Annotated in this window: 45 protein-coding genes (1 of these 45 only partly in view); 26 read left to right on the top strand and 19 right to left on the bottom strand. The window is 58.0% G+C overall.

Translation table 11 applies throughout. The features are described from left to right. Window positions 1–36 precede the first annotated feature (36 nt). Window positions 37–2,091, top strand: a complete 2,055-nt coding sequence (gene paaZ, locus AC07XF_RS00645; RefSeq protein WP_495024976.1) for a phenylacetic acid degradation bifunctional protein PaaZ — start codon at window positions 37–39, stop codon at window positions 2,089–2,091. Window positions 2,092–2,221: 130 nt separating this feature from the next. Here paaZ and AC07XF_RS00640 read toward each other — a convergent pair whose 3' ends face one another. Continuing rightward, window positions 2,222–3,136: a LysR substrate-binding domain-containing protein gene (locus tag AC07XF_RS00640; RefSeq protein ID WP_495024975.1), complete on the bottom strand. Its 915-nt coding sequence runs from the start codon at window positions 3,134–3,136 to the stop codon at window positions 2,222–2,224. Window positions 3,137–3,333: 197 nt separating this feature from the next. Here AC07XF_RS00640 and AC07XF_RS00635 point away from each other — a divergent pair, with 197 nt between their 5' ends. The 4 genes from AC07XF_RS00635 to AC07XF_RS00620 all read left to right on the top strand — a co-directional run bounded on the left by AC07XF_RS00635 (window position 3,334) and on the right by AC07XF_RS00620 (window position 7,364). After that, complete coding sequence (locus AC07XF_RS00635) at window positions 3,334–4,083, top strand: SDR family NAD(P)-dependent oxidoreductase (protein WP_495024974.1); 750 nt, start codon at window positions 3,334–3,336, stop codon at window positions 4,081–4,083. A gap of 96 nt (window positions 4,084–4,179) precedes the next feature. Next, entirely contained in the window at window positions 4,180–5,478 is a 1,299-nt protein-coding gene (locus AC07XF_RS00630; RefSeq protein ID WP_495024973.1) for an MFS transporter, read from the top strand. An 18-nt stretch (window positions 5,479–5,496) separates the two neighbouring features. Continuing rightward, window positions 5,497–6,345, top strand: a complete 849-nt coding sequence (locus tag AC07XF_RS00625) for a transketolase (protein WP_495024972.1) — start codon at window positions 5,497–5,499, stop codon at window positions 6,343–6,345. Next, window positions 6,342–7,364 (top strand): transketolase family protein, encoded by a 1,023-nt coding sequence (locus AC07XF_RS00620; protein WP_495024971.1) that lies wholly within the window; start codon window positions 6,342–6,344, stop codon window positions 7,362–7,364. The genes AC07XF_RS00625 and AC07XF_RS00620 overlap by 4 nt, the downstream gene beginning before the upstream one ends. Before the next feature lie 167 nt (window positions 7,365–7,531). Here AC07XF_RS00620 and AC07XF_RS00615 read toward each other — a convergent pair whose 3' ends face one another. Continuing rightward, the gene (locus tag AC07XF_RS00615; protein ID WP_495024970.1) at window positions 7,532–8,086 is read right to left on the bottom strand and encodes a TetR/AcrR family transcriptional regulator; all 555 of its coding nucleotides are present in this window, start codon (window positions 8,084–8,086) and stop codon (window positions 7,532–7,534) included. A 178-nt stretch (window positions 8,087–8,264) separates the two neighbouring features. On the opposite strand from AC07XF_RS00615, the gene AC07XF_RS00610 reads away from it, so the two are divergent. From AC07XF_RS00610 to AC07XF_RS00595, 4 genes are read left to right on the top strand one after another with little or no spacing between them, the layout of a single operon-like run. After that, window positions 8,265–9,419 carry an efflux RND transporter periplasmic adaptor subunit gene (locus tag AC07XF_RS00610; RefSeq protein WP_495024969.1) on the top strand — a complete coding sequence of 385 codons (1,155 nt, stop codon included), beginning with the start codon at window positions 8,265–8,267 and terminating at the stop codon, window positions 9,417–9,419. A gap of 24 nt (window positions 9,420–9,443) precedes the next feature. Further along, complete coding sequence (locus AC07XF_RS00605) at window positions 9,444–12,578, top strand: multidrug efflux RND transporter permease subunit (protein ID WP_495024968.1); 3,135 nt, start codon at window positions 9,444–9,446, stop codon at window positions 12,576–12,578. Between the two features lie 5 nt (window positions 12,579–12,583). Beyond that, a complete protein-coding gene (locus tag AC07XF_RS00600) occupies window positions 12,584–14,023 on the top strand; it encodes an efflux transporter outer membrane subunit (protein ID WP_495024967.1) in 1,440 nt (479 codons plus the stop codon). Window positions 14,024–14,060: 37 nt separating this feature from the next. Then, window positions 14,061–14,759 (top strand): pentapeptide repeat-containing protein, encoded by a 699-nt coding sequence (locus AC07XF_RS00595; protein ID WP_495024966.1) that lies wholly within the window; start codon window positions 14,061–14,063, stop codon window positions 14,757–14,759. Between the two features lie 925 nt (window positions 14,760–15,684). Here the strand turns inward: AC07XF_RS00595 and AC07XF_RS00590 are convergent. The 7 genes from AC07XF_RS00590 to AC07XF_RS00560 all read right to left on the bottom strand — a co-directional run bounded on the left by AC07XF_RS00590 (window position 15,685) and on the right by AC07XF_RS00560 (window position 22,861). Further along, window positions 15,685–17,259, bottom strand: coding sequence for a hypothetical protein (locus tag AC07XF_RS00590; protein WP_495024965.1), 1,575 nt, complete (start codon window positions 17,257–17,259; stop codon window positions 15,685–15,687). Beyond that, entirely contained in the window at window positions 17,256–18,323 is a 1,068-nt protein-coding gene (locus AC07XF_RS00585) for an amidohydrolase family protein (RefSeq protein ID WP_495024964.1), read from the bottom strand. Before AC07XF_RS00585 ends, AC07XF_RS00590 begins: the two co-directional genes overlap by 4 nt. A gap of 97 nt (window positions 18,324–18,420) precedes the next feature. Further along, window positions 18,421–18,828, bottom strand: a complete 408-nt coding sequence (locus tag AC07XF_RS00580) for a nuclear transport factor 2 family protein (RefSeq protein WP_495024963.1) — start codon at window positions 18,826–18,828, stop codon at window positions 18,421–18,423. A gap of 33 nt (window positions 18,829–18,861) precedes the next feature. After that, window positions 18,862–19,695 (bottom strand): sugar phosphate isomerase/epimerase family protein, encoded by an 834-nt coding sequence (locus AC07XF_RS00575; RefSeq protein ID WP_495024962.1) that lies wholly within the window; start codon window positions 19,693–19,695, stop codon window positions 18,862–18,864. A 28-nt stretch (window positions 19,696–19,723) separates the two neighbouring features. Continuing rightward, a complete protein-coding gene (locus AC07XF_RS00570) occupies window positions 19,724–20,296 on the bottom strand; it encodes a VOC family protein (protein WP_495024961.1) in 573 nt (190 codons plus the stop codon). 308 nt (window positions 20,297–20,604) lie between these two features. Continuing rightward, entirely contained in the window at window positions 20,605–22,269 is a 1,665-nt protein-coding gene (locus AC07XF_RS00565; protein ID WP_495024960.1) for an AMP-binding protein, read from the bottom strand. Window positions 22,270–22,516: 247 nt separating this feature from the next. Next, entirely contained in the window at window positions 22,517–22,861 is a 345-nt protein-coding gene (locus AC07XF_RS00560; RefSeq protein WP_495024959.1) for a hypothetical protein, read from the bottom strand. A 378-nt stretch (window positions 22,862–23,239) separates the two neighbouring features. Between AC07XF_RS00560 and AC07XF_RS00555 the strand changes: the two genes are divergently transcribed. The 5 genes from AC07XF_RS00555 to AC07XF_RS00535 all read left to right on the top strand — a co-directional run bounded on the left by AC07XF_RS00555 (window position 23,240) and on the right by AC07XF_RS00535 (window position 28,283). Further along, the gene (locus AC07XF_RS00555) at window positions 23,240–24,418 is read left to right on the top strand and encodes a thiolase family protein (RefSeq protein ID WP_495024958.1); all 1,179 of its coding nucleotides are present in this window, start codon (window positions 23,240–23,242) and stop codon (window positions 24,416–24,418) included. Between the two features lie 15 nt (window positions 24,419–24,433). Next, window positions 24,434–25,198 carry an SDR family NAD(P)-dependent oxidoreductase gene (locus AC07XF_RS00550; protein WP_495024957.1) on the top strand — a complete coding sequence of 255 codons (765 nt, stop codon included), beginning with the start codon at window positions 24,434–24,436 and terminating at the stop codon, window positions 25,196–25,198. Between the two features lie 100 nt (window positions 25,199–25,298). After that, a complete protein-coding gene (locus AC07XF_RS00545) occupies window positions 25,299–26,456 on the top strand; it encodes an acyl-CoA dehydrogenase family protein (protein ID WP_495024956.1) in 1,158 nt (385 codons plus the stop codon). Window positions 26,457–26,474: 18 nt separating this feature from the next. Continuing rightward, a complete protein-coding gene (locus tag AC07XF_RS00540; protein ID WP_495024955.1) occupies window positions 26,475–27,470 on the top strand; it encodes an acyl-CoA dehydrogenase family protein in 996 nt (331 codons plus the stop codon). An 18-nt stretch (window positions 27,471–27,488) separates the two neighbouring features. Continuing rightward, the gene (locus tag AC07XF_RS00535; RefSeq protein ID WP_495024954.1) at window positions 27,489–28,283 is read left to right on the top strand and encodes a crotonase/enoyl-CoA hydratase family protein; all 795 of its coding nucleotides are present in this window, start codon (window positions 27,489–27,491) and stop codon (window positions 28,281–28,283) included. A 143-nt stretch (window positions 28,284–28,426) separates the two neighbouring features. Here AC07XF_RS00535 and AC07XF_RS00530 read toward each other — a convergent pair whose 3' ends face one another. Beyond that, entirely contained in the window at window positions 28,427–30,286 is a 1,860-nt protein-coding gene (locus AC07XF_RS00530) for a fatty acid--CoA ligase (protein ID WP_495024953.1), read from the bottom strand. 24 nt (window positions 30,287–30,310) lie between these two features. On the opposite strand from AC07XF_RS00530, the gene AC07XF_RS00525 reads away from it, so the two are divergent. The 3 genes from AC07XF_RS00525 (at window position 30,311) to AC07XF_RS00515 (ending at window position 33,587) form a co-directional block, all read left to right on the top strand. After that, entirely contained in the window at window positions 30,311–31,072 is a 762-nt protein-coding gene (locus AC07XF_RS00525; protein WP_493172134.1) for a crotonase/enoyl-CoA hydratase family protein, read from the top strand. A gap of 138 nt (window positions 31,073–31,210) precedes the next feature. Beyond that, entirely contained in the window at window positions 31,211–32,395 is a 1,185-nt protein-coding gene (locus AC07XF_RS00520; protein ID WP_495024952.1) for an acyl-CoA dehydrogenase family protein, read from the top strand. Window positions 32,396–32,453: 58 nt separating this feature from the next. Then, a complete protein-coding gene (locus AC07XF_RS00515; protein WP_495024951.1) occupies window positions 32,454–33,587 on the top strand; it encodes an acyl-CoA dehydrogenase family protein in 1,134 nt (377 codons plus the stop codon). Between the two features lie 150 nt (window positions 33,588–33,737). Here AC07XF_RS00515 and AC07XF_RS00510 read toward each other — a convergent pair whose 3' ends face one another. Together AC07XF_RS00510 and AC07XF_RS00505 are read right to left on the bottom strand one after the other, a co-directional pair. After that, window positions 33,738–34,505, bottom strand: a complete 768-nt coding sequence (locus AC07XF_RS00510; protein WP_495024950.1) for an enoyl-CoA hydratase/isomerase family protein — start codon at window positions 34,503–34,505, stop codon at window positions 33,738–33,740. Between the two features lie 37 nt (window positions 34,506–34,542). Continuing rightward, complete coding sequence (locus tag AC07XF_RS00505; RefSeq protein ID WP_495024949.1) at window positions 34,543–38,037, bottom strand: indolepyruvate ferredoxin oxidoreductase family protein; 3,495 nt, start codon at window positions 38,035–38,037, stop codon at window positions 34,543–34,545. Between the two features lie 342 nt (window positions 38,038–38,379). Here AC07XF_RS00505 and AC07XF_RS00500 point away from each other — a divergent pair, with 342 nt between their 5' ends. The 3 genes from AC07XF_RS00500 (at window position 38,380) to AC07XF_RS00490 (ending at window position 41,609) form a co-directional block, all read left to right on the top strand. Next, window positions 38,380–39,660: an amidohydrolase family protein gene (locus AC07XF_RS00500; protein ID WP_495024948.1), complete on the top strand. Its 1,281-nt coding sequence runs from the start codon at window positions 38,380–38,382 to the stop codon at window positions 39,658–39,660. A gap of 74 nt (window positions 39,661–39,734) precedes the next feature. Next, window positions 39,735–40,739, top strand: coding sequence for a zinc-dependent alcohol dehydrogenase family protein (locus AC07XF_RS00495; protein ID WP_495024947.1), 1,005 nt, complete (start codon window positions 39,735–39,737; stop codon window positions 40,737–40,739). 114 nt (window positions 40,740–40,853) lie between these two features. Continuing rightward, the gene (locus AC07XF_RS00490; RefSeq protein ID WP_495024946.1) at window positions 40,854–41,609 is read left to right on the top strand and encodes a nitroreductase; all 756 of its coding nucleotides are present in this window, start codon (window positions 40,854–40,856) and stop codon (window positions 41,607–41,609) included. A 39-nt stretch (window positions 41,610–41,648) separates the two neighbouring features. Here AC07XF_RS00490 and AC07XF_RS00485 read toward each other — a convergent pair whose 3' ends face one another. Continuing rightward, the gene (locus tag AC07XF_RS00485) at window positions 41,649–42,428 is read right to left on the bottom strand and encodes an enoyl-CoA hydratase-related protein (RefSeq protein ID WP_495025083.1); all 780 of its coding nucleotides are present in this window, start codon (window positions 42,426–42,428) and stop codon (window positions 41,649–41,651) included. Window positions 42,429–42,641: 213 nt separating this feature from the next. Between AC07XF_RS00485 and AC07XF_RS00480 the strand changes: the two genes are divergently transcribed. The 6 genes from AC07XF_RS00480 (at window position 42,642) to AC07XF_RS00455 (ending at window position 48,861) form a co-directional block, all read left to right on the top strand. Then, the gene (locus tag AC07XF_RS00480) at window positions 42,642–43,712 is read left to right on the top strand and encodes an amidohydrolase family protein (protein ID WP_495024945.1); all 1,071 of its coding nucleotides are present in this window, start codon (window positions 42,642–42,644) and stop codon (window positions 43,710–43,712) included. Between the two features lie 334 nt (window positions 43,713–44,046). After that, window positions 44,047–44,205, top strand: a complete 159-nt coding sequence (locus tag AC07XF_RS00475) for a hypothetical protein (RefSeq protein WP_495025082.1) — start codon at window positions 44,047–44,049, stop codon at window positions 44,203–44,205. A gap of 107 nt (window positions 44,206–44,312) precedes the next feature. Next, the gene (locus AC07XF_RS00470) at window positions 44,313–45,668 is read left to right on the top strand and encodes an alpha/beta fold hydrolase (RefSeq protein WP_495024944.1); all 1,356 of its coding nucleotides are present in this window, start codon (window positions 44,313–44,315) and stop codon (window positions 45,666–45,668) included. A gap of 129 nt (window positions 45,669–45,797) precedes the next feature. Next, the gene (locus tag AC07XF_RS00465) at window positions 45,798–46,655 is read left to right on the top strand and encodes an alpha/beta fold hydrolase (protein WP_495024943.1); all 858 of its coding nucleotides are present in this window, start codon (window positions 45,798–45,800) and stop codon (window positions 46,653–46,655) included. Between the two features lie 22 nt (window positions 46,656–46,677). After that, window positions 46,678–47,814, top strand: coding sequence for a CaiB/BaiF CoA transferase family protein (locus tag AC07XF_RS00460; RefSeq protein ID WP_495024942.1), 1,137 nt, complete (start codon window positions 46,678–46,680; stop codon window positions 47,812–47,814). 246 nt (window positions 47,815–48,060) lie between these two features. Beyond that, on the top strand, window positions 48,061–48,861 hold the full coding sequence (locus AC07XF_RS00455) for a hypothetical protein (RefSeq protein ID WP_495024941.1): 801 nt from the start codon (window positions 48,061–48,063) through the stop codon (window positions 48,859–48,861). Between the two features lie 633 nt (window positions 48,862–49,494). On the opposite strand, the gene AC07XF_RS00450 is transcribed toward AC07XF_RS00455, so the two are convergent. The 6 genes from AC07XF_RS00450 to AC07XF_RS00425 form a co-directional block, all read right to left on the bottom strand. Beyond that, window positions 49,495–50,508: a helix-turn-helix domain-containing protein gene (locus AC07XF_RS00450; RefSeq protein WP_495024940.1), complete on the bottom strand. Its 1,014-nt coding sequence runs from the start codon at window positions 50,506–50,508 to the stop codon at window positions 49,495–49,497. A gap of 159 nt (window positions 50,509–50,667) precedes the next feature. Beyond that, on the bottom strand, window positions 50,668–51,498 hold the full coding sequence (locus AC07XF_RS00445) for an IclR family transcriptional regulator (RefSeq protein WP_495024939.1): 831 nt from the start codon (window positions 51,496–51,498) through the stop codon (window positions 50,668–50,670). 43 nt (window positions 51,499–51,541) lie between these two features. Beyond that, on the bottom strand, window positions 51,542–52,675 hold the full coding sequence (locus tag AC07XF_RS00440; protein ID WP_495025081.1) for an acyl-CoA dehydrogenase family protein: 1,134 nt from the start codon (window positions 52,673–52,675) through the stop codon (window positions 51,542–51,544). Window positions 52,676–53,023: 348 nt separating this feature from the next. Continuing rightward, a complete protein-coding gene (locus AC07XF_RS00435; protein WP_495024938.1) occupies window positions 53,024–55,447 on the bottom strand; it encodes an efflux RND transporter permease subunit in 2,424 nt (807 codons plus the stop codon). Between the two features lie 31 nt (window positions 55,448–55,478). Next, window positions 55,479–56,645, bottom strand: a complete 1,167-nt coding sequence (locus AC07XF_RS00430) for a WD40/YVTN/BNR-like repeat-containing protein (RefSeq protein WP_495024937.1) — start codon at window positions 56,643–56,645, stop codon at window positions 55,479–55,481. A gap of 152 nt (window positions 56,646–56,797) precedes the next feature. Beyond that, on the bottom strand, window positions 56,798–57,671 hold the 3' portion of the coding sequence (locus AC07XF_RS00425) for a DUF1329 domain-containing protein (protein ID WP_495024936.1). Its footprint extends 500 nt past the window's final position; only the last 874 of its 1,374 coding nucleotides appear in the window; its start codon lies beyond the right edge, outside the window; its stop codon occupies window positions 56,798–56,800.

The raw sequence follows: 57,671 nt of genomic DNA, 5'->3' as shown, positions 1-57,671 counted from the left end.
TCGCGCCAAAACCTTTCACAACCAGGAGCAATCGTGATGCCTCACGCCCCTACCCTGCAAAGTTTCATCGCCGGTCGCTGGATCGGTAAACACGGTGCCCAAGAGCTGCGCAGCGCCATCGACGGTCATGAGATTGCGCGTACCCATGAAGAACGCCCGGACTTCGCCGAAGCCATCGAGCACGGTCGCCGCCAAGGCGTCAGCGGGTTGATGGCACTGGACTTCCAGCAACGGGCGCAGCGTCTCAAGGCCCTGGCCTTGTACCTGAGCGAACGCAAAGAACAGCTCTACGCGATCTCCCACCACAGCGGCGCCACCCGCGCCGACAGCTGGATCGACATCGAAGGCGGTAACAGCACGCTGTTCACCTACGCCAGCCTCGGTTCCCGAGAATTGCCATCGGGCAACATCGTCCACGAAGGCCCGGCGATGCCGCTGAGCAAACTCGGCACCTTCGCCGGCACCCACATTCTGGTGCCACGCGGCGGCCTGGCGGTGCACATCAATGCTTTCAACTTCCCGATCTGGGGCATGCTGGAAAAATTCGCGCCGAGCTTTCTCGCCGGCATGCCGTGCATCGTCAAACCGGCCAGCGCCACCAGCTACCTGACCGAAGCCGTGGTGCGGCTGATGGATGAATCCGGTTTGCTCCCGGCGGGCAGCCTGCAATTGATCATCGGCAGCACCGGAGACTTGCTGGATCGCCTGCAAGGCCAGGACGTGGTGACCTTCACCGGTTCCGCCGACACCGCCGCCAAACTTCGCGTCAACCCGAACCTGATCCGCAACTCGGTGCCGTTCAACGCCGAAGCCGACTCGCTGAACTGCGCAATCCTCGCCCCGGACGTGACCCCGGACGACGAAGAGTTCGAGCTGTTCATCAAGGAAGTCGCTCGCGAGATGACCACCAAGGCCGGGCAGAAATGCACCGCCATCCGCCGCGCGATTGTCCCGGCCAAACACATTGATGCGGTCGCCACTCGCTTGCGGGATCGACTGAAAAAAGTCGTGGTCGGCGACCCGTCGGTGGAAGGTGTCCGCATGGGTCCGCTGGCCTCCCACGATCAGCAAAAAGACGTCGCCGAGCGTCTTGAAAGCCTGTTGCAGAGCAGCGATATGTTGTTCGGCGCCCGCGACGGTTTCGAACCGCGCGGTGAAAACGTCAGCCAGGGTGCGTTCTTCGCGCCGACCCTGCTGCAGGCCCGCGACCCGCACGCCGAAGGTGGCGCTCACGACATCGAGGCGTTCGGCCCGGTCAGCACCCTGATGGCCTACGACGATCTCGATGAAGCACTGGTCCTGGCCGCTCGCGGCAAAGGCAGCCTGGTGGCCAGTTTGATCACCAAAGACCCACAGATCGCCGCCAAGGCTATCCCGGTCGCCGCTGCCTGGCACGGCCGCTTGCTGGTGCTGGATCGCGAATCCGCCGCCGAATCCACCGGCCACGGCTCGCCCCTGCCGCAACTCAAACACGGCGGCCCAGGTCGTGCCGGCGGTGGTGAAGAACTCGGCGGCTTGCGCGCGGTGAAACACTACCTGCAACGCGCGGCGGTGCAAGGCTCGCCAACCATGCTCGCCGCCGTCACCGGCGAATACGTGCGCGGCGCCAAAGTCATCGAAACCGAAGTGCACCCGTTCCGCCGCTTCTTCCAGGATTTGCAGATCGGCGAATCGCTGCTGACCCACCGTCGTACCGTGACCGAGGCCGATCTGGTGAACTTCGGTTGCCTGTCCGGCGATCACTTCTACATGCATTTCGACGACATCGCTGCCAAGGAATCGCAATTCGGCAAACGCATCGCCCACGGTTACTTCGTGCTGTCGGCAGCAGCCGGCCTGTTCGTGTCCCCGGCACCGGGCCCGGTCCTGGCCAACTACGGCCTCGACACCCTGCGCTTCATCAACCCGGTCGGCATCGGCGACACCATCCAGGCGCGCCTGACCTGCAAACGCAAAATCGACCAGGGCAAAAAGAGCCCGCAAGGCATTCCGCAAGGCGTGGTGGCGTGGGATGTGGAAGTGACCAATCAATTGGGAGAACTAGTGGCCAGCTATGACATTTTGACTTTGGTGGTGAAGCGCGAGGAGTAATCCGACCAAAGCCTTGAATGGCCAAGCCCGCTTTCGCAGCCCCACACACGTTGTGGGGATGCATCTAACTCGAGCAGGCACCTAGCGACGCGCCGTCATTTACGAGTGATTCGTGCACCGCGAATGACAGTCAATAACTGAAATCATGCCCCAACTCTTTCTGCATCCATTCCAGGAATCGTCTGACCCGAGGAAAGTTTGAGTGGGCCCTTGGGAAAACCAAATGGTGCGCAGTAATCGAAGCGCTCAGCTCCGGTGCTACCTCTACCAAAGCACCGCGCGCGAGATAATCCTGCGCCAGCAGCGTGCTTTCCAGAGCAAAGCCAAGCCCATGGCTGGCAGCCTCGAGCGTCATGTAAGACCGGTCGAAACTCAGAGAATACGGCTTTTCAGGACGCGACAAACCGTGTTGTGCAAACAACTGTGGCCATTTGATCAGCGTGGCTTCTGACAGAATCAGATTGCTGTCCAGCAAATCCGCAACAACTCGGATGGGGCGTTTTTCCAATAACTTCGGGGAAGCCATCACCGCAATCTTTTCATTGCGCATCGTCCGCACTTCGTAGCTGGGCCAATTGGGCATCCCATGGCGGATGTCCACATCGATCTTGTCTCGACTGAAATGCAGTGATTCGTAGGAACACGAGAGGTTGAGCTGAATATCGGGATGACTCTGGCGAAACTGCTCCAGACGCGGCATCAGCCATAACAGGCCAAAACTGGGCGACGAATGCAATCGCAGACAATCAAGACTGACGTCACTGGCGGCGCGTTCGGTGGCCACAGCAAGACTGTGCAGAATGCCGGAAACCTCGGTCAGGTATTGCTCGCCCACCGGCGTCAGCGTCACGCCTCTGGCTGTTCTGAGAAACAACGGCCGACCGATCATCACCTCCAGTTTGGCCAACTGGTGGCTGACCGCCGAGGGTGTCAGGTCGAGCAGTTCCGCCGCGCGCGCGACATTTCCAAAGCGAGCTGTCTGCTCGAAGGCCTGAATGGCTTTCAGGGGTGGCAATATCGGAGGTGCATCGCCGGGTGAACGCATGATTATTGTTATTCCGCTACAGAAGGCATAAGCCGGGCGTTCAGCTATTCAACCATCCCCTCATCTTCTTGGCGAGTGCTGAATTTTTTTCAGCATCCAGTGAGATTCGCGTTATTGCTCAGGGCCGCTGTGGAGAACAAGCTTAGCCATCGATTCGTTTCGAGTCGACCCAATAACAACAATCAGAGGTACCCTCCATGCTTCTTCAAGGCAAGGTCGCGATCATCACCGGTGCAGCTTCAGCACGTGGCATTGGCCGGGCAACAGCGATCACTTTCGCGCAACAAGGCGCTCGCGTCGTGATACTCGATCTAGATGAATCCGCTGCACGTGATGCCGCTGCCTCCCTCGGCGAAGGTCATCTTGGTCTCGCAGCCAACGTCGCTGACGAATCGCAGGTTCAGCAAGCAGTCGCCAAAATCATCGAGCATTTCGGCCGCATCGACATTCTCGTCAACAATGCCGGCATCACCCAACCGCTCAAGACCCTGGACATCCGCCCCTCCGATTACGACAAAGTGCTGGACGTCAGTCTGCGCGGCACTCTGCTCATGTCGCAGGCAGTGATTCCAACCATGCGTAAACAGTCCTCCGGCAGCATCGTGTGCATGTCGTCCGTTTCTGCTCAGCGTGGCGGCGGCATTTTCGGTGGCCCTCATTACAGTGCCGCCAAAGCGGGCGTGTTGGGTCTGGCCAAAGCCATGGCACGGGAACTGGGGCCGGACAAGGTACGCGTCAACTCAATTGCCCCTGGCTTGATTCACACTGACATTACTGGTGGCCTGATGCAGGACGAGCGCCGACACGCGATCATCGATGGCATCCCGTTGGGACGCCTGGGTGAAGCCCAGGATGTGGCGAACGCGGCACTGTTCCTGGCCAGTGACCTGTCCTCCTACCTGACCGGTATCACGCTGGATGTGAACGGCGGCATGCTTATTCACTGACGACACCTGGCGGGCCTGCGGCCCGTGCGGTTCTGGATCGACGATGCAGCCGGGCCTTAGGCCTGGCGATCAATAAAAACAAGAGATCGGACCATCATGACAACCCTGTCGCTTGAAGCGGTTTCGACCGTGCGCTCCAACGCCTACCGTAAAACCGCGTGGCGTCTGATGCCTTTCCTGATGCTGTGCTACCTGTGTGCTTACCTTGATCGGGTCAACGTCGGCTTTGCCAAGCTGCAAATGATGAACGATCTGGCGCTCAGCGAAACGGTCTATGGACTGGGCGCGGGCATGTTCTTCATCGGTTACTTCCTCTGCGAAGTCCCTAGCAACATCATTCTCCACAAGGTCGGTGCGCGGGTCTGGATCGCTCGCATCATGATCACCTGGGGCATTGTTTCTGCCCTGTTCGCCTTCGTCGAAACCGCTTGGCAATTCTATGCGCTGCGCTTTCTGCTGGGCATTGCCGAAGCGGGCTTGGCGCCTGGACTGTTGCTGTACCTGACCTACTGGTTTCCGTCCTATCGCCGTGCCCGCATGACCGTGTTGTGGTTTATCGCGATTCCGCTATCTGGAATGGTCGGTGGCCCCCTCTCGGGCTGGATTATGACCCACTTCGCAGGTATGCATGGCTGGGCCGGATGGCAATGGATGTTCGTGCTGGAGGCCATCCCCACCGTCTTGGTTGGACTGTTGGTGTTGAGCTATCTCAAGGATGGCGTGCATCAAGCCAACTGGCTCCACGATGAAGAAAAAGCGCTTATCACTCGCGAATTGGCCGAGGATGACCAGAAAAAAGTCACACATGCGTCTGTGGGCGAATTCATCCGCGACCGTCGTCTCTGGTTACTGGCCGCCATCTACTTCTGTGTCGTGATGGGACAGTACGCAATTACCTTTTGGCTGCCGACCCTGGTGCGAAACGCAGGAGTGTCCGACCCGATGAAAATCGGCGTGCTGACCAGCCTGCCCTACCTCTGTGCAATTGTGGCCATGCTGTATGCCGGACGCAGCGGCGACAAACATCGCGAGCGTCGCTGGCACCTGATCGTCCCAATGATCGCGGGGGCTATCGGCCTGAGCCTGGCGGCTCTGATGGGCGGAAACGTGACGCTTTCCATTCTCAGTCTTTGCCTGGCCGCTTCCGGAATTCTGTCTGCAACCTCGATGTTCTGGATGCTGCCTACCACGTTGCTCGGTGGGGTATCTGCCGCAGCCGGCATCGCGGCCGTCAATAGCTTCGCCAACCTCGCCGGGTTCTGCTCGCCTTACCTGATCGGCTGGATCACCACACAGACCGGCTCCAGTGCCATCGGCATGTACCTGATCACCGGCGTACTGCTGTTCGGCGCCACGCTGGTGCTGCGCATCCCCGCCGCCTTGGTCAATCGTTGATCTATTGGAGTTTTCACCATGACTGCTAATCCTGCATTCGCGACATCCACGACTCTGGCGCAACGTGCCCACAACATCCGCCGCCACGCATTGCGCATGGGGCAGGTTCAGGGACAAGGCTATGTCGGCCAGGCCCTCGGCGCTGCCGACTTGCTGGCGGTGTCCTATTTCCATGCTCTGAGCTATCGACCAGAAGACCCGGAATGGGAGGAGCGTGATCGCTTCTATCTCTCGATCGGTCACTACGCGATTGCACTGTATGCGGCGTTGATCGAAGCCGAAATTATTCCGCTGGAAGAACTGGAAACCTACGGATCGGATGACAGCCGCCTGCCCATGTCGGGCATGGCCACCTACACCCCGGGGATGGAGATCACGGGGGGCTCACTGGGCCAGGGTTTGGGGATCGCGGTAGGCGCCTGCCTGGGCCTCAAACGCAAAGGCTCACCCTCCTTCGTCTACAACCTGTTGTCGGACGGCGAGCTGAATGAAGGCTCGACCTGGGAAGCCGTGATGTCGGCGTCGCATTGGAAACTCGACAACTTGATCGCGATTGTCGACGTCAACAACCAGCAAGCCGATGGCTATTCAAGTGAAATCCTGTCGTTCGAGCCGATCGTCGATCGCTGGCAGGCGTTTGGCTGGTTCACCCAGCGGGTCGACGGCAATGATCTTGATGCATTGGTCGCAGCGTTTGACGCCGCGCGCAACCATCCCGGAACCCAGCCACGGGTCATCATCTGCGATACCCGCATGGGCAAGGGTGTGCCGTTTCTGGAAACCCGCGAAAAGACGCATTTCATCCGCGTGGAAGAACACGAATGGGACCTGGCACTGAGCAACCTTGAAGAAGGAAAAAACCAATGAGTAACGCAGCCAACAATCCGACTTCGACGGGCGAACCGGCCAAAAAGCGCCTCACCACCTCGGCGATGATCGCCTCGATTGCCTCCGAAGGCCAAGCCACAAAATCCGCGCCTTTTGGACATGCGTTAGCCGCGCTGGCGGATCAGCGTCCGGATATCGTTGGTATGTCCGCCGACTTGTCCAAGTACACCGACCTCCACATCTTCGCCAAGGCGCATCCAGATCGCTTCTATCAAATGGGCATGGCTGAGCAACTGCTGATGAGTGCGGCAGCGGGTATGGCCCGGGAAGGTTTCGTACCCTTTGCCACAACCTACGCCGTGTTCGCTTCGCGCCGCGCCTATGACTTCATCTGCATGGCGATTGCTGAAGAGAACCTCAACGTCAAGATCGTCTGTGGCTTGCCCGGCCTCACCACCGGTTACGGCCCAAGCCACCAAGCCACGGATGACCTAGCGATCTTCCGCGCCATGCCCAACCTGATGATCGTCGACCCGTGCGATGCGCTTGAAATCGAACAGGCCGTGCCCGCCATCGCAGCGCACCAAGGCCCGGTTTACATGCGCTTGCTACGCGGAAATGTGCCGCTGGTGCTGGATGAATACGGCTACAAATTCGAGATCGGCAAAGCCAAGACCCTGCGTACCGGTAACGATGTTCTGATCATCTCCACCGGTTTGATGACCATGCGCGCACTGGAGGCTGCTAAAGAGCTGCAAGCGGATGGCGTTGATGTCGCTGTGTTGCACGTGCCGACGATCAAGCCCCTGGATGAACAAACCATTCTTGCTGAAGCGAGGAAGTCCGGTCGATTGGTGGTGACCGCAGAGAACCACTCCATTATCGGCGGACTGGGTGAAGCCGTTGCCGGGGTGTTACTGCGCAATGGGGTGACACCGACCTTCAGACAAATCGCGTTGCCTGATGCATTCCTGGATGCGGGTGCATTACCGACACTGCACGATCGCTACGGCATTTCGACTCAGGCTGTCAGCGCTCAGATCAAAGCCTGGCTTTGACCACAGACACCGGCAGCACCCACAACCGCAGACTCAATCGAACGGTTTGAAAACCTGAATCTGCACCCAGATAGCGGCCTCTGGAGACAGCGGTCGCTATTCAAATACGTGCAAGTCCCCTGCCCCGCGAGCATCGACACCGCAGCGTCGGTTCCAAGGCCAAGCCATTAACGGCTGGTAGCGCCCTGCAGAAAAAACTGCATAACCTGCGTCGCCATCCCCACCCGGGCGACCCGCCCACGCCGTTCTGCATCGACAAATCCGTAAATGATCGAGGCAAACATCTCTGTCAGCACCTGGGCACTGATGTCGATGCGAAACACCCCTTCGTGCTGACCACGCAGAAAAAAATCGTCTAGCGCGTCCAAGTAAGGCTGCCAGCGACTGCCGCTTGCGCATTCATCCAGTGAGTCAGGCCGCCAGTGGAAGGCCAGGAAAGCCAGAAGTTCACGGTGGGTCAAATGGCTTTCGATAAGGCGCTGGAGGGCCTCAAGAGGCGGTGCCTCCTGCAGGTTCGCGTTATCCATGACCTGATTGATCACAATAGAGCCGTAATTGAACAGCATCTCAATGAGGTTGTTACGCGTGCCACAGAAGCGATTCAACGTGGCCTTGCTCACCCCTGCGGCTTCAGCGATGTCTTTGAACGTCCCTGCCGGGTGATCGACCATGGCAATGGCCAGGGCCTTCAACAGTTTCTCGTTCGCTGCGGATAAATCCATTAGGCGTTTCTTCGATTATCAGAATGACGTGCGAGCCATTGTGCAGAAATGGCTCATCTTCTCAAGCGCCATGGCGAAATTGCTCACAAAAGCATCTTATGAGTCAATATTGACTCATTTGACAAAATAAACAATCATTCGCATCTTTAGCAGCTAATGGGCGTGGCCCAGGTGAAAGATGAGTACGTCGCGCAGATGGCAAGTGGTTCCGGTACTCCCTTTATTGGCCGCATTGAGCCTGGCAGGTTGTGAAAAGCCGCCGCAGGGTTGGGGCGGACCCGGGGGGCCGCGTGAAGTCGAAGCGATGACAGTCAGCAGCGAACCACTGACCCTGATCGCACAACTACCGGGGCGTGTAGAGCCGGTGCGCGTGGCTGAAGTGCGCGCACGGGTAGCGGGCATCGTGCTGGCTCGGCATTTCGAGGAAGGCGCGGATGTTAAAGCCGGCGATCTGCTGTTTCAGATCGACCCGGCGCCGTTCAAGGCTGCGCTCTCGCGGGCTCAGGGCGAGCTGGCCAAGACCGATGCTGCGCTGTTCCAGGCTCAGACGACCGTCAAGCGTTATGAACCGCTGGTCAAGATCGAGGCCGTCAGCCAGCAGGACTTCGATACCGCCAAAGCGGCCCTGCAAAGCGCTCTGGCAGCCAAGCGCTCGGCCCAGGCCGATATCGAGACAGCCAGGCTGAACCTCGGCTACTCCACGGTCAAAGCCCCGATCGCCGGACGCATCGGCCGAGCCCTGGTCACCGAGGGAGCATTGGTCGGTCAAGGCGACGCAACCATGATGGCGCGCATCCAGCAACTGGACCCGATCTACGTCGACTTCACCCAACCCGCGGCCGATGCATTACGTATGCGCGCCGCCATCGAACAGGGGCGCCTTACCGGCAATGCTGAAACCCCGCTGACCCTGAGCGTCGAAGGCTCAGAGCACCAGAGTCAGGGCGAGCTGCTGTTCTCCGATGTCGCCGTGGACCGCGCCACCGGCCAGATCTCGCTGCGCGGGCGCTTCGCCAACCCGGGAACGGCGCTGCTGCCGGGCATGTACGTGCGCGTCAGTGCGCCACAAGGCCTGGACAAGGCCGCCATTCTGATACCGCAACGCGCCGTGCAGCGCTCTGCCGATGGTCAGGCACGAGTGCTGGTCATCGGCCAGGACCAGACAATCGAAGCCAAACCGGTGAACACCGGCGCCATGCAGGGCTCCCGCTGGCAGATCACCAAGGGACTGGTCGTGGGTGACCAGATCGTCACCGGCGCAATGAACGGCATCAATCCGGGCGACAAAGTCATTGCCAAATCGCTGACTACCCAGCAGGCCAAGGTCCAGTAAGGGCGTAGCGCTCAAGGAAACGACATGTCTCAGTTTTTTATCCGACGCCCGAATTTTGCCTGGGTCGTCGCGTTGTTCATCATGCTCGCCGGTCTGCTGGTCATCCCTTTGCTTCCGGTGGCCCAGTACCCGGTCGTCGCGCCACCGCAGATCACCATTACCGCCAACTACCCGGGCGCCTCGGCGAAAGTCCTGGTGGATTCGGTCACCAGCGTCATCGAGGAAGAACTCAATGGCGCCAAGGGCTTGCTCTATTACGAGTCCACCAGCAACTCCAACGGTACCGGCGAGATCGTCGTGACCTTCGAACCCGGCACCAGCCCACCGCTGGCCCAGGTCGATGTCCAGAACCGAATCAAGAAAGCCGAGGCTCGCCTGCCCAAGGCCGTGCTCGATCTGGGCCTGCAGGTCGAGCAAGCCAGCTCCGGCTTTCTGATGATTTACACCCTGAGCTATAAAGGCGACAGCGCAGACAAGGACACCGTCGCCCTCGCCGACTACGCCGCGCGCAACGTCAACAATGAAATCAGTCGCGTCAAAGGTGTCGGTCGGCTGCAGTTTTTCGCGGCTGAAGCCGCCATGCGGGTCTGGATCGATCCGCAGAAGTTGATCGGTTATGGGCTGTCCATCGACGATGTGAATGCGGCGATCCGCACGCAGAACGTCCAGGTGCCGGCCGGCAGTTTCGGCAGCACTCCCGGCTCGTCGCAACAGGAATTGACCGCGACCCTGGCGGTCAAGGGTACGCTGGACAACCCGGAGGAATTCGGTCGGATCGTCCTGCGCGCCAAACAGGACGGTTCGACGGTGCGCCTGGCCGATGTGGCGCGGATCGCCGTGGGCAGTCAAAGCTACAACTTCGAGTCGCGCCTCAACGGCAAGCCTGCCGTTGCCGCCGCAGTGCAACTTGCCCCCGGCGCCAATGCCATTGCAACGGTGGCGGCAGTCAAGCAACGCCTAAACGAACTCTCAGTCAATCTGCCCAGCGATGCCGAGTTCTCCGTTCCCTACGACACCTCGCGCTTTGTCGACGTAGCCATCGACAAAGTGATCTACACCCTGATCGAAGCCATGGTCCTGGTGTTCCTGGTGATGTTCCTGTTTCTGCAGAACATCCGCTACACGTTGATCCCTGGCATCGTGGTGCCGGTCTGCCTGCTGGGCACCCTGACCTTCATGTACTTGCTGGGTTTCTCGGTGAACATGATGACCATGTTCGGCATGGTGCTGGCCATCGGCATCCTGGTGGACGACGCCATCGTGGTGGTGGAGAACGTCGAGCGGATCATGGCCGAGGAAGGACTCAGCCCCGCTGCGGCGACGGTCAAGGCGATGGGCCAGGTGTCGGGGGCAATCATCGGCATCACCCTGGTCCTGTCGGCGGTGTTCTTGCCGCTGGCCTTTATGTCCGGGTCGGTGGGCGTGATCTATCAGCAGTTTTCCTTGTCCCTGGCGGTGTCCATTCTGTTTTCCGGTTTTCTGGCCCTCACCTTCACCCCGGCGCTGTGCGCCACCCTGCTCAAACCCGTCCCGGCCGGGCATCACGAAAAGCGCGGTTTCTTCGGCGCGTTCAACCGGGGCTTCAACCGCCTTACACAACGCTATGAGCGCCTCAATACCCAACTGGTCAAACGCACCGGGCGCTACATGCTGATCTATGCCGGCATCGTCGCTCTGTTGGGCTTTTTCTACCTGCGCCTGCCCGAGTCTTTCGTCCCGGTGGAGGACCAGGGCTACCTGATTATCGATGTCCAGCTCCCTCCTGGAGCCACCCGTAACCGCACTGACCAGACGGCCCGAGAGCTGGAACGCTACATGATGTCCCGGGACACCACAGCCTCGATGACCATGTTGTTGGGTTTCAGTTTTTCCGGCCAGGGCGAAAACGCCGGCCTCGCCTTTCCGACGTTGAAAGATTGGTCGGAACGCGGCAAGGGTCAGTCGGCGACGGATGAGGCGGCAGCCTTCAACCAGCAGTTTTCCAGCCTGAATGACGGCGCCGTCATGGCTGTGAGCCCTCCACCGATTGAGGGCATGGGCACTTCCGGCGGCTTCGCCCTGCGCCTGCAGGACCGTGCCGGGCTTGGCCGGGAAGCCCTGCTGGCAGCCCGAGACCAGTTGCTGGGCAAGGCCAACGGCAATCCGAAGATTCTCTACACGATTATGGAAGGCCTGGCTGAAGCACCGCAGTTGCGCCTGGATATCGATCGGGAGAAGGCCCGAGCGCTAGGGGTGAGTTTCGATTCGATCAACAACGCTCTGTCAACGGCGTTCGGCTCCACGGTGATCAATGACTTCGCGAATGCCGGCCGCCTGCAACGCGTGGTGGTGCAAGCCGAACAGGCCGCCCGCATGACACCCGAAAGCGTGCTCAAGCTGTATGTCCCCAACGACAGCAATGCCTTGGTGCCGCTGAGCGCGTTTGTTTCTACCCGCTGGGAGGACGGCGCGGTACAGATCGCCCGCTACAACGGCTACCCGGCCATCAAGATCGCCGGGGATGCGGCGCCCGGCGTCAGCACCGGCGAGGCCATGGCCGAGCTGGAACGCCTGGCCGCCGAACTGCCGCCAGGCATAGGTTACGAATGGACGGGTCTGTCCTATCAGGAGAAGGTCGCCAGCGGCCAGGCCTTGATGGTCTTCGCCCTGGCCTTCCTGGTGGTGTTTCTGTTGCTGGTGGCGCTCTATGAGAGTTGGGCCATCCCGTTGACAGTCATGCTGATCGTGCCTGTCGGTGCCTTTGGCGCCGTGCTGGCCGTGACCGCCGTCGGCATGCCCAACGACGTCTACTTCAAGGTCGGCCTGATCACCATCATCGGCCTGGCGGCGAAAAACGCGATCCTGATTGTTGAGTTTGCCAAGGAGGTATGGGAACAAGGCGTCCCCGTGCGCGAGGCGGCGATACAGGCTGCGCGCTTGCGCTTTCGACCCATTGTGATGACTTCGATGGCTTTTATCCTTGGCGTCGTCCCGCTCACTCTCGCTACAGGAGCCGGCGCTGCCAGCCAGCGCGCCATTGGCACCGGGGTGATTGGCGGCATGCTCAGCGCCACCTTGCTGGGGGTGATTTTCGTGCCGGTGTTCTTCGTCTCCGTGTTGTCCTGGCTGCAACGCAAACCTCAACCATCAGCCTCTGGCGAAACCCGGACCACGGAGTAACCCCTATGCACTCGAGTAACCTGCGCTGGTCCACCGTAGCGACACTGAGTATCGTACTGGGGGGCTGCTCGCTGGCCCCCGACTACCAACGGCCCGATTCGCCGGTGGCGGTGCAATGGAGCGACGCGTCAGCGCCAACACCTGGAAGCACCGCCGTCGATGCCGACACCCTGAACTGGCAAGCCTTCATCGTCGACCCGCAACTGCGCCGGGCAGTGGCAGCCGCCCTGGAGAATAATCGCAGTCTGCGTCAGGCGCTGCTGGACATCGACGCAGCGCGCGCCCAATACCGGATCCAGCGCGCCGACCGAGTACCGTCGCTCAACGCCACCGCTACCGGCAATCGCCAGCGCCTGCCCGGTGACCTTTCAACCACAAGCAACCCGCCGGTCAACAGCACTTATCAGGTTGGACTTGGGCTCAGTGAGTTCGAAATCGATCTGTTCGGCCGAGTGCGCAATCTGTCCGACGCAGCACTGGAACAATACCTGGCGACCGCAGAAGCGACACGCGGCACGCAAATCGCCCTGGTGGCCGAAATCACCCAGGCCTACTTGACCCGTGACGGCGCACAACGGCGCCTGGCGCTTACCCGACAGACACTTGAGACGCGCATGGCCTCGCTGGAACTGATAACCCAGCGACGCAAGGCCGGCACCGCCACGGCACTGGATTTTCAAGAGGCCCTGGGGCTGACCGAACAGGCCCGGGCCGACCTGGAAAGCACCGATCGAGAGCTGCGTCAGGCCGGCCATGCCCTACAACTGCTGATCGGGACCCAGGATGCAGCGAGTTACCTTCCCGCCAGAACGCAGGATGAGCTGTTGCTGGTGCAGGACATTGAACCCGGCACCTCGTCGACACTGATCGAACGGCGTCCGGATATTCTGGCCAGCGAACACCGACTCAAGGCGCGCAATGCCGATATCGGCGCCGCCAGGGCGGCCTTCTTCCCGCGCCTGTCACTGACCGGTTCCTTCGGAAGCTCCAGCAAGGAGCTGTCCGGTTTGTTCGACGGCGGCTCGAACGCCTGGACATTCGCCCCGAGCCTGTCGTTGCCGATCTTCGCCGGCGGGCGTAACCGCGCCGGCCTGGACCTGGCCAAGGTGCGCAAGGATTCGGCAGTAGCCGACTACGAAGGCACTATCCAGAACGCCTTCCGCGAGGTCGCCGATAGCCTCGCTGCCACCGATACGCTGCGCCGTGAGGAACTCGCCCGCCGGGCCTTGGCCGACTCCAGTCAAGAAGCGCTGAAACTGGCCAAAGAGCGTTACGAAGGCGGAGTGGATACCCATCTGCGCTATCTGGATGCCCAACGCAGTGCCTTCAGCGATCAATCGACGCTGATTCAAGTCAGCACCGAGCGTCAGATCGCGCTGACCAATCTGTTTAAAAGTCTGGGTGGTGGCTGGCGCACCGATGCAGTCGAGTATCGCAATAACTGAGCAAAGCGACTTTTCTTCGACCACCCCAGGAGGGTCAATGAATACTGAACGTGATTATCTGAAGATCGGTCCCGACGAACTCGACGTAACTTCTCTAGCGGAGTTGATCCAGGGGCAGCCGCTGCCCCTCTGGTTCGCCAGTGTCGACTTCAGTGGGCAGGAGCTTTCACGGGTAAACCTGCAAGGCGCACGCTTCGAACGCTGTCTCTTCGCCGGCAGCAACCTCACCGCCGCTAAACTCGATAACACCGAGTGGCTGAATTGCCGGGCTGCACAAGCGAAGTTTCGCTCGGCAACCCTGGTAGACGCCAGGTTCATCGGTTCCGATCTGAACAATACACAGTGGCAGCACAGCAAGCTGGCTCACGCCTCCTTTGATGGTTGCAAGCTGACGGGGGCCAATTTCATTGACGCCTCTACCCTGGGCTTGAATTTCTCCGACTCTGTGCTGCGCAGCGCCAGCCTGTCCGGTATCTCATTCTACAAATCGCAGCTGCGTGGCCTCGATTTTGCCGACGCGGACCTGAGTTACTGCGACTTTCGTCATGCCGTCTTTCTTGAGGGCGGGAGCTTGTCGCTGGCTCGGGTCAATAACGCTCGATTCGACCAGGCGGATTTACGGGAGGCGAGTTTAGATGGATTACGTCTTGTCGATGCGAAGATGTTCAAGGGCGCCATTATTTCCAAGAGCCAGGCTTCGATGCTTCTATCAGGGCTAGGACTAACGGTGATGTAGAGCTCTTCAATCAACAAATCTACCAAGTCTTAAGCGAACACTGAATTCTAAAAACCCCATACAGAACGCTAATAAATAGAGTACATAGAAAAAAGGAGATCACTTAGCATGTATGCGCACAGAAGCTGCAGCCCTAACGCGAAAATATTTTATCACCCAATTGACGCCGCATTATGTTGGTGCAACTTGATAGAACATGAAACACAAATCCTGGTCGCCTCGATAGATAACTCTATTGCCATATTGCCATATTGCCATATTGCCTTTTGCGAAACCCCTCTCATCAGCTCTTTCGCTACATTGAAAAGCGCTTGCGCGTTATATTCGTGAGTAGGCGGTCTCAAGGAGCCCGCCAAAGACTTCAATTCGATATGTAACCGGTATCGGTGATATCTCGATTTTTTTGGTGAAATTTTTTCCGGCGCGATCGCCATGGCCGTGAACTCGCCAATCCCTGCCAACGACGCCTGATCGCCTAACATTTTATCCGGCAACCGCGTTAACAGCAGATGTCTACTTTTTGGTTCTGCACCGATCCAATTGTCAATCAATGCATCAGTACAGGCACTCAGCGAAGCTGAGGCCAACCTCTAAAGTCGGAGGGTAGCGAGCATCCATAGTTTAATTGCTGGCAACTAGGTGGAATACTCACATATTTAACCTGGCTCGTTTCGCTTACCCTAAACACGCACAGCAGCACAACAAGTGAAAAAACCGCGAATGAGATTAGCATTGTTTTTATTCTCATTTCTCTGCCTACCAAATAGTCCAATTTTTTATTTCACCGCTACCCTTTGCAACCGCTCACCTATCTCTTAAATGTTACATGGCTCATTTTCTCTTGTGAAACGACCTTGAGCACCTCGATTTCAGAATGAGTGTGGATCATTGGTTTCGAGAGTCGACTGCCCCTTACTGATATCTATCAACCGCTTGGAATACCGAAAATGGAGGGCAGGCTGGCGACCGCGGAGTAATCAACGGGGGCGAAGGCAACGATGGTCCCGACCGCCAGGCCGGGCGCAATTTCAACCCTCCTTCCGACCAGCTCGGTGCGCTCGGCCTCCAGCAGCAGTTCGGGATCAACGATCCGAGCATAGGATCGGTCGCCCGTTGGCAGGTCGCAAATTGCCGCGCCATGACTTGGCACGCCCTCGCGATCGTACATGACCGTATAGGTTGCGATTTTGGCGGGCCCGACATAGTCGTCGTCGATCTGGAACTGCGGGATGGCGTCCAGTGCTGCCTGCACGGCTGGCTGATCAGGCTGGCGCACATCGGGGCCGGGCGGGGTCGTCGAATAGATGGAATAGACATGGTTGGACATCATCATACCCAGCCCGCTGACAAGGCCCTTCGTGCCCGGATTGGCGCGCAACATTCCCGCCATCCGGCCAATGGACGTGAGGACGAAACTACTTCCAGGTCCGCCTGCATAGGGCAGGCCGCCGGTTACGGTGACAGCCTCACCGGGACGATCCGGCACGCCAAGCGCGTCACGCCCGAAATTCACCGCCGCGGCAAAGCAGCTATAGAGATCCACATGGTCGATGTCGTTCATCGTCAGGCCCGCGCTGTGGAGTACCGCTCGGCTCGCGGCTTCCATGGCGGGTGACTTCCACAATTCAGGGCGCACGGCGATATACACCGGATCCTCGGCATAGCAGGATGTCCAAGGATAGACGCGCTGTTCGCGTGGAACACCGTTCGCGTCCGCCCATTCTTCGCTTGCGATCAGCAATCCAGCGCAGATATCGACATCCATGATCGCCACCATATGCTTCGTGTATGGATAGGCGATGAGGCGATTGTCCGGACGTGGCGTGACGAGGAAATCGGTGGAGCGCTGCTCACCGAACCAGGCATGGGGGTTGCGCGCTGCTACGGATGTCATGGCGCAGAGTGTCTGCCCAAGTTGCTGGCGATAGACGTCGGGGGCGATGCCAAGATGCGCACGACGGGCAATATCACGCATCGCGAACCCATAGACAGCGCCTATGCCCTCAGTCAGCCCAATGGCCGCCTCGCCGGGATGTTGATGCTTATCGATATCGAACCAGTGTCCCGGGCCGTCGGCATGCGCGTGACTCCAGGGCGGTATGGTTCCCTGCTTGTGATAGTGCCGCATCGTCGCGAGCGCCTCGCCCCCGCATACCAGAGCCAGCGACGCCTGCCTCTGGCGGATCGCATCAAAGGCATTGTTGGCCAATGACTGGGGAGATGTTCCACTCGGCGGGCCCAGCAGTCTGACCTTCGGGTCGGCGCCCAGCCGTTCAGCCAATCGGGCGACGGGATCGTCATAACGCCAAGTCATGCAGTCGGTGATGTACAAGGCATCGATTTGTGCCAGCGCGTCGTCGCTCACGCCGCTGTCGCGCGCGGCCGAACGCGCTACTTCTTCCCATGCCGCAAGCGGCTCGGGTCCAGGTTGCTGGCCGCGATGAACCGTTTTTTGCGCGACACCGATGATGACAGGGGTTTGGGGGGCGATAGAGTTCATTGGCGGCCTATTGAATGCGGTGTTGGACACAACTCTTGCGCAAAACCGAGCGCATAGGGCAGACGTAGCCCATACACGGCGCACGCCGTGCCCGCAAAGAGGCGTTCGCGATCCTCCAGGCTGAAATCCTGCACGATCTTCTTGAAGCTGTTCCAAAGTACCGAATAGGGTATTCGCGGCAAATCGACGGGGAAATTGCTTTCAAACATGCATCGTTCAGGGCCGAAGAGGTCTATCGTCGTCAGCACATGGTCACGCTGAAGCTCTGCAACCTGATCGGACGTACATGGAAGCATGACATCGGGTGCGGCCAGCCCGGTGAACTCCATGTTCAGCCCGCCGATCTTGACGAAGACATTGTCCAGCTGCGCGAGAGTCCGCATTTTTTCCCGCCAATCCCGAAAACCTTCGTCGCGCGCCATTGCGTAGCGCCCGACCCCGATAGGGTAGCCAGCATGATTGATGACGATGCGCGAATCGGGAAATGCGCTGGCGAGATCGAACAATTCGCCAAGCTGTGACTGGAAGAACGCCGCCTCGAAACATAGGCCAGCCTTGCCAAGTTCCGCGAAACCCTCCCTGAAAGCGGGGAGCATCGCTTCGCCGGAGGGAGAACCGCTATGTTGCGGCACGTCCGGGTCATAGCTGACGCGATGTCTAATGCCGACCAAGCGATCAGGGGCGGCAGCGCGGTGAGCCGCCAATATTTCGGCCACTGCCGAGCCCATTAGCAGGTCCGCCTTCGCGACTATGCCAGAGCAAGCCCCGGCTGCCTTGCCGCCAAGCGCATCGGCGGAGCGCCCGAACTTCTCGATATATTCGGTCTCTCCCACAAGACGCAAATGCTCAGGGCCTTCGGTACGATAGTGGGATTGCGCTTCGACATAAATCGTCGCTACCACATTGTGACCAGAGCCGGTCTTGTCCGCGAGAACGTCGTCCTCATCATAGGAAGGAAAAAAAGGAGCCGGAGGTGTGGCCCATAGATGGTGGTGAGCATCAATGATGGGGAGATCGGGAGTCAGAATTGGCTCACCCCGATTTTTATCGTTCATTTCCGTCATGGTATAAATGCCTCCGGATCCGTTTCGATTACACTTCGGTTCGATCTGTGATTTATCAATTCCTCGCGCGCCCCGTGCAGGTCTGCTCGGAGCCTCGTTATGCTTGGGCGACGCCACGCGGCGGCACGAACCAGTGCGGCTTGGAGTAGTAGAGCAAGCCATCCTTGAACGTCCACTGTTCTAGCAGCGTCGTATCGATCGGCTCGCCTGTCTCGACCGCCGATCCGACGAGATGAAACTGAATGACTACGTCATAAAAAGACGGGGCGTTCACAGCCGCGTTATAGCGACCCACCGCCTCAAACTTTTCCATTTTCCATGTAGAGAAGAAAATGCCGAGGAACTGGAGAAAGCCCTCGCGCCCGCGATAGCTGCCACCATAGGGAAGCGCCCGCGACTGGACCACCTCGAACTCCGGATGGACTAACTGCACAACGGCATCGAAGTCTCCCGTTGCCATAGCGGCCTGGAAGCGTGCTACAAGATCGAGTTCGTTACTCGCCATATCTCTCTCCGTATAGTGTTTGGCTCGAATGAATCAGCGCTCGTATGTTGCATTATCGAGGACTGCACGCGCCGCACTGGCGGCCTTCGCCACCCGGTCAGCAGCCGACATCCCCTGGTCCTTGAGAGCCGTTAGGGGAACCTCGATGTCTATCGCAGTCGCAAGCGGGATCGCCCCCACCAGCTCCTTTAGCGGCCACACACCCTCTCCGGGGACAAGACGGTTGAGGCCCTCTGCCAGATAGTCATCCATGGAGCCCAGCGTGGAACCGTCGCAGATTTGCGCATAGCTGATGTATTGGGCCGGTATTTTGCGCACATCCTCAATCGACGCGCCGGTCCGGATGAGATGGAGGAAATCAAGCGCTACGCCGACATTGGGCATATCGACCGCTTTGGCAAAGAACAAGCCGCGTTCAAGTGTATTGCAGGCTCCGATCAGGCCCATGAACTCAATACCGGCACCGATGTTGTACTCGGCTGCCATCTCGCAGAATGCGCGCAGGCTGTCGATCGCTCTGTTCTCATCAAGGTCATGGATATGCACCACCGCACGCGCAGCGTTCAGTTCCGCGCCCATCTCCAGATAAGGCCTGTAATCCTCCACGTTGATGCCCTGCGCGATAGGGAACATCTCGATATTCGCCAATTCGATGCCATTGTCGGCGAGGCTTCGCTTCATTTCAGCCTTGGTTGACGGCGTGATCGATGGAAAATGGAACTGAGGCCATCCCTTACCAGGGAAGGGATCGACGGGGTCGTACACCCACGTCACGATGCGTTGGCAATTATTCGCCGCAGCCAGCCCCACGAGTTCAAGAGGGGTCACGTCCAGAGCCGTCAGTTGATGCAGTGCCAGAGGTCGCATAGTTTTTCTCCTGTCTTGTTCGGCGGCTTTACTGCCACTCGGACTGGTCGGGAACCTGACGAAGCTGATTGCTGCCATCCCAATCGGCTGCGGCACGCTTCATGTAATCGAACAAGGGGGTGAACACGGGATCGAGGCGAACAACTTCCAAATACGGAATATCGGGGCTCTTCATATCGAAGAAGATATATTCGCCCCCAAGGCCGATGCGCGCTTCCTGAGCGGCAGTGATGCCGACCTTTGCAAGATCACGGCGCGTGGCCTCCACGTCAGGCGAACGTACCAGCGCATGGTGCAGCCCGGCCCGCTTGCCATTCGTCCAATCCGTGAAGATCGACTCGGCATCGTTGTGCTGGTGAATGAACTCGATCTGAAGCCCCTGCCAGTAGCCCAGCGCGATCGACTGATCAATCACTGTCGATGCACCGCGATATTTCACGTCGAGCAGATCGACATGTTCCATATGAAAAAATGGCCCGGCGCCGAACGTCCGCACCCAGAAATCCACGCTTGCGGGGATGTCCGTGGTGATGAAGCAAATCTGCTCTATCGTGCCTAACCCTGCAGGTAGGCCTTGCGTAATCGCGAAAGGATTAACCATTTTCAACTCCTTAGTTCCCACACACGGCGCGCGGTAAACCTTTTTCTTAGGTCGCCGCCAGCTTAGCCATCATCTACCCCCCGGGCATCAGGTCCAGCGCCAAATGACAGCGCCAGAACAATATGATTGCGGGTTCAGGCCCAAGCTTCGCCATGCGACGCATCCGTTGCTACGCACTTCTTCGTCGGTAGCCTGACGTCAGCATTGACTTGCCGCCGCGGGACCTGCGAGAGCGCGCGAAACTGGGCTTTCGCGCACAAGTCCCTCCCGTGTTCATGCGACGCCTTTCTCCAGCGTGACCAACCCGCTCACAGCTTGCGGCGTACGATGATGCCCGCGGCGTCGCGATCCCAGGTGGTTGCAGTGACGCCTTCGTCGCGCAGCACGAACTTCTGCACGCGACCCGTCGGGTTTTTGGGCAGTTCCTTGCGAAACTCGTAATAACGCGGCACAGCGAAGTGGGGCAAATTATCGATCGACCACCGGCACACATCTTCTTCGGTCGGGGTTGCTTCTTCCCGCAGGACTATCGTGACCTTGATGTCGTCTTCGCCTTTCTGCACGCCGGTGGCATGCACCGCCACCTCCTGAACCCAGTCATTGGCGATGTAGGTGCGTTCAAGCTCGAAGCTCGAGACGTTCTCGCCGCGACAGCGCAGATAGTCCTTTTGCCGGTCGGCGAAGTACAGATAGCCATTCTCCATACGACCCAGGTCTCCGGTATGCATCCAGAGGTTACGCCAGGCCCGAGACGTGTCTTCCGGTCGCCGCCAATATCCCTCGAACATGACGTGGGGATATTTGGGCCGGAATACGATCTCACCGATTTCGCCCTCTGGCACCGGGCGATCATGCTTATCGAAGATCTTCACTTCAAATTCCTCAGCTGGCCGGCCGGCGGAGGTTTCCGGAGGATTATCATCCATGGTCGCCAAGGTCACGCGCGACCCTTCAGTCTGCCCGAACGCCCAGGATGACGCGGTAGCAACGCCGAAGCGTTCCTTCCATACTTTTCTGATCTCAGGCGTTATGGGATGTCCCACGATCATGCGCAATTGGCCGAAGCAGCGCTTCTCAGCCTCGCTCTCGGCGGCATGGGCGATGAGGGCGAAAATGGACGCCATCAAGATGGCATTGCGGGCGCCAGATTGTTCGATGTCCGACCAGAAGGTGGTTACCGAAAAGCGTGGCCAGATCGCCACGCGATGGCCAGCCACTAGCGCCCCCATTACTGCAGTCTGGGCGCTACTGTGGAACAGCGGCAGACACGTCCAAGTGACTTCGTCAGCCGTCTCCGGCATGCACCGGCGCTGCTGCCGGCCCTGCATACACATGTAGTTATGGCTGATCATGCAGCCCTTTGAAGGTCCGGTAGTTCCCGACGTGTAGATCAGGCAGGCGAGATCGCTTGGCTCGATGGGCGTAGCGATCGGAGTGTCGTCCGACCCTCGATACTCGTCGAACGGCTGGATGGGTATGCTGCACGGTGGAAAGGGGCCTTGCGACCGGCACAGGATGAGCGATACCTGATCGAGCCTGTCGGATATTTCGAGCAGCCGATCGAGATAAACCGGATCGCAAATGATCAAGCGCGCACCCGCATCGGCGATCTGATGACGCAGGAACTCCTGCTTGTAGGCATTGTTGATCGGTACCCAGAGCGCGCCCAGCTTATTGATGGCGAACCATGTCGCGACCACGTCGACACTCGTGTCGAGCAATGTAACGACGGTCGCGCCCTTTTCTATGCCAAGTCCCGCCAGCGAATTCGCCAGGCGGGTCGAACGCCGATCGAGCCCGGCATAGGTGATCGTGTCGCCCTGAACGTCGAGAAAGACCTTGTCCCCCGCACGATCGACGGCGCGAGCCAACGCATTCACCACTGTGTCGAGACGGTCGGGACGAAGCTCGTCATCCGGTTCACCGCCGTTGAAGGACTGTGAGCGACTCTCGGCATATTCGCTATTTAACATGAGCAGGACCTCGTCTAAATGGTTAAACCGCTTCAAAAACGAAGGTCTTATTAGCCGCGTTGTTTTCTCTTGTCGAGACGTTGCGTCCCGGATCGCGGCGTTTGGGGGGCTATTTGACAGCAGCGGCAAATCTTCTTGCGATTATGGACAGGCGCCGTCGCCAGCAGCCTTGCTGTTCACCGAATTCTACAGGAGCGGCAGACGGCTCTCGTTCCCCCTAGAACAATGGTCGCGGCGTCGTCGAGTTTTAAGCCAGATCCAGTGGCATCTGGTTTAGTCGAGCGCGGGCCGCTTCCCAGGTTTCTTCAGGGCGGGCCAATTTCTCGATCTCAGCTGTTGAAAGCTTTCCGGCCTTTCGTTTTGCTGGGGTTTTGCTGGGGTTTTGCTGACTGCCTTGGCTCCCTTTTCGAGCCGAAAGTGCGCGCCAGATGTGTAACTCACCGCCCGGAATTGCGCTGCGTCCAACTGACTTGGGCGAACTGTGCTCGTTGTTCTCAATGGAGGTATCGAGAGTATGGAATTTGAAATTCTTGATCGACGGATGGCGGTCTTCCAACTCGAGCCCTTCGCACATCTCTAACGTACCTAACAAGTCCCACTACATCAGCCGGTCGTAAATCCGTATGGCATTGGCGCCGGGAAGAAGCGAAACAGCCGCACAAGGAAAGTGAGCGCCTTGTCTTTGCGGCGCAGCTCGCGCTCAAGTTGCTGGATGCGCTTCGCCCTCGTTGCGGTGGTGAATAGTACGGAACCCGAGCGTTCCAATGCCTGACCACAGCATGAGCATACGTCTCTTGCCAGGACTGATGATTGAGATGGCAATAGCATTTGTCCCGGCTGTACCAGACCGTTTTCCGCCTATGCGTTTCCCCTATGCTTGGCCTCGTCCGTTGCCGAGACGTTCTTTTCGATCGGCCCTGTCAACGGTAAATGCATTCAAAACGCAGCCAAACAAGTGAGGGCAAAACTTATGCGAAACCCGGTAATCGTCGATGCGATCCGCACGCCCATGGCACGTGGCAAGGCAGGAGGCGCGCTCTCTACTCTTCACCCCACCGACCTGCTCGCAGGCCTGTTCAAGACCCTGATGACACGCCACGATTTGGATCCGGCCACCGTCGATGACGTCATCGTCGGCTGCGTCAGCCAGGTCGGTGAGCAATCCGGTGCACCCGGCCGGCTCGCCTGGCTCGGTGCCGGACTGCCGGAAACGGTACCCTCCACCACCGTGGATCGCCGATGCGGTTCCAGCCAGCAAGCCATCCATTTCGCCGCTCAGGGCATCGCCGCCGGAGCTTATGACATCGTCGTCGCCGGCGGTGTAGAGTCGATGAGCCGCGTCCCCATGTTCAGCGCTCGAATCGGCCAGGACCCTTTCGGTTCAACTCTTTACGAACGCTACCAAGGTGGCTTGATCCCCCAGGGCATAGCCGCCGAACGCATCGCCGCGCGGTGGAATATCAGTCGCGTGGAGCTTGATGCCTACTCTTCCCGCTCTCACCGGCTCGCGGCCGCCGCCAGAGACTCAGGAGCGTTTGCCCGCGAAATTATTCCAGTTAGCGCCAACGGCATTGAACTGCGCCATGACGAAACCATTCGCGATACAACTACCAGCGAAGGCTTGGCCCAGCTCACGCCCTCGTATATCAACGATTACTGGCTCGAACGCTACCCGGACCTGAACTGGAGCGTAACCGCAGGCAACGCATCGCAACTGGCCGACGGCGCGTCCGCCATGCTGCTGATGAGCGAGGACACTGCCGTGCGCCTGGGTCTGACCCCGCGTGCACGCTTCGTGGCTTTCGATGTCATCGGCGACGACCCGATCATGATGTTGACAGCGCCGCTGTCCTCCACCCGTCGGGTACTGGCCAAGGCTGGCCTGCAAGCCAGGGACATTGATCACTTCGAGGTCAACGAAGCCTTCGCCAGCGTCCCCTTGGCCTGGCTTAAAGAGTTCGACGTCAACCCGGAGTATCTCAACCCCCGTGGTGGCGCCATCGCCCTTGGCCATCCTTTGGGTGCTTCCGGCGCTCGCCTGATGACCACGATGCTGCACGCCCTCGAACAAACCGGCGGGCGTTATGGCCTGCAAACCATGTGCGAGGCCGGCGGTCTCGCCAACGCAACCCTCATCGAACGACTCTAAAGAGGCAACAGCACTATGAATGTGACAGGAATTTCGGCGGTCGTGACCGGCGGAGCATCGGGTCTGGGCCGTGCCACAGTGGAAACCTTGCTGGCACAAGGTGCCAAAGTAATCATTGCTGACCTGCCCGGCTCGCCTGGCGCGGAAGTCGCCAGCGAACTGGGCGCCAACTGTCGCTTCGTGCCGGCCGATGTCACCAGCGAAGATCAGATGAAAACCGTATTCGCTGCCGCCAGCGACCTCGGTCCCCTAAGGGCCACGGTGCATTGTGCTGGCCGTGGCGGTCCGCTGCGGGTGGTGGACAAGCACGGTGAACCAGGTTCTCTGGAGCATTACGAAACGATTGTGCGCATCAACCTTGTGGGCACTTTTAACGTGCTGCGCCTGGCGGCCGCCGAAATGGCAAAAGGCGAAGAAATCGATGGCGAGCGAGGCGTGGTAATCCTTACCGCTTCGGTGGCGGCATTTGAGGGACAGATCGGCCAGATTCCTTATGCCTCGGCGAAGGCCGGCATTGTTGGCATGACCATCGTCGCAGCTCGTGACCTGGCGAGCCGTAAGATCCGTGTATGCACCATCGCGCCCGGCACCTTCGACACCCCGATTCTGGCCCGCGTCACCCCCGAGGCACGCGAATCGTTGGCCAAATCGGTGCCACATCCTGCACGCTTGGGGTACCCATCCGAGTACGCCATGCTGGCAGCACACATCATCCAGAACCCGATGATGAATGGCGAGACGATCCGCCTTGATGGCGCCATCCGAATGCCACCGCGCTGAGAGCACGAGATGACCGGGAAGAGCAACCGCTCTTCCCGGCACCTTATTTCGACTTCGAAAAGGACACATAGATGGACAAGTTCGACTGGAGGTGCTCGACATGAGCATGCTTGATTCACTTGCTCTGACCCCAATACCTGCCGAGGACGAGGCGTTACGTGCGCCCGTTCGGGCTTTCCTGACGAAAGCGATGTGCGAGGTACCGGCTCATATTCGGGCCAAGTCGTGGGGCGGCTATGACGCAAACTTCAGCCGCAAGCTGGGTCAGCAAGGCTGGCTCGGCCTTACCCTTCCTAAAGAATATGGCGGTGCGGGGCGCAGCTCTTTTGCCCGCTATGTGCTGGTTGAAGAACTGCTCAACTTTGGCGCGCCGGTGGGCTCGCATTGGATCGCTGACCGCCAGAGCGGGCCGCTGATCCTCAAATATGGCAGCGAAGAGCAGAAGCAGCGGTATCTCCCCGCGATCTGCCGTGGTGAGTCTTTCTTTTGCATCGGTATGAGCGAGCCCAATGCGGGTTCCGACCTGGCCAGCGTAAACAGCCGTGCCACCCGTACCGAAGATGGCTGGACACTCAGCGGCCAGAAAATCTGGACCACTAACGCTCAGCATTGCCATCACATGATTGCCCTGGTGCGTACATCAGGGAGTGCCCAGGATCGCCAGCAGGGCCTGTCCCAAGTGATCGTCGATCTGTCGCTGCCCGGCGTTACCGTACGCCCGATCACCGACTTATCCGGCGACAGCCATTTCTGCGAGGTCTTCTTTGACAACGTGCAATTGCCAGAGGACGCGCTCATCGGCACGCAAGGCAAGGGCTGGGAACAGGTGACCGCTGAGCTTGCCTTCGAACGCAGCGGCCCCGAACGCCTCTATTCCAGCATCGTGCTATTCGATCAGTGGCTGACCTTCGTGCGTACCGCCGCCGGACGTAACCCGTCCTCGGTACGCCTGGCCGGCCGTTTGTTAAGTCAACTTGCACCGCTGCGCGCCATGTCGATCGCAGTGACCGGCAAGCTGGCACGCGGCGAGAGCCCGACCGTGGAGGCAGCGTTGGTGAAAGACCTGGGCACCTGTGTCGAGCAGGCAATTCCTGCAGCCATTGCCGATGATCTGTTTTCGCGTGAAGGGCAGAACGTACCCTTGGAACTGCTGCAGACCCTCAACTACGTCACTCAGGTGGCACCTTCGTTTTCATTGCGCGGCGGTACGCGCGACATTCTGCGCGGGATGATCGCACGCGGCCTCGGTCTACGTTAAGCATTCAAGGAGTCCTCTATGGACGATCTCTTTTCAGACGCCGTTCGCCGCTTGCTGGCGAACCAATGCTCTCTCGAGACAGTACGCGAAGTCGAAGCCGGGAAGTCGACACAATCGCTCTGGCAACAGATCGACGAGGCGGGTTTCGCCGACGCACTGGTCAGCGAAGATCAAGGCGGCGCCGGCCTGTGTCTGTCAGATGTGTACAACGTGTTTGAGTTGTGCGGACGGTACCTGTTACCGCTGCCCTTGGCCGAGACCATGCTTGCCCGTGCACTGCTGGCTCAGGCCGGGCTGGCTCGACCAGGTGGCTGCATAGCCTTGGCCACTGGCGTGAAAGTAGAAGGCGGCCTTAAGAGCAACATAGTGCGTTATGGCCGGATGGCCGACTATGTTTTGCTGGCCGTTGATAACCAACTCCTGTTGCTGCCCAGCGCGCAGGCAGAGGTCAGGCCGGCTGATTTCCCGCTCGACGCCAGCCTGCACTGGTCGGCCGAAATGGCAACTATCGCTGTAACTGTCCCGGGTGCCCATGATGTCCAGATGTTGTTGGCTTGCATCTATGCAGCCAAGCTGACCGGCGCACTGATGCAGGTGTTCGAAAGCACGCTGCAATATGCCAATGATCGCCAACAATTCGGCCGCCCGATCGGCAAGTTCCAGGCTATCCAGCATCAGCTTGCAGTCATTTCCGAGCACGTTTTCGCCGCCCGCATGGCAGCGCAGATCGGCTGTAACTCCAGTACCAGCGAGCCTGATCGGGTGCGCGTTGCGGTGGCCAAGGCGCGCACCAGTGAAGCCGCAGTAGAAGTTGCCGCACTGAGCCACTCCATCCATGGGGCTATCGGCATTACCGCCGAGTTTGACTTGCAGCTCTACACCCGCCGCTTGCATCTCTGGCGCCAGACGGGAGGCTCCGAGTCGCGCTGGCATGAGGTACTTGGGGAGGCTCTGGTAGAAGGCCAAGATGGCCTGGCCCTGGACCTTCTGCGCAATGCAACAGACATACACTGACCCGAACAGGAAACACCAATGACCCCATTCTTGAAGCTCGAACGCGAGGGCCCTGTGCTCATCATTACCATGAGCCAGCCCGCGACCCGCAATGCACTGACCGGTAACAGTGCTGTGCCTGAGTTCGTCCAGGCCTGTGCCGATATTGCCCGGGACTCCAGCGTGCGCGTGGTGATTCTCACTGCCGAAGGTCCGGTCTTCAGTTCGGGCGGTAATGTGAAGGACATGCAGCGCTATTTCACCGAGAAGCTCACACCCGACGTGATCCGCGAAGAGTACCGCAACGGTATCCAGCGGCTACCGAAGGCGCTGTACAACCTTGATGTACCCATCATCGCCGCAATCAATGGCCCGGCCATAGGTGCGGGTCTGGATCTGGTCTGTATGTGCGACATTCGGATCGCTTCGGAGCAAGCTACCTTTGCCGAGAGTTTCGTCAAGATCGGGATTGTTCCCGGCGACGGTGGCGCGTGGTTGTTGCCGCGAGTGGTGGGGATGTCCAAGGCATCGGAGATGGCCTTCACCGGCGAGAGCCTGACGGCCGATCAGGCACTGGCGTGCGGCCTGGTCTCAAGGGTGGTGGCCCCAGACGCGCTGCTGGCCGAAGCACGCAAGCTGGCCGAACGTATCGCCGCCAATCCGGGTGGCGTACTGCGCATGACCAAGCGCCTGTTACGCGAAGGTGAACGCAGCAGCCTGGACTCGTTGCTCGAGACCAGCGCCGCCTATCAGGCCATTGCCCATCTGACGCCTGACCATGAGGAAGCAGTACGCGCTTTCGTGGAGAAGCGGGCACCGAAGTTTTCCGCGTGACCCCCGGCATCACCATAGACGCCTGAACCCTGCCTGGGCGCAGCGTGGCTTGTGTTTCTTGCTACCACTGCCACACAGTCTGCGCCCATACCTCGGCAAATGGCGGCGAGCCGAGGTCCGATCTTGGCACTGCTCTCACCCCTTCAATTGACTTGTCTGTCCCACCCTGCCCAGAATGGTTTACGCAGTTCACGCTTCAACACCTTTCCAGCCCCGCTCTTGGGAATGCTGTCCACGAAGTCGACTGACTTGGGTACCTTGAACCCAGCGATGCGCTGCCGGGCCCAGGCGATGACGTCTTGCGCGCAAACCTGCGCCCCTGTCTTCACAACCACGATTGCCTTGACCTCCTCACCCCATTGCTGAGATGGCACCCCAATCACTGCGACCTCGCAAATCAGTGGATGGCTGTAGATTGCATTCTCGACTTCGGCTGGGTAGATATTCTCGCCACCCGATACAATCATGTCCTTGATGCGGTCATGGATATACAAGTAGCCGTCCACATCGAGATAGCCAGCATCGCCGGTCCGCAGCCAGCCCGCGCTGTCGAGGGTACGAGTGGTGGTTGCAGGGTCACGCCAGTAGCCTGTCATATTGCCCGGCGAGCGCGTCACGATCTCGCCGATCTCGCCCGCAGCCAATGAATGGCCATGCTCGTCCTGTATGCGAATTTCGACGCCTGGCAACGGCTTTCCGCAGGAACGCAGACGTGGTGAATCCCCGTCCAAATGGTCCTGCGCTGAAAGTTGCACAATGCTGGCGCAGGTTTCGGTCATACCGTAGCCCTGCACAAAGCCGCACCCGAAGATATCCATACATTCTTTGAGTAACGGATGAGGCATCGGGCTCCCGCCGTAGGTGATGTACCGAAGGCGGCTGAAATCTACTTGCCTTGCCCGCGGATCATGCACGATCTTCTGCAAGGCCGATGGCACCAAAAAAAAGCTATTCACTCCGTCACGCTCGATATAGTCGAGCACATCGTGCGGCTCAAATTGGCGAGCGACAACCGACTTGATGCCGTGGTACATCGCCCAGATCGCGGTCGAGGTGCCGCCGACATGGGACACTGGCATCGCCAAAAGACTGATATCGTCCGGTAGGTACTGACCAGCCGCACTGCCTTGCGCTGTCAGCAGTTCGCGTATGTGGATGAAGTTGCGATGGGTGAGCAAGACTCCCTTGGGCCGGCCGGTGGTACCGGAGGTGTAGATCTGCACCGCGGTATCGTGCGCAGCAATGGCGATAGTTGGTTGCTGCCTGGCCTGAGCAGTTCGCCACGAGGCGAATGTTTCCTGACCTGGAGTGTCACTTTCCATCAGGATGATGTGCTTCAGCCATCTTGATTGAACCATAGTGTTGGCTGACGCAAAGGCGCTATCTGCAAACAGCAATCGGGCCTCGCTGTTGTCCAGGATATAGGCTACTTCCGGAGCGGCCAGCCGCCAACTGATGGGTACCAGGACGATGCCACTCCTGATCGCACCGAACAGCAGTTCCAGGTAACTGTCGCTATTCCTGCCCAAGTACGCGATGCGATCGCCCGCCTTCAGCCCTGCGGCCAACAAAGCATTGGCGACCTGATTGCTATGAATATCGAACGCTTCGAAGCTCGTTTCACGGCCTTCGAAGAGCAAAGCGGCCTTCTTCCCGTAGAGCTTTGCGTTGTATGGGGGGATATCGGCCAATGTAGTGATGGGAAGCTGAGTATGCATCGGGCTTGTACCTCGCGAATTTTCCAGACTGTCATACGCAACATAGGGGAAGCACACTGGCGCCAAACGCCTTGGTAACGCCAAGACAAATGCGATTGCCAGCTCAATCAGATGCGTTGATCTGGACGCACGGCCGACGGCATTGGCTAATTTCGCTGGACCGGTAACGGCTTTGTTCTGCATAGGAACTATGGCCGCGAAGATGTTGTTGGCCAGGAGTATCGGCACCAGAATCGCGCCACATCCCGGCGACTTTTTCAATCGCCGATAAGCAAGACAACGCATCGAGTGCCCATCAGGAGAGCCCCTATGCCGGAAGTTGAGTTCAGCGTCAGCGAAGGTATCGCCACCATCACCATCAATCGACCCGAGGCCAGAAACGCGGTCAATGCCGCAGTAGCCTTGGCCATTGCTGACGCCACGGACCAGATCGATCAGCGCGAGGACATCAGCGTTGCCATCCTGACGGGGGCCGGCGGCACCTTCAGCGCGGGGATGGACTTGAAGGCCTTCTTGCGTGGCGAGAACGTCAAACCCTATGACCGCGGCTTGGCGGGCCTGACCAATGCATCCATCCGCAAGCCGTTGATCGCTGCGGTCGAAGGCTATGCCTTGGCGGGCGGTTTCGAGATGGCGCTAGCCTGTGACCTGATAGTCGCAGCCGAAACGGCCAGGTTCGGTCTACCGGAAGTCAAGCGCGGACTGGTGGCCAACGCCGGGGGACTGGTGCGCCTACCGCGGCAGCTGCCCTACCGGATTGCGCTGGAGTTGGTGCTGACCGGTGACATGGTGTCGGCCCGAGAGCTGCACGGTTATGGCCTGATCAATCGGGTCGCGGCCGAAGGGCAAGCCCTGGCAGTGGCCCAGGAGCTGGCTCGCAGCATTGTCGCCAATGGGCCGCTAGCCACCGCCGTGAGCAAACAGGTAGTCAAGGAGTCCCTCGACTGGCCTAGCAACGAAGTGTTCGAGCGCCAAGATGCGTACACCTTGCCGGTGTTCAAATCGAGCGATGCCCGCGAAGGCGCCAGTGCATTCGCTGAAAAACGCAAGCCGGTCTGGACCGGGAAATAAGCGGGACGCGGGGGGTAATTCGCCATGGGTCGGGGCAGCACGCGATCGAGGCTACAACCACACGCGCCCTTGCCGGTATCCAAACATCGAGCGTCGGGCTGTGGCAGCCCCGCCGCTCATTCATCGTAGGGGTCATGCATGACGTATGAGCAGGAAAATCTGACAGCACTGCGTACACAAGTGCGCGACTGGTTGGCGAACAACGTTCCAGCAGATTGGCGCGTGCAGATGACGGGAGTGGGCAGCGATCAGTTCGTAGCCTTTCAGCGCGACTGGATGCGGACACTGGTCAGCAGTGGCTACGCGACCTCACACTGGCCGGCAGGTTGGCCAGGGGGCGGTCGTTCACTCGACGAACAACTGGTGATCATCGAGGAGTTGGTCAGGGCGGGAGCACCCCGGCTGATTCTGTATTTCATTTCGCTGTACCACGCGGCGATGACGCTATCGGAATGGGGTAGTGAGGAGCAGAAGGCACGCCACTTGCCGGCGATTCTCAATGGCGAGATCTGGTGCCAGGGTTTTTCCGAGCCCAATGCCGGCTCGGATTTGGCTTCGTTGAAGACACGGGCCTATCGTGACGGTGACTTTTACGTCGTCAATGGCCAGAAGACCTGGTCTACCCTCGGTCAGTATGCTGACTATTGCCTGCTGTTGGTGCGCACCGACACGAGCGTACCCAAGCAGGCGGGAATTACCTTCCTGCTGATGGACATGAAGAGCCCGGGCATCGAGTGCCGACCGATCCGGCAGATTACCGGTGACGAAGAGTTTGCCGAGATCTTCCTGACCGACGTAAGGATTCCCGTGGTCAACCGACTCGGTCAGGAAAATGAAGGCTGGCGAGTAGCGCAAACCACGTTGAGCTCTGAACGTGGAGTGGCGATTTTCGAGCTGGCCGAACGCATGGCTTCAGCACGCTGGCAACTGCTCGAAGCACTGTCGGGGCCGGACGGCACGGTCGACGACGACCAACTGCGGCGAGAAGCTGTCGACGTTTTTACCCGTATCGATGCGCTACGTGCACTGGTCAACGAAATGATGGGCAATCTGATCGCGGGCAAGGAAATCGGCGGTGCGGCCTCGATTGTCAAGCTCAACTACGCCCAGGTATTGCGTGAGTTCACCGCTCTCGGACTGAAGGCCCATGCCGGCTCGCACCTGCTGGCCCCCTATACCCTGGGTGTCGGGCATGAAACGGGTAACTGGACCTTCGACTACATGAACTCCTTTATGTGGTCGATTGCCGGCGGCAGCAACGAGATTCAACGCAATATTATCTCCGAGCGCGTGCTCGGTATGCCACGTGAAAAGGCGATCTGATTCCGCCTGCCGTGGTGTTGACTGCGTACACGAATAACCCATAGAGCGGAGACTTGGTTTGGACGCATTTATAGACAAAAACGAGTTGCGCGACTCAGCCCGCCACCTGCTCGAACGTTACATCGACCGCCAGGCGTACCTGAGCCACGATGTTTCTTCGGCGGTCCCGGATCGAAAGTTATGGCAACTCATTGCCGAGCTGGGCTGGCTCGGCCTCACGGTTGACGAGGACAAGGGCGGGCTGGGCCAGCCCTTTGCGGTGCTGTCGGTACTCTACATTGAGCTGGGCCGGGCACTCTCGGCGCAGCCCTTCGCCAGTGCCATGATCGGCCTCGAGGCGGCGAGCCATGCCCAAGCGACTATCGCAGCAGCTTCGGTGGTGGCGAGTGCAATCGTCGGCGACGCCATCGTGGTACCGGTCATTGGCAGCGACTCGCTACGCCTGAGCCAGCAGGCGGGTGGCAATGTGCGACTCGACGGCAGAATACGCAACGTACTCGACGCCCCTCATGCTACTCACCTGCTAGTTCCACTCGACGGTGAGGAAGCGGCCGTGGCCCTGCTTGCTCTGCCCTATCCCGGCGTGGTGGTTAGTCATCGCCCCACTTGGGATAGAACGCGACAGATTGCCGATATCGAGTTCAACGGTGTTGTACCGGGTGAGAACGATGTGATCCTGCGCGGTGAAGCGGCGCAGCAAGCCATGGCCCGCCTTCGTGCCCACTTCGATCTTGCATTGGCATGTGATGCCTGGGGTGGCGCCGCCGCCGCGTTCGAGCAAACTTTGGAGTATATGAATCAACGGCACCAGTTCAACCGTCCCATTGCCTCGTTCCAGGCGCTCAAGCACCGCTGCGCTGACCTCAAGGCATCACTGGAGGCAACCCGGGCATTGCTTGAGGTGACCTGCCGCGACGCGGGCGAGAAGCATGCAGGGTGGGAGATAAAAGCCGCCAGCGCTCGACTGTATGTCGGCGCTGTTTACAAGACAGTTACCGACGAATGTGTGCAACTGCATGGTGGCATCGGCTTTACTTGGGAATACACTTGCCACTTGTTCCTCAAGCGGGCACGACTGAGCGAAGTGCTGGGCGGAGCTGCCGAGAAGCGTAAAGACCGTTTGGCACCACAGCTGTTCAAGCTCGCAACGCAAGCTCAGTACCCAGGCCAACATCCCAGCGACATCTTGTAAGAAGGCAGAGGCCCGCTTCCTGCAACAGGAGGCGGGCTTTTTTTATGTGTGTGGATTTCAGCAATTGCAGGCAGCACTGAGCAGCTTAAAGCCCAATGACGAGCAAGCTTGCAGCGCGTCATTGAGCCTCATGAACATTGTTGCTGAGCGTTACTTCCTCAGTCGGGCAATCGCTTCGGCGACTTCGGGACGGGTCATGCTCTCCATTTCATAAGCCAGGCCAAGATCGAATACCGCATGAGCAGTCTGCTCGGTCAAGCGGCTGAAGGCGCGCTTGGTGCCCTCCACTCCGGCACGCGGGAGGCGGACGATATGTCGAGCGATTTCCAGCGCTCGCTCCACAGTGGCTTGCGGGGTATCGACCAAGTCGGTAACCAATCCCATCGCATGGGCTTCGCGCGCAACTAGCCGATCGCCGGTCAGCAGGAAGCGCTTGGCGCGCAGCAGGCCGAGTGACTGTGCCCAGCCGATGATGCCGCCATCGCCCGCGACCAGCCCAATGGCGACATGGGGGTCGGAGATATGAGCGTCAGCATAAGCCACGACGATATCGCACAATGTCATCAAGGTAGCACCCATGCCGGCGGCGGCCCCCTGCACCGCTGCTATCACCGGAATCGGCAGGCCATTGAGTGTGTGGAAAACACGTCGAGCATCGCGGACCATGCGCAAACGAATTTGCAGCGAGTCGCGCGCCTCAATGATTTCATCAAAGTCACCACCGGCCGAGAACACCTTACCCTGAGCGGAAAGTACTAGTACGCGCACATCTTCGTTCCGGGCGATGCTATCCAGGGCATCGGCAAATTCGATATGAGCGAGTTCGTCGAAACGGTTGGACAGCCCTGGGCGTGATAGTTGGATATGGGCAATCTGGCCATTGATCTCGAGCTGCAGGGTAGAAAAACTCATCGTCATGGGTGCCTCTTGTTCGAAAAAAAGGAATGGGAATGTCTCATCGCTGAACGAATAAGATGGGCTGGCTGATGGCCACCTGGGATTTAGGCGCGTCCAGTTCAGCCAGTAGCGCATGCTCGCGGACGCGGTAGTCTTCGACGGCCACGTGCTTGACCGGTCCGAAGCCTCTGATCTCGGTGGGTGCGTGCGCCAAGTCGATGGCAGCCTGGATGTTGTCCGAACTGATCTTGTCGACAATCTTATCGATCAGCGAGCGATAGGCATCGATCAGCGCCCGTTCCATACGCCGCTCCCGGGTATAGCCGAAAGGATCGAAGGCAGTGCCGCGTAGGCCTTTGAAGCGCCGCAATACACGAAACAGCGGCAGCACCCACTGGCCGAACTCACGCTTCTTCGGTCGCCCATTGGCCGGATCGCGCCCCGGCAGCATCGGTGGAGCGAGGTGGAACGTCACCTTGAAATCCCCGGCGAACTGACTACGCAGCTGGTTCCAGAACCTAGGATCGGCATGCAGGCGCGCGACTTCGTATTCATCCTTGTACGCCATGAGACGCGCCAAGGTGATGGCTACTTCGCGCACAAATACCGTACCTTGCTTGAGCTGCTTGGCCTGGACGCGGCGCTCGATATCGCGCACGAAGCTTTGATAGTGCTGTGCGTAGCTGGCGTCCTGATATTCGGTCAGCAGTTTGACCCGGCTATCGAGCACGGCCTGCACGGTTTCCAGATTGGCCAGGGTGACCGCGGGCTTCTGCGGCTGCAAGGCTTGCGGGTCGTGGGCGGCGAGACGGCCCAGGGCAAAGGTGCGCAGGTTGCCGTCAACGAAGGTGCCATTAAGGCGAATCGCCTGTTCGATGGATTCGACGGCCAGGGGCAGGAGCCCCTTTTGCACGGCATAGCCAACCATCAGGATATTGGTCGCGATGCTGTCGCCGATGAAGTCAGTGGCCAGGCGGGTGGCGTGGAAGCAGAACAGGTTGCCGCCGTCGATGGCCTTGCTGATCACGTCACGCAGCTTGTGCTCATCGATCTGCAGGTCGCGCTGAGTCTGGAAGGCGCCTGTGGGGGTCACGTCCATGTTAAGGACCGCTGTGGTCGCCCCGGGCTTGACCGTCTTGATGGTTTCCGGGCCGGCGGCAACGATCATGTCACAGCCGAGCAGCAGGTCGGTCTTTGCGGTGTCCAGGCGTGAGCTGTAAATCCGGTCAGGATGGCTGTCGATACGGATGTGACTGGTCACCGCTCCGCCTTTCTGGGCCATACCGGTTAGATCCAGGATGGTACAGCCCTTGCTTTCGAGGTGCGCGGCCATGCCAAGCAAGGCGCCCACGGTCAGCACCCCGGTACCACCGATACCGGCCACCAGCACGTTGTAGCCGTCCTGCAGAGGTGCCTGGGTAGGCCTTGGCAGGGCTGCGATCAGGCTTTCGATACGGTCGTTGGCGACCACCGCCTTCTTGGCGATCTTGGCGCCAGTGACGGTCACGAACGACGGACAGAAGCCCTTGACGCAGCTGAAGTCCTTGTTGCAGCTGGACTGATCGATCATCCGCTTACGCCCCTGCTCGGTTTCCAGCGGCTGGATGCTGACGCAGTTCGACTGCACCGAGCAATCGCCGCAACCTTCGCAGACCTGGGGGTTGATGAAGACCCGCTTGTCCGGATCGGGAAAGGTCCCGCGCTTGCGGCGCCGGCGCTTTTCGGTGGCACAGGTCTGTTCGTAGACGATGGCGGAAACACCCTTGAGCTCGCGCAGTTCGCGCTGCAGCGCGTCGAGATGGTCACGGTGATGGACCTTGACACCGTCGGGCAGCATGACGTCGAAGAATTTGTCCGGATCGTCTGTGACCAGCAGCACCGGTTTAACACGTTCGGCCACGAGTTGGTTGACCATGTCGACAGGCCCGATGTCAGCCTCGATTGGCTGCCCGCCCGTCATGGCGACCGCATCGTTATAAAGCAGCTTGAACGTCATGTTGGCCTTGGCCGCCACTGCCGCGCGGATGGCCAGAATGCCGGAGTGGGAATAGGTACCGTCACCGATGTTCTGGAAAAGATGGGGCATCTCGACCAAGGGGCCAACCGAGACCCAGGGCATGCCGTCGCCGCCCATGGGCATCGGCTGCATGGTGCGCCGCTCTGGCATGACATAGGCAGCCAGGCCATGACAGCCCACGGCACTGAGCGCCACGCTGCCCTCGGGGATCCGCGTACTTGTATTGTGCGGGCAGCCCGAGCAATAGAATGCGGGGCGGTATACATTGCTGCCGGCCGACGACACTCGTTTCTCGATACTGGTGAACCATTGCGCGCGGGAGGTTACGTCCGCAACTGGCAACCCCATCTGTTCCAGGACACCTCGCAACGCACTTCGCACGATTGAAGGCGACAGCTCTCCGACAGCGGGTAACAGTGCAGTTCCGAAGAGGTCTTGCTTGCCGACCAGAATGGGTCGTTGTTCGGCACTCAGGCGGTAGAGGTGGCGAGCGAGCTGGTCTTCGATAACCGGGCGTTTCTCTTCAACCACCAGCACTACTCGGCTACCCTCGGCGAAGGCCACCGCCCCCTGTTGTTCCAACGGCCAGATCATCCCTGGTTTGTAGACGCGAATACCCAGTTCTAAGCAACGCTCCCCATCCAGCCCAAGGTCCTTCATGGCCTGGCGCAGGTCCAGGTAGGCTTTGCCAGCTGCGACGATCGACAGCTCGCGGCGTGGGCCGTCGAGCACCACTCGGTCAATGCCGTTAGCACGCACGAAGGCCGCAGCGGCCGGCAGGCGCTTGTTGATGACCCAGTCTTCCTGGACCAGAGGTGGCAATTTGGGCCGCAGGTTGAGCCCCTCCGGTGGTAGCGGATCATCAGGGACGATGAACTCGCGATGGGCATAAGGCAGCTCGACCGAGGCTGCGAGGTCGAGCGTGTCGGTGATGCACTTGAGGCCGACGTAAAGCCCGCTGTAACGCGACAAGGCCCAGCCGAACAAGCCGAACTCGAGGATTTCCTGGATCGTCGACGGATAGAGCACGGGAATGAAACTCGCGATCAACGTGTGCTCGGACTGGTGTGCGCTGGCAGACGACTTTCCGCCATGGTCATCTCCCACTACGGCGAGGAAGCCACCATGAGCCGCCGCACCTTCAAGGTTGCCGAGCTTGAGCGACTCGCAAGCACGGTCGACACCCAGGCCTTTGCCATACCAGAGTCCGAATACTCCTTGGTACTGACTCTTGCCGTACCACTCCAGTTCTTGAGTGCCACGAATCGCGGTAGCAGCCAGCTCTTCGTTCAGACCCGGCTGAAAACGCACGTGGTGCTCATCGAGCAGCTTTTGTGCCCCCCACAGAGCAGCGTCGTAAACGCCCAGAGGCGACCCCCTGTAACCCGAGATGTAACCGGTTGTGGCCAGGCCCCGGGCATGGTCTCGGCGCGCCTGATCCAGAGGAAGGCGCACGAGCGCCTGGTTCGAGGACAGAAAAGCTCGGCCCTGTTCGAGCTCATACTTGTCGTCCAGCGTAGTAACGCCCTTGGTCATGTCAGTCAGGTATCCAATGCAGTGAATGATTCGAGGAGTGCCTCTGCATGGCAGTTATAGGGGATGCGGAAAAAATCTCCTTGTCTGTCGCTGAACAGTGTTTTGAATCGGCGGTGTGGCTGTCGACGTAATGTGCCGTAGTACTAGAAAGCACAGGTCGGCATCTTGCGTGCGCAATCAAGATGCCTTACCGGGAGAGTCAATCGCCCGAAGACAATGGGACTTACCATCGTTTGGTACCCCCTCCCCTTCGAGTGTCATTCAATCTGTCAGCCCAATTGGACCGGACGATGCGCAAGGCAGGAGAAGGGACTTGAAAACCCATCCATGAGGTGACCAAACGTGGGACAACGAATCCTGTTTGCCAACGCCAAGGTATTCGATGGCAAACGCAGCTACAGACCTAATACTGCCGTCGTCGTCGAGGGCGAAAAAATTACAGTTGTTGGTACCGAGCCTGCACCCTTGCCCGGCGACCGACGCATCGACCTGGCTGGAAAGACTCTGATGCCGGGAATGACCGTCGGCCACTGGCACGGAGAGTTTGCCGAGATCGGCCCTCCCTTGTTCTCTTCAGGTCGTGCCGGCACTTTTCTGGGCGAGGAGAAACCGCCAGCAATTCTGGCCTTGCAGTACGCCAACTCAATGCGTGCTGCGCTGTATTCGGGAGTGACCCAGGTGGTCTCCGCCTCCTGCGGCCATAACCACGACGCCCAACTGCGCATGGCCAAGGAAATCGGACTGATCCAGGGCCCACACATCACACCCTGCAGCCGCCATGTGACGTCCACGGGCGACTATGAGGACCGCGGCCAGTGGTGGTGCACATCGGCCCCCCCACAAGATGGCATTCGTCGCTATGGGCAGAACGTGTTCGCCGATGGCGTCGACCAGATCACCAAGGCGGTGCGCGAAGAGATCCTGTTCGGTGCCGAGATTATCAAGCTCTTGCTCAGCGGTGGCCACGGTTTCATCTGGAGCAAGGGTTACCGCGGTATCTCCAAGGCAGAAATGTACGCAGCGGTGCAAACCGCCCATGAGCGTGGCATGCGAGTGCGGGCTCATGTGGCGACCCGTGAGGCAATCCTCGAAGCCATCGAAGCGGGTGTCGACATTATCGACCATGCCGACTTCATGGATGAGGCGTGCATCGACAAGATGCTCGAGCATGATGTGACCCTAGTTCCGAGCATGCTGTTTACCAAGATCATCGGCCACTCCAGGACCGACACCCCCAGCGACCTCTCCGACCCCGACCAGCGTGGCTGGCTAAATGCGCTAAAAATGCTGCCCATAGCCAACGAGGCTGGCGTGCGAATCGTACCCGGCGATGACTTCGGCGCTCAGGGTCTTCCTCACGAGCCAGGCATCTATGCCCGCGAGCTCGAAGTCTACGTCAATGACATGGGTATCCCAGCGTTGGATGTGCTGCGCTGGGCTACCAGCAACGGAGCCGAACTGGCACGGTCCGGGCATACCACCGGGACGATCGAGGCCGGCAAGCTCGCCGACCTGCTGATACTCGACGGCGACCCGGTTGCCGACATTGGCATCCTCACCCAGCCGGGGCGCTACCTCAAGGCCGTGATGCAAAACGGCCGCTTCATCAAAGACGAACTCTAATCCGATAGATCTGTGCCGGTCGCCCTCCTGAGTAAGCCCCGACGCTCCTCATTCATCAAGGATCATAAAAACAAATGAAACGAATCGAAGTCACCCTGCCCTCTTCTATCGACAGTCTGCAGGTCGTCGAAATCGAGCGCCCACAGCCAGGTCCGGGCGAACTGCTGGTCCGGATTCGCGCTTCGTCCCTGAACTTCCACGACTACCTTGTCGTAAGTGGAATCATGCCCGCCGACGCGGGCCGTGTGCCGCTGTCGGACGGTGCCGGCGAGGTGATCGAAGTCGGCCGAGGCGTACAGGCATTCCAGCCGGGCGACCGGGTGGTGGGTACCTATTTCACTGACTGGCTCGACGGACCGCCCAATGCCGATCAGGTCAAGCGCATGCGCGGCGAGCAGGTCGATGGTTTCGCCAGCGAATACGTGGTCAGGCCTGAGTCCGATTTCGTCAAGACACCACAAGGCTTGTCGCATGAGCAGGCTGCAACCCTGCCGTGCGCCGGCCTGACAGCTTGGCGTGCAGTGGTAGTTGAGGGCCAGGTCAAGCCGGGTGACACGGTTTTGGTCCAGGGCACGGGCGGTGTTTCCATCTTTGCCCTGCAGTTCGCCAGGATGGCTGGCGCGCAAGTCATCGCCATCACCTCATCCACGGAAAAGGCGCAGAAGCTGCACGCGTTGGGCGCCTCGCATGTCATCAACTACTGTGATGAACCCCAGTGGGGCGCCAAGGTACGTGAGCTCACTGGTGGCCGAGGGGTGGATCACGTTGTGGAAGTGGTCGGCGGCGAACAAATCGTACAGAGCTTCAAAGCCTGCCGCGTGGGTGGCAGCGTCTATATGATCGGCGCGCTGAGCCGCCGGCCGCTGCAGTTTCCGGCGGGCTTGATCATCACCGCAAACATTCGCTTGGTGGGCGTCACCGTCGGCAGTCGCGCCCATCTGCAAGGCATGATGCAAGCCATCGCCGTCAACGAACTGAATCCAGTCATCGACAGTGTATTTCCTCTTGCCGACCTCAAGCAGGCCTTTCAACATCAGGAAGCCAAAGCACACTTTGGCAAGATCGTCATTTCGATCTGACAACACTACGACGGGAAAGTGGCTACGAGTCGATCAGCGTCAAAGGTCGAACCTTGCGCCCGAGATCGACTCACAGTTCCCTCCATTGATATCGGAATAATTGAGGAGGAAGCAATGAGCACACCAAGTACACCGGCCAACTCGCGCCTCGAAGGCGCCGGTAGTGACTGGCCACAAGACTCGATCGCTTTGCATCGCCTGTTGGCAGAGCGTTTCAGCTGCCGCGCCTACCTTGCGAATGAAGTGCCGCGCGTCCATATCGAGCGCATGCTGGAAATGGCACAGCTATCGGCCTCATGGTCAAATTCTCAGCCCTGGCAGGTGCTGGTAACAGAAGGCAAGGGCACTCAACGCTTTCGCGAGGCCTTATTCGCTCACGCCAGCGCCGATTACGCGGCAAACGGCGGAGTACCGAGCGCCGCGCCAGACCTCCCCTTCCCGCCGGCCTACCGCGGGATCTACAAGGAACGAAAACGTGAAGTGGGCTGGCAACTTTATGAAAGCGTCGGCATTGAGTACGGCGACCGAACCGCGTCCGCCGAGCAGACGCTGAAGAACTTCAGGCTGTTCGACGCGCCACACATGCTGCTGATCACTTCGGAGCGCGACTTGGGCGTCTACGGTGCCATCGATAGCGGCCTCTATCTGTCGAACGTTTTACTCGCCGGGCAGAGCCTAGGCATCGCAAGTGTGGCGCAAGCGGCACTGGCGATATATGCGCCTTTCATGCACGACTACTTCGGCATCCCTGATAACCGCATGATCGTTGCAGGCGCCTCATTCGGCTATGCCGACCCTGGGCATCCAGCCAATAGTTTCAGGTCGCGGCGCGCCGATCTGCAAGAGGTGGTGCACTGGGTTAGTACGTAATGGCCATGGGCGGGTGATCGCTTCACCCGCCCGTGTTCGTCACTGGCCACTAAACACGGGTTTGCGCTTCTCGCGAAACGCGGCAACACCCTCGCAAAACCCCTCAGTGCGTCCGGCCAGCCGCTGATTGGCGCGTTCCGCTGCCAACGTTTCACTCAGTGTGTGATCGAGGGAAAAACGCACGCCCTGGCGGATCAACGCATAAGTCTTGGTCGGCCCTTGTGCCAAGCGGCTGGCCAGCGCTTGAGCCTCCTCAGCCAGAGCCTCGTCTTCTACCAGCCGATGAATCATCCCCCACTGTTGCGCCTGCTCAGCCGAAATGCGCTCGCCCAACATCATCATTGCCTGAGCGCGAGGGCGACCAATCGAGCGGGTCAACAACCAGTGGCTACCTGCATCCGGGATCAGACCGATGTTGATGAATGCCTGCAGGAAATAGGCTGAGCGTGCCGCCAGCACAAAGTCAGCGGCCAGCGCCAACGCACACCCTGCCCCAACCGCCGGCCCGTTGATAGCGCTGATCACTGGCAACGGCAAATCGAAGAGACGCTCGACAATGGGGTTGTAAAAGTGCTCCACCTTGTAGCCCAAATCATTGCCTGGGCCAGCAGCAGTCAGGTCCGCGCCGGATGAAAATGCCCGCCCCGCTCCAGTCAGCAGCAGCACCCGCGCGCTGCTGCAATCGCGGATGGCATCCAGTGCCTCAATAATTTCTTCCAACATTTGGGTATTCAACGCATTCAATGCATCGGGTCGATTGAGGGTCAACGTGGCAACGCCAGCCTGTTCATGGACGGTAATGTTCTGATAATCGCTCATCGTGTAATTCCACAGTTTGTTCCTCCAAAAGCGATACCGCCAATAGCCGGGGATCGCCACGAATCCCCATGTTAGGCGCCGAGCGAAGGCCCCGAACGACTGGAAAAGAAGGACCATTAGCCTGTGCTGGCAATTGCGCAAATTAAGGGAATGTTCTGAGAGTGCCGCTCAATATGATCTGCACGGAACACCCGATCTGAACGGACATATCGCGTGCTAGCTTTGCCCATCGCACCTCATCAACAATCACAAATGGTAGGAATTGAAATGACCTCAAGCCAATGGCAGACATTTGCAAGCGAACCGGCACTGGACCCCGATCTGCCCATTATTGATACACACCACCACATCTGGGGTCAGGATTGGGACAATCCCATTTTCAAACCCTACGATCTCGATGAGCTCATTGCGGACAAGGCGCTGTCAGCCCATAACGTAGTGGCTACAGTGCTGGTCGACGGTCATTCGCACTACTACACTGACGGCCCGCAGTCCATGCGCCCGGTAGGTGAAACCGTGAACGCCCAACGCATTGCCGAGGAAAGCGCACAACGTGGCGGCAAGGCCGGTGGCCTGTGTTCTGCGATCGTGCCTTTTGCCAACCTCACCCTGGGCGCTGCGGTGGGCGGGGTACTCGATGCACACGCAGATGCCTCGCCACGCCTTCGCGGCATCCGCCATATGCTCGCCTTCGACGCCTCGCTGCCACCGATCTATGGCGCCAGCGAAGCGGGCATCACCCAACAACCCGCGTTCAGGCAAGGCTTCGCCGAACTGGCGCGACGCGGCTTGAGCTTTGAAGCCTGGGCTTTTCAAACTCAACTCGGCGAGGTGCAGGATCTGGCCGCTGCCTTTCCCGACACCTCCATCATTCTCAACCACCTGGGTGGCCCCTTGGCGATAGGTCCATTCGCCGGCCGTCGCAAGGAAGGCTTTCAGGCTTGGCGCACAGCCATGATGCATCTGGCGCGATGCTCTAACATCACGGTCAAGCTGGGCGGCCTCTATGTGTCACAGACCGAGCCGGCTGCCTATGGCTTCCCGTCAGAACCGTTAAGCTCCGAGCAGTTTGCCGATATCAATCGTGACTACGTGCTGACGGCCATTGAACTGTTTGGCCCGGAGCGCTGCATGTTCGAAAGCAATTTCCCAGTGGAGATGCTTTCCACCACTTACGACACCCTGTGGAATGGATTCAAGCGGATAGTCGCCGACTTCAGCGCGAGTGAGCGACAGGCGATGTTTGCCGGTGTGGCTCGACGAATTTATCGGATCGCCGACTAAATCGTTCACAAGCAAACCTGAGCTGGCGTCATGACGTGACTCTTGATTCGCATCCTGGTGCCTCGCCTCGAACACCAAAGAGCATCCACTGTATCGCTACCATGGGCCTAGTATTCGGCTCTTTCTGCCAGCAGTCAAAATCAGCCACACCTCAGCAGGCCGCCAGTCTGGGGCCTGTTGACGGATCTCCATTCGACCCACACTTCCCAGCCCGCCCAACCGTACCGCCATCGCTGGAAGCCTACGGCTTTTGCAAGTGGGAAGAGGCCAAGGACTTCATCAGGGACGGTAACATCGAAATAGATGGCAGCCCGTCAACACACATGGAGGACAACTGGGCGAAGTCTACACACACGGTCTCAGTGGCGTAAGCGAGGCGGTCCGGCAGCTGCGCAGTAACGCGGTCAACCAGGTTGCGGAGTTGCATAACGTGCTGGTCACCGCCGGCAGTGGGGTGTCAATCAGCGGTGCGATCCTTGGCATCGACCAGTAATTGGCCATCGGTACGCTATCGGCAACTTCGATTGCCACCCCGGACAAGCAATGTTTTCTCAAATTGATAGATTGACTCCATCAACGACTGCAACGGAAACAACCTCAATGGCTATGGATATTCGACTCAACGGCTCAGGCGGTATAAAGCTCGCGGTGGATGTAGTGGGAAACCCCAGTGACCCCTGCGTACTGCTATTGCCTGGTTTCGGCCAAACTCGTGCTGCCTGGAGCAAGGTCGCTAAAGCCCTGGCAGCCGCCGGCCGCTATGCAGTCTCGGTCGATTTGCGCGGTCATGGCGACAGCGACTGGGCACCCAACGCTCGCTACGACCTGGGCGACATCGTCCAAGACGTCAAGACCATTATCGAACAGCTGCCCTCCAGACCCGCGGTGGTCGGCACGTCCCTCGGTGCCCTGGCCGCCTTGGCAGCCATCGGTGAAAGCGACAAGCCGATCGTCAGTGCGCTGATCCTGATTAACGCGCTGCCACGTATGAAACCTAGCGGACTCGACCGCAACGCGGCCCTGATGACCAGGGATGCCAACGGCTTCAGCAGCCTTGAAGAGGCTGCCGCTGTATTGGCCGAATACCTGCCCGCCAATGAGCAGATCGACCTCGCCAACCTTAAGCATGACCTGCGCCGAGACGACAGCGGCCGCTTCCGCTGGCATGTCGATCCAGCCTACAACGGCTTTGACGTCGGACCCGAAGGCCGCGCTGCTGCACATAACCGCTTCAACATTGCCGCCTCTGCGCTGGAAGTACCCACCCTATTGATCCGCAGCGAATCGGGCACGGCGCTCGACGAGGCCGGTGTGGAGGCTTTCCGCAAGCGAGTACCGCATGCCGAAGTGGCTGAAATCGCCGGAGTCGGCGACCTCACTATCGGACGGCGCAATGATGCTTTCGACATCGCAGTGCTGAATTTTCTTGAGAGCGTTAACCCACGCCCAGGCGCGCACCCCCAAGGCGGTTTCGAACCGCGCATGCTGCGCAATGCCCTTGGCTGTTTCGTTACAGGTGTCACCGTTATCACCACTACCGACGAAAACGGCAGCCCCCTGGGATTCACCGCCAACTCCTTCACCTCCGTTTCCCTTGACCCCCCGCTGGTGCTGTTCTGTGTCAAGCGCGAGTCGCCCAGCGTGAACGCGCTGCGCAAGCACGGCGCATTCGCCGTGAACGTTCTGCACATCGGACAACAACCCATTTCGGCACGTTTTGCCTCCAGGAACGTGGACCGCTTCGCTGAAACCGAATGGGAAACCTGGGACCAAAATGTCCCCATCATTATCGACGCCGCCGCAAACTTTGAATGTGCCATCACCGAAGTCTTGGACGGCGGCGATCATGTCATCGTAATCGGTAGAGTCGATCGGGTGCATTTCGATCCATCACGCGATCCGTTGCTGTACTTCCAAGGCGCCTACCAGCGCATGCACATGGCGCGTGACGATTGAGATCGGGTAAGTCCATCCACTGCGGGTATTGCAGTCACAGACAATTCCCATTGCAAAACAAGCCAAAGTTTCAATGACTGCTCGCTTTAGACTGCCGCCTACAAACGATGGGAAAACAGAATGCTCCCAATGCATCAGTTCAAAATGACGGACGGCATGTCCATTGCAGCCGACATCGGTGGCGACGCTAATAAGCCGCCCATCGTGCTGCTTCACGGAGGTGGGCAAACTCGCCACAGTTGGCACAAGGGCTTTGTCGCCTTTGTCGAAGCTGGCTACCACGTAATTTCCATAGATGCACGAGGGCATGGCGACAGCGACTGGTCTCCCACAGGGGACTATGGGCTGGATGCACTGGTGTCCGACTTGCTCTCGGTCATTGGTCAACTCGATCAGATGCCAATCCTGGTGGGAGCCTCAATGGGCGGCATGACTGCGCTGACTGCCGTCGGTGAAGCCGATTGCAGGCTGGCCCGAGCGCTGGTATTGGTCGACATCACCCCGACAGTCAACCTACAAGGCACGGACCATATCGCTGCATTTATGCAGGCTAACCTGTCAGGGTTCGCAACCCTGGAAGAGGCGGCCGAGGCTGTCGCTCGCTATAACCCGAACCGTGCACGCTCACCCAACCCCAATGGCTTGATGCGCAACTTGCGCAAGCGCAACGGCCGCCTCTACTGGCATTGGGATCCTCGCTTCATATCCTTCGGAGAACTGCGCCCCGATATTGTACAACCCCGCCTGGAGCAGGCAACGAATCAAATTCAAATACCGACATTGCTGATCAGCGGCTCGCAAAGTGAAGTGGTCGGAAAAGAACAAATTGCACATTTCCAGCAACTGCTACCCACCGCAGAGTGCGTCACGGTGGAGGGTGCGGGGCATATGGTCGCGGGTGACCGCAATGATGCCTTCAACGAAGGCATTCTGAGTTTTTGTCGCAGGCATTCAAACCCTGTGCAGATTACTTGCGTTCAAAAATAAAGCCAACAAAAGGAGTAAATCCATGTCAAGCGGCCCCCTTCAGGGACTTAAAGTAATCGAGTTTGCCGGCATCGGACCTGGTCCGTTCTGCGGCATGTTGCTGTCCGACATGGGTGCGGACGTACTGCGCATCGAACGCAAGGGCAGCGCAAGCAAGCGCAATGCGCAGACGGAAATCGATAGTCGTGGCAGGCAGTCCCTGGAAGTCGACCTCAAGGATCCCGAATCGATCGAACTGTGCCTGAAGCTCTGCGAGACCGCCGATATCTTGTTTGAAGGGTTCCGCCCCGGCGTCATGGAGAGGCTTGGCCTGGATCCGGGTATCGTCCTCGCGCGCAATCCACGCATCGTGTATGGCCGCATGACCGGCTGGGGCCAATACGGTCCTTACGCGTATCGTGCAGGCCATGACATCAACTACATCGCCGTCACCGGCGCATTGGATACCATCGGCACTCAGGACAAGCCCATCGCGCCATTGAACCTGGTCGGTGACTATGGAGGCGGGGCGATGTTCCTGGCAGTAGGCGTGCTTGCTGCGGTATTGAGTGCCCGCGCCACAGGCAAAGGCCAGGTGGTCGATGCCGCAATGACCGATGGCACCGCCTACCTGACCGCGATCATCCATCGCCTGCGCTACTCCGGGCAGTGGGAAGACCAGCGCAGCAGCAACCTGCTCGACGGCGGCGCACCTTTCTACGACACGTACCGCTGTGCCGATGGCAAGTGGATTGCTGTGGGTGCGATCGAGCCACAGTTCTACGCCATTCTGATGGAGAAGATCGGTTTGGCTGGCAAAATCCCCCACGCTCAAATGGACAAATCGAAGTGGCCGGAAATAAAGGCCCAGTTTGCTGAAGTGTTTGCGAGCAAGACTCGCGACCAGTGGAGCGAGATCATGGAAGGATCCGATGCCTGCTTCTCCCCCGTGCTGTCGATTACCGAAGCCATGCAAGATCCCCACAACATTGCTCGCGCATCGTTTTTGGAAATCGACGGAGTGCCGCAACCGGCACCTGCTCCTCGATTCTCGCTTACGCCGGGCGAGGTTCAGGTGCACGCAGGAGCTAACGACGGAAACGGTCGCAGCCTCCTGCAGAACTGGGGAATCAATGCCTCGGACGCACAAAATGCTGTGGCTGGCGGTTTAATCGCCTGAGGACAATGTTCTCAATAAAGCGATAACTGGTATTGGACGTTCGCCATGACTGGCAAATCGACTTCTTGAATCGCACGACTGGTTTTCCTCTGAATCATAATTTCACTGCAGGTAGAGACAAGCTGATGAGAAGCGGGGTTGTTAGGATTCAACTCAATGATGCTTCATACATAAACATCGTGCTACGTCGCTATCCGTAGAGCGCTTATTGCAGCGCGCATAATCCAACATAATTAAGGTGCAGAAATGGCTTACATGGATTATTTAAATAATATACCCCAGCAACTCATTAGCGCAATGACGCTCTCATGGGACAACGCTGGCAATATCGCCGCCTGGCTCATTGCATGCACATTGGGTTATCTTCTTTATACGCACGCGCTTCGTTTGATGCGCAAAGAAGGAACGGACCCATACCCCATTTATCTTCACTGCTGGATGATTACCATTGATCTGATCGGCACCTACACATTCTGGCACTTAGCCCTCAAGAACGACTTTTTCTGGATGTTCGTGGTGCAAGGCGTTTTCCTGCCCGTGTGGGTGGTGCTGGAAGCTATTTGCATCTATAAAGCAGTCAAGGACAAAGTGTCGCGACAATTGGAGTTCGGCTCCATGAGCAAGGGCCACATCGATGAGAACACCGCGTGGTTCAATGTCATCGGCATCACCCTCGTTTGCTTCGCTGTCAATATGTACGTCCTGTCCATGATTGGCGGTGTCGATAACGCTGCCATTTGGATAATTTATCCTTTCACTAACTATGTTTTTGCCTATTGGACGTGGAAATACTGGGGGGCTCGCGCCGCAGAAACCGGAACGAGAAAATTCAACTCCATGGGATTGCAGATCATCATCGTTATTGAATGTGCAGTTATGTGGATACCGGGAATTAGTTGGTTCTTGGCAGTGACGCCGTTTTTCAACCAAGCTTGGTACTATTTCTGTGGCGTCATCACCACCGGTCTGGCAATCTACAACCTATACAAGTGCTCTCAATTGCCGAAAAAAGAATTATTACCCAATGGCAGCAAGCCAGTTTGGTAAAGTCTTCTAGCACCACCCCATCGAAGCAAGGCATATTTAGAGTTGAATTACAGCACTACTACAGCATCATCTTCTAACATTAGCCAACCCTTTGATCCAGTAAAAATTCGTTGCCCGAGCTGGGATACTACCCCAGCTCGCGCTCGTCTACGAAGACTAGTCTAGGATCATAACTGATTTTCCATTTTTCAAGCCTCTCCCCTTCCTACCCAAGTGCCCGCGTCACAACTTCGGCAACCGTAAACTTGCGAAAGTCTTTGAAGCCCCGGGTCTGCATCGACACGATCTCCAACTGCATGATGGTTTCTTCACTGATCACATGCTTGCGGCAACTGCAGGCTCAGGTCAGTTCGTATTCGGCCTGTACGCTCAACACAATGGTTTGGTCGCACCGGGAGTCAATAGGTTTTCGGCAATCCACCGATTGGGGGTTTGACTATTTTAATGAGGAGGCTGTATTTCAGCATACATGGAGATTGTTCGGAGTTTCCATTGCGCCTGCTAATTTCTCTATTGACGGTTCCTCATTTAACCACCAGGACATTTTCACTTAACCAAAACCACAAAAAAACGCCCCCACAGGACCCATTTACAATCTGGTCTACCTGCAGGGGCGCTGTTTTTATCAACCAATCAGCTTGCGTACCTCGGCATAAGTTTCTCGACGGGAGGAATGACTTCATTTCGACGATACTCACTGGGAGAACAGCCAAAGTGTTCGCGAAACATTCGACTAAAATGCGCAGCACTTTTAAACCCGGTCATGAACGCGATTTCACCGATCCCGTAGCGCCTTTTGTCCAGCGTAGCAAGCCACTCCTTGGATTTTTCCAGGCGACTTTTCCACAACAACTCGGAAAACGCGGTACCGTTCTCCTTCAGCAGATGACATAGATAGCGAGGCGATATCTTGCAGGCCTTTGCCGCCGCAGATAAAGAAAAATCAGGATTGGAAAGATGTAGAGATATCAGGGAAATGATTCCCTCGAGGCGTTTCTCACCAATGCTTTGACGAGACTCCACCTCTACACCCTGTTCTATTACAATCTCGGACGTCGTTTTCAACATCGCTGAAATGAGATCGTCGATGACCTCTCGTGTAAGCGACTCGCCTTCTGCGCTCAAGACAGCCATCACTTGCGCAATAATCAGACGTCGCCCTTGAGGAGCGCTCAGCCGTGAACACGTGGGTACTCCGGCCGGAAAGTATCGATGCACCAGGTCCAACGGCAACACTATAAACAACCAGTCGCTTGGCTGCTTTGCGCTTGCACAGCTTTTATAATACATTGGAATATTGGAACGGGTAAAAGCAAAATCACCTGCGCCCAGCTCACATGAATGCCCTGCCTGGGATACAGTCAGTATCCCCGATCGCACATAACGAAACGTAATCGTATTGACTTTGTTTTCACGAACATGATCCCAGGTTCGACGAAACTCATACTTCGACCTGGCGTTCACGACGCCCATTGGGTATTGCCCCTGCAAAAGCATGGACAACTCGAAATGAGGGCTCTGTTCCTGTTCGCACATGGTCACATCGCCATCATAATATTTTTTTGCTATTTCTCCTGTTGCAAGAGAAAACAGGTTGCCAACCACTGCCGCAGAACTGTTGGGCCGATCAAATGAAAAATACTCCATCGCCATTCACCTATTTTATTTTTCTTATCTAGTAAGACACTACATGTCGCACAGCAGTGGGCTAACATCAGGGTATGTAAATTGAATTAGACTTGAAACCAGCGACATACGTCTACAGGTAGTTGATCACCTCCTGACCTACCTGTCATCAACCGACCATCACCTCCCGTTTGCACCAAGAGAAGCATCAACGCTACGTACCAATGTCAATAATCTAGGGCCGACCTCGTCAACCAGATGTTTGACCTGCGGGCTGAACACAGGAACTGTCGCGGAAAAGATCCAGGCTTCCTCTTCTTCCGAGCGGCGTGTCATTGGCACGGCAATCACTGCCATCTCGCGATGCAAATCACCGTGCCCACGACAGAACCCGTGCTGTTGAAGATCCTGACGCGCATCATCCAGGCGATCAAGCAACCACGCATGACGCTCTGGATTCTTGCTTGCCAGTTCTGCAAGGTAGGTTTCGCGCTCAATCGCAGGCGCGGTGACCAGGTAGGCACGACCCGACGCGGTACGCGAAAGGGACAACTTTGTTCCTACCTCAGATCTGAAAACCTTACTGCCAACCCCTTGAACCAACTCAACGTAATTCAGATTTGCTCGGTAGCCCACTACCAGCTGCAGCTGACCCGTAATGTGATTCGCCAGGTCTTCCATCAATGGCCGAGCCAATTGGCGAATTGTCATCCTGGCCAGCGCCGCCGCACTGGCATCGAGCAGTCCCAACCCCGCCACATAACGGGAAATTCGCTCCGAATAACGCAGAAGGCCAAGATCGCAGAGCGTATCCAACAGGCGAAACAGAGTCGGCTTCGCAAGCCCTGTCAGCTCCATCAGCTCGCGCGCGCTGAGCTCTTGTCGCATGGGAGTAAAACAACGAATGATGGCCACTCCACGCGCAAGCGCACTAACCTGCCGCCCTTCGCTTTCTCTCTCAACTTCAGCTTTTAAACTAGCCAAGAATTTCCTCGCCTCGAAATGATCCATGCATGAGCAGCATGATAACTCTGGCCTGTCGTTCTCTCATGCGTCAAAGCGTTCGTGCAATGATTTCTTTCATGATCTCGTCGCTACCACCGAAGAGCCGGCTGACTCGTGCGTCCACCCATGCACTGCCCACGACATACTCACTCATGTAGCCATAGCCGCCATGCATTTGCAGGAACTCGTCGAGCAAACGATTTTGCATCGCTGTAGCGTTGAGCTTGGCCATCGCTGCACGATCTGGTGTCAATTCGCGACGCAGATGTCGAGCAAGGCAATCGTCGATAAAGGTCCGTATCATGGTTGCCTGGGATTTTGCTTCGGCAAGTTTGAAGCGAGTGTTCTGGAAGGAAAACACAGGCTGGCCGAAGGTGTTTCGTTCTCTTGTATAGGCAATGGTGCGCTCAAGCATTGCCTCAATCGATGCGGCGGCGCGCACAGCAATGACCAACCGCTCTTGAGCCAATTCATGCATCAAGTAGCCGAAGCCGGCATTCTCCTCGCCCAGCAAGTTACCGACTGGAACACGCACATTTTCAAAGAACAGTTCCGAGGTATCCTGCCCACGCAAGCCGACCTTCTTGAGTTTTTGGCCCTTCTCGAACCCTGGAGTGCCTTCCTCAACGCAAATCAGTGATATGCCGCGAGCACCCGCTGCTGGATCGGTTTTGACAACCACGATGACCAGGCCGGCGTTCAATCCGTTGGTAATAAAGGTCTTCTGACCATTGATGATGTACTCATCGCCTTCGCGACGCGCAGTGGTCCGTATAGCCTTCAAATCGCTACCCGCTCCGGGCTCTGTCATGGCAATGGCGCCAATCAATTCGCCCCTCGCCATGGCCGGTAGCCAGCGCTCCTTCTGCGCCTCGTCACCATATTCATGAATGTAAGGCGCCACGATATCGGAGTGCAGGTTAAAACCCACGGCAGTGGCGTTGACGCGCGCTAACTCTTCGATCAGCACGGCTGAATGGCCAAAATCACCACCGCTACCGAAGGGCTCAGGCAGCATGATGTTTAGCAGCCCCTCCTCACCAGCACGCAGCCAAAGCGCCTTCGGCACTATCCCTTCGTCTTCCCATCCAGCATGAAAGGGCTGGATCTCCCTCTCAATGAAACGGCGCACCTGGGTGCGAAACTGCTCGTGGTCTTCTCGAAATACGCTACGCATGAAAATCCTCTGATTCAGCAGATGAAAAGATGACGAGTAGATGGCTACCACGCCGTTGATCCGATAATCGCGGGGGAATGTTTCAAAGCCCTGACACCCACCGGCCAATTATCACCACAACCAAATAATAAATGTTTTTTTGGATTATTAAACAGTTTTATTGGAATATATGATCCATATTGTCATTATAAAAACATTAAAACGAGACAGCCATCTCATTATAATGCTTTGTTAACTCATGACAGCCCTATCGCAACGTTATGAGAACAACTTCCACCTCTGCACCAAAGTCAAAAAAGCCCCGAGCCTTCCGGCCAGGGGCTTTCATATATCAACGAGTTGTTAAACGCTCAGTCACCTCACCGATGACAATTGCGCCAACGGCTTGAGCTTGACTGTCTCTTTGCGCAAAAGGAAATGAGAAAGCGCAGGTATCAATATAAGTGCCCCGACCATATTCCAGACAAACATGAAGGTGAGCATGATGCCCATATCGGCCTGGAACTTGATCGGCGAAGCCGCCCAGGTAATAACCCCGGCCGCCAGCGTGATACCCACCAGCGCCACAATTTTTCCGGTAAAACCAAGAGCGCCGCGGTAGGCCTCACTGAGCGACAGGCCTTGGCGCTGGAGCACCAACATCACACTCAGCAGGTACAGTGCATAGTCCACGCCGATTCCAACCCCTAGCGCAACAACGGGCAACGTCGCGACTTTCATGCCGATACCAAGCATTGCCATGAGCGCTTCCGCCATGATCGAGGTCAGGATTAACGGCAACACAGCCACCACGACCGCGCGCCAACTGCGAAAAGTAATGGCGCACAGCAAGATCACCGCTGCGTAGACCTGCAATAACATCTCGCGGTTGGCCTTCTCGACCACCGAGTTAGTAGCAGCATCGATACCTGCATTGCCTGCCGCCAACAGGAACTGACGATCAGGTGTAGAGTGCCGATCGGAAAAATCCTGGGCTACGTCGACAACGCGCTTCAAGGTCTCGGCCTTGTGATCGCTCAGGTAGGTTTGCACCGGCAGCAGCGAGCAATCAGCGTTGAGCATTTCAGAGTTCCAATTCTGCGCGAGGTTGATCCGGTCCTTGAGTACCAAAGGGTCCCAGGCCACAGTCGCCCATTTAGGATTGCCCTCGTAGGCACCCACCGTTAATGCACGCAACTGGTCTACCAGCGACGCGGTATGCAGCACACCCGGCACTTGACTCAGCCTCTCTGCGAGACGATCCATCTCGATCAGCGTCTCGAAGTTGCGACAGCCGTCAGTCGGTGTCTTGATCATCACTGCAAACACATCGCTGGAAATGCCATAGTGCGCCGTGATGTAAGCGTTGTCCTGGTTGTAACGGGAATCAGCCCGCAGCTCAGGCGCACCGGGATCAAGGTCGCCAACCTTCACATCTTGTGCCTTGACGAAGGCCAACAACGCCAACACCACCGCCACGGTAATGGCTGCGATCGCATAGTTGCGCTCGGTGAAGCGATTGAACCACAGCCAGATACGACCCACATCGCCGCCAGCTGAAGCCAGGCTGCGCTGCGCGGCCACAGGGGAAACCCCTACATAGGAGAGCAGCACCGGCAGCAGGATGAGGTTGGTCAAAATTAAAATCGCGACACCGATACTGGCGGACAGCGCCAACTCGCGGATCACCGGAATATCGATAATCATCAGCACGGCAAAGCCGACGGCATCAGCCAGCAATGCTGTGAGCCCGGCCAGGAAAAGTCGGCGAAAGGTAAAACGCGCAGCAACGGACTTGTGAGTGCCACGGCCGATGTCTTGCATCACACCGTTCATTTTTTGAGCGCCATGGCTGACACCAATGGCAAACACCAGAAAAGGCACCAAGATCGAAAACGGGTCAATCTCCATCCCGAGATAAGTGACCATTCCAAGCTGCCAGACCACGGCGACCATCGAGCAGCACATCACCAGCAGGGTACTTCGTAAATCTCGGGTATAAAGGAAGATAATCAGGGTTGCGGTAACAGCTGCCAGACCAAAGAAGAGCATCACCTTCTCTAGCCCCGCGATCATGTCCCCTACCAGCTTGGCAAAGCCAATCACATAGACGCGATGGTTGCCCTCTGAATCGCTAGTCGTACGCAGTTCATCCAGCATTTTGGAGAAGCCGGCGTAGTCAACCGGGTTGCCGCTAGCGTCGCGATCCATCAGCGGAATCAAGATCATGCTGGAACGCTGATCCAAACTGACCAGGCTCCCGACCAGATTGGCTCTCTGCACATTGAGACGGAGTTCGGCAATGGAGCGCTCTGAGCCGTCATAGTCGCTTGGCATCAACGAACCACCGTCGAAGCCTGCCTCGGTCACTTCCGACCAGCGCACGGCCGGCGAATAGAGCGACTTGATCCACGCCCGGTCAACAAACGGGGACAGGAATATCTGGTCGTTGATCCTGGCCAGCGTCTGAAGGTACTCGCGATCGTAAATATCGCCCCGAGTGTTTTCAACGACAACCTGCACCGTGTTACCCAGCCCACGCAGCTCGGCGCGATTTTCGATAAAATTGCGCACAAAGCTGTGGCTTTGCGGAAGCATCTTCTCGTAGCTGGCATTGACCCCCAGGAAACGCAGTTGGTACCCCAGGAGCACTGTCAGCAGCACCGCGAACAGCACCACTAACAGTCGATTGTTGAACACGAGCCGTTCGAGGAGGCTGCCGGATGACTTATCGAACAGGGAAGGATCGCTGTAGATTTCTGCAGCCTCTTTCGAGGCGGAGTGGGAAATGTGAGCCATGGTGACGGATCCAATTCAAAGGATTGTTCGTTCAAGGATTTCGCTGTGCCGATTCAGCCAAATGATGCCGACCGACACCTGAGACTCCGACCACCAGATAGTCATCGTGGAGCGTGGCGGCAATAGCGGCGACCGCGCCAGATTGCTCACTGCCTTGGGCAAGCGTAAAAGTCGCACCCTGGTCTGAACTCACTAAAACCTCACCACTCTGGCCGGCTATGACAATGTTCCCGTTCGGCCACACGTCTGCGGACACAATTCCTCCCCTGATCGCCGAGGGGATCTGTTCCCATGTAGCGCCACGGTCCAGCGAACGGAACAAGCTGCCGCGCATCCCGTATGCCAGCACCACTTCCGGCGTCACGATCAAGCCGAAAAGAGCTCCTTCGTAAGGTATGGACACATCGACAAAACGCACCGTGGGCTCATCCCATCGCCACACATGACCCGCCTCGCCAGCGAGATATACCTCTTTCTCGTTACCGCGAACCGCATAGAAATGCAGCCCCTGAGGGTTGTCGATTTTGTCGATCAGCGGAACCCAACTCTTGCCTGAATCGTCCGTGCGCAAAATTCGGTTGAAGGTTCCGACAATGAATCCGGTCTTGTTATCCTTGAACCAGACATCCAGGAAGGGTTGCGTTGTACTTTCCTGCTCCCAACGACCAGCCTCCTGCAAGATCAATTCACGATCCTGCGTCGCCAGTCCTCCAGCCAGATTCCGGTAGTACTCATGCGCCTGCACACCTGCGCTGTGGCCGTCGAGTTGCTTCACCCATTTCTGCCCCCCGTCGGCACTGTGCAATACCACGCCACCATGACCCACTGCCCAGACATTGAGGGCGTCGCCGAAAGCCAGGGCTACCAGATCGTTCGAAACGGGTACCTCGGCCTGTTGCCAGTCGTCACCATGCCCACTGCCGTGGACAATGACACCGTAGCGTCCCGCAGCGACCACGTTGACGCCGTCCCACGTGGCCACGCTGAACAATGGCGATTTCTGCGCTAGCGCAAGCCTGGGCGCAGTCACACTCAAGGGATTCTTGAATGTCTCCGGGCGCGATGTACTTGGCACCAGCGCGCTGAGTATCTGCAACTCGGCCGGCTTGGTATCAGCGCAGGCAGGTTGAACTCCATTACCAAATAACGGAATGACGACTCCAGAGAGAATCGTCAAAGCGAAAGACGCTCTGTTCATTCGTGGCAAATCTCACAAACTGCCGCCAGACACTGGATGATGCTGCAACTAGCGACAAGGCACGATGAGAATACGATGCACACCCAGGGGGGCCCGTACGACAACTTCAAGTGCGCTATCAAGTAGCGCACCCTGAATGAGTCCTTCTTGACTTAGCGAATGCCACCGCTCGCCAAAGCACCTGGCGTGAACTCACGTGCCGGCAACTGAAAGGGAATAGGCGCCGACCCTTTACGCCCGTAACTTAGAATGTTGAAAGCACCGTAACCACCTGTCTGATTATCGTAGGTAACGAACGCTTGACCTAGTATTCCCAGTTCAGGATAGCTGTAGACGAAGAAGGGAAACTGCATGCTCGTCCTGTAGAGTTTCCCTGAGGCATCGTAGCCTTCGTAGATACCGCCCGAGTAGGAGTCCTCTTGGACATACATCACGCGTTTTGAAAAAACGTGACGGCGACCTTGCTTGAGCGTCCCCTCAACCTGCCATACGCGATGCAGCTCCCAGCGTACACAACTGGGATTGATGAAGTTAGGCGTCAGCCCCTTTTCCTCATTGCATTCCGGCTGAAGCAGTTTGTAGCTGTTATAGGGTATGTACACTTCCTTACGACCGACCACCTTCCAGTCAAAACGATCAGCTCGACCAAAGAAACCACCTATCTCATCCATACCCGATGTCCCACCGGATATGGGATTGGGGGTGTCATACACCAGGTCCGGAGCTAGTTTCACGCGCCGTTGACCTGGTAGGTACTGATAGGTCGGCGTGGGCACTTTGGTATCGATCGGGCGAATCAGCAAAATCCGCTCACCGGAACTGCGTGCCGGCTCATCAGTGTCAGAACGAAAACGAGTCATCAACTTGTTTTCCTTGTTCCCCCCTCCTTCGCCTGGCGCCCAATAGGGTACCTCGTTGAAAGCCTCCAACCAGGACATGAACGTCAACTTGCCCGACCTGTCGACCACATAAGCGCCGAAGGAGGCCTTAAACGCAACACCTTGGAAATTAAGTGCTTTGTTATAG

The organism is Pseudomonas sp. GW821-FHT01C01 (genome assembly GCF_059422645.1).
The sequence above is the reverse complement of the archived record's forward strand: the minus strand, read 5'-3'. Positions and strand labels throughout refer to the sequence as shown.

Excerpts from the sequence above, each read along its gene's own strand:
- paaZ (WP_495024976.1), top strand. The coding sequence starts at position 37 with ATGCCTCACGCCCCTACCCTGCAAAGTTTCATCGCCGGTCGCTGGATC.
- AC07XF_RS00640 (WP_495024975.1), bottom strand. The coding sequence starts at position 3,136 with ATGCGTTCACCCGGCGATGCACCTCCGATATTGCCACCCCTGAAAGCC.
- AC07XF_RS00635 (WP_495024974.1), top strand. The coding sequence starts at position 3,334 with ATGCTTCTTCAAGGCAAGGTCGCGATCATCACCGGTGCAGCTTCAGCA.
- AC07XF_RS00630 (WP_495024973.1), top strand. The coding sequence starts at position 4,180 with ATGACAACCCTGTCGCTTGAAGCGGTTTCGACCGTGCGCTCCAACGCC.
- AC07XF_RS00625 (WP_495024972.1), top strand. The coding sequence starts at position 5,497 with ATGACTGCTAATCCTGCATTCGCGACATCCACGACTCTGGCGCAACGT.
- AC07XF_RS00620 (WP_495024971.1), top strand. The coding sequence starts at position 6,342 with ATGAGTAACGCAGCCAACAATCCGACTTCGACGGGCGAACCGGCCAAA.
- AC07XF_RS00615 (WP_495024970.1), bottom strand. The coding sequence starts at position 8,086 with ATGGATTTATCCGCAGCGAACGAGAAACTGTTGAAGGCCCTGGCCATT.
- AC07XF_RS00610 (WP_495024969.1), top strand. The coding sequence starts at position 8,265 with ATGAGTACGTCGCGCAGATGGCAAGTGGTTCCGGTACTCCCTTTATTG.
- AC07XF_RS00605 (WP_495024968.1), top strand. The coding sequence starts at position 9,444 with ATGTCTCAGTTTTTTATCCGACGCCCGAATTTTGCCTGGGTCGTCGCG.
- AC07XF_RS00600 (WP_495024967.1), top strand. The coding sequence starts at position 12,584 with ATGCACTCGAGTAACCTGCGCTGGTCCACCGTAGCGACACTGAGTATC.
- AC07XF_RS00595 (WP_495024966.1), top strand. The coding sequence starts at position 14,061 with ATGAATACTGAACGTGATTATCTGAAGATCGGTCCCGACGAACTCGAC.
- AC07XF_RS00590 (WP_495024965.1), bottom strand. The coding sequence starts at position 17,259 with ATGAACTCTATCGCCCCCCAAACCCCTGTCATCATCGGTGTCGCGCAA.
- AC07XF_RS00585 (WP_495024964.1), bottom strand. The coding sequence starts at position 18,323 with ATGACGGAAATGAACGATAAAAATCGGGGTGAGCCAATTCTGACTCCC.
- AC07XF_RS00580 (WP_495024963.1), bottom strand. The coding sequence starts at position 18,828 with ATGGCGAGTAACGAACTCGATCTTGTAGCACGCTTCCAGGCCGCTATG.
- AC07XF_RS00575 (WP_495024962.1), bottom strand. The coding sequence starts at position 19,695 with ATGCGACCTCTGGCACTGCATCAACTGACGGCTCTGGACGTGACCCCT.
- AC07XF_RS00570 (WP_495024961.1), bottom strand. The coding sequence starts at position 20,296 with ATGGTTAATCCTTTCGCGATTACGCAAGGCCTACCTGCAGGGTTAGGC.
- AC07XF_RS00565 (WP_495024960.1), bottom strand. The coding sequence starts at position 22,269 with ATGTTAAATAGCGAATATGCCGAGAGTCGCTCACAGTCCTTCAACGGC.
- AC07XF_RS00555 (WP_495024958.1), top strand. The coding sequence starts at position 23,240 with ATGCGAAACCCGGTAATCGTCGATGCGATCCGCACGCCCATGGCACGT.
- AC07XF_RS00550 (WP_495024957.1), top strand. The coding sequence starts at position 24,434 with ATGAATGTGACAGGAATTTCGGCGGTCGTGACCGGCGGAGCATCGGGT.
- AC07XF_RS00545 (WP_495024956.1), top strand. The coding sequence starts at position 25,299 with ATGAGCATGCTTGATTCACTTGCTCTGACCCCAATACCTGCCGAGGAC.
- AC07XF_RS00540 (WP_495024955.1), top strand. The coding sequence starts at position 26,475 with ATGGACGATCTCTTTTCAGACGCCGTTCGCCGCTTGCTGGCGAACCAA.
- AC07XF_RS00535 (WP_495024954.1), top strand. The coding sequence starts at position 27,489 with ATGACCCCATTCTTGAAGCTCGAACGCGAGGGCCCTGTGCTCATCATT.
- AC07XF_RS00530 (WP_495024953.1), bottom strand. The coding sequence starts at position 30,286 with ATGCGTTGTCTTGCTTATCGGCGATTGAAAAAGTCGCCGGGATGTGGC.
- AC07XF_RS00525 (WP_493172134.1), top strand. The coding sequence starts at position 30,311 with ATGCCGGAAGTTGAGTTCAGCGTCAGCGAAGGTATCGCCACCATCACC.
- AC07XF_RS00520 (WP_495024952.1), top strand. The coding sequence starts at position 31,211 with ATGACGTATGAGCAGGAAAATCTGACAGCACTGCGTACACAAGTGCGC.
- AC07XF_RS00510 (WP_495024950.1), bottom strand. The coding sequence starts at position 34,505 with ATGACGATGAGTTTTTCTACCCTGCAGCTCGAGATCAATGGCCAGATT.
- AC07XF_RS00505 (WP_495024949.1), bottom strand. The coding sequence starts at position 38,037 with ATGACCAAGGGCGTTACTACGCTGGACGACAAGTATGAGCTCGAACAG.
- AC07XF_RS00495 (WP_495024947.1), top strand. The coding sequence starts at position 39,735 with ATGAAACGAATCGAAGTCACCCTGCCCTCTTCTATCGACAGTCTGCAG.
- AC07XF_RS00490 (WP_495024946.1), top strand. The coding sequence starts at position 40,854 with ATGAGCACACCAAGTACACCGGCCAACTCGCGCCTCGAAGGCGCCGGT.
- AC07XF_RS00485 (WP_495025083.1), bottom strand. The coding sequence starts at position 42,428 with ATGAGCGATTATCAGAACATTACCGTCCATGAACAGGCTGGCGTTGCC.
- AC07XF_RS00470 (WP_495024944.1), top strand. The coding sequence starts at position 44,313 with ATGGCTATGGATATTCGACTCAACGGCTCAGGCGGTATAAAGCTCGCG.
- AC07XF_RS00465 (WP_495024943.1), top strand. The coding sequence starts at position 45,798 with ATGCATCAGTTCAAAATGACGGACGGCATGTCCATTGCAGCCGACATC.
- AC07XF_RS00460 (WP_495024942.1), top strand. The coding sequence starts at position 46,678 with ATGTCAAGCGGCCCCCTTCAGGGACTTAAAGTAATCGAGTTTGCCGGC.
- AC07XF_RS00455 (WP_495024941.1), top strand. The coding sequence starts at position 48,061 with ATGGCTTACATGGATTATTTAAATAATATACCCCAGCAACTCATTAGC.
- AC07XF_RS00450 (WP_495024940.1), bottom strand. The coding sequence starts at position 50,508 with ATGGAGTATTTTTCATTTGATCGGCCCAACAGTTCTGCGGCAGTGGTT.
- AC07XF_RS00445 (WP_495024939.1), bottom strand. The coding sequence starts at position 51,498 with ATGGATCATTTCGAGGCGAGGAAATTCTTGGCTAGTTTAAAAGCTGAA.
- AC07XF_RS00435 (WP_495024938.1), bottom strand. The coding sequence starts at position 55,447 with ATGGCTCACATTTCCCACTCCGCCTCGAAAGAGGCTGCAGAAATCTAC.
- AC07XF_RS00430 (WP_495024937.1), bottom strand. The coding sequence starts at position 56,645 with ATGAACAGAGCGTCTTTCGCTTTGACGATTCTCTCTGGAGTCGTCATT.